Origin of the sequence: Glutamicibacter soli (assembly GCF_003309065.1) — a bacterium.
GTDB classification, from domain to species: domain Bacteria; phylum Actinomycetota; class Actinomycetes; order Actinomycetales; family Micrococcaceae; genus Glutamicibacter; species Glutamicibacter soli.
In genome coordinates this window covers 110789-167462 of the sequence record NZ_POAF01000006.1, presented here as the reverse complement: position 1 = coordinate 167462, position 56674 = coordinate 110789, and the positions used below count along the sequence as shown (strand labels likewise).

Below are 56674 nucleotides of genomic sequence, written 5' to 3'. Positions count from 1 at the left end.
GGAGCCGCTGTACTGCACCAGCGTGCGGCGCTGCGGGCTGTCCTGGAGCCGGAGGAAGCCCTTGGCGCGCTGCAGGACCTGCGGGCACCCGGCCAGCGCGCGCTCCAGCCGCTCCCGGTCGACCGGCCGCGTCCCGCGCAGGGCCAGGCTGGCAAAGGGGTGGTTCCCGCCGTGCTCCGGCGTCGGCTCCGGTTCCAGTTCCCGCGCCCCGGCTTGGTCCGGCAGCGCCCCGAGCCAGCGTTCAAGACCGGCGATGCGGTCCGCGCCATGCGGCGAGGCGAGCACCGCGGCCTGCGGGGCGGCCTGGCTCACCAGTTGCGCGGCCTGTTTTGCCCGGTCTTCGGGAAGCAGATCCGTTTTGGACAGCAGCACCAGTTCGGCCGCCCGCAGCTGGTCCAGCACGGTGTCGCCGATGAACCCGTCGCGCAGCTGCCTGCCGATCGCCCCGGCGTCGGCGCAGACCACCAGTCCCCCGGGCGCGAACCCGGGAAAACCCTGCCAGGGCGCGAGCTTTGCCGGGTTGCCCACCCCTGAAACTTCCACCACGACCCGGTCGAAGTCCCCGCGGCCGGCCAGCGGCTGCAGGGTTTCGGCCACGCTGTCGCGCAGCGAACAGCACAGGCACCCGTTGGCCAGCTCGACGGAATCGGAGCGGGCGGTGCGGATGAGTTTCGCGTCGATGTTCACCGCGCCGAAGTCGTTGACCAGCACCGCGATGCGCTGCGCCGACTGTTCCAGCAGGTCGTTGACCAGCGTGGTCTTGCCCGCCCCGAGGTAGCCGCCGAGCAGCGTCAGCGGGACGGCGCTGCTCATCGCCGTCCCTGCAGCGCCGCGCCGTGGCGGGCCTGCTGGGGCACCCCGCCCAGCAGCGTACCGTGCACCTGGATGCCGCCCAGCGCTTCGGGCTCGACCTCGAACGGGTCTTCGTCCAGGATGGCCAGGTCGGCCCGCTTCCCGGCCTCGATGGAGCCGACCTCGTGGTCCATCTTGAGCATGTAGGCTGCGCCCAGCGTCACCGCGTGCAGCGCCTGCTCGACGCTGATCCGCTCGTGGTCGCCCAGCACCCTGCCCGACGGAGTCAACCGGGTGACCGCATGCTTCATGGTCTGCAGCGGATTCAGCTCGGTGACCGGGGTATCGCAGTGCAGCGAGATCGGCACCCCGGCACGCAGCGCGGAGCGCGCGGCATTCATCCGCGAGGCCCTGTCGATCCCGAGGATCTTGTCCGCATGCTGGTCTCCCCAGAACCACAGGTGGTTGGAGAAGATGTTCGCGCAGGCGCCCAGCGCGGCGGCGCGGCGGTACTGCGCCTGGGTGGTCAGCTGCGAGTGGGTCATGGTGTGCCGGTGGTCCGGCCGCGGGTGCTTGGTCAGCACCTTTTCCAGCGTGTCGAGGAACAGCTCGCTGGCCTGGTCGCCGTTGCAGTGCACGTGGATGAGCAGCCCCGCCTGGTGGAAGGCGCTGAAGGCCGCCTCGAATTCCTCGGGGGTCGTGTTCCAGATGCCGTTCTCGCGCGTGCCCAGGTAGCCCGGTTCCTGCAGGCGCGCGGTGAACCCCTGGATGGACCCGTCGAGCATCAGCTTCACATGCCCGAAGCGCAGCTTCTCGTGCCCCAGCGTTCTGATCCCAGCCAGCTGCCGCGCGGTCTGCTCGGCCAGCGGCCCGGTGCCCAGCCCCATTCCGAACTGGAAGACGTTCAGCCGGACCGGGAAGTGCTCGTCCACGGTGTCCGAGTAGTCGCGCCGGCCTTCCTCGCTCAGCGGGCGCATGCTGCCCAGGTCGGTGATGGTGGTGACCCCGTGGTTGACCGCGTCCTGCGCGAAGTTGCGCAGGCTTTTCTCCGAGAGCTCCAGCAGCCCGCCGCCGAACAGCTCATGCACCAGTCCCAGCGCGGCGAACTCGCGCAGTTCGCCGGTGGGGGTGCCGTCGGGGTATTTCTCCACGCCCTGAACCTGCGTGGAGCCGTCGATGCCTGCGGCGCGCAGCGTCGCGCTGTTCACTACCGCGACGTGGCCATTGGCGTGGGTGATCTGCACCAGCCGGTCCTCGGCGACCGAATCAAGCTCCCGGGCCAGGATCCGGGTGTCCGGGAAGTAGATGTTATCCAGCCCCCAGGCCTTCAGCGGGGCGCCCGGCTCCAGCTGTTCCAGCGCCTCGCGCAGCCGGCGAAGGATCGCCTGCGCATCCCTGCAGCCGGGCCACACTGTCCCTTGGGGGTCAGTCCGGTCGAAGTAGCCCACGTAGACCTGTCCGTCCCACATCCCGCCGGATCCTGCATGGGCGTGCGCCTCAACGAAGCCCGGGACGATCACCTTGTGGCGGTAGCGCTCGTCCACCACGCAGTCCGGGTAGCCCAGCAGCTCGTCGAGGCTGCCCACGGCGCGGATGCGCCCCTCGCGCACCGCCACCGCTTGGGCGGCGGGACGGGACGGATCCATGGTGTGGACCGCGCGGGCGGGATAGATGATGGTCTGCGATGTCATGGGTTCTCCGGTCTTCTTGGGTACGGTAGTGAAGCGCGGCGGCGAAGCCTACCGCGCCAGGTCGGTTTCCAGCGCCTGCTTCGCGGCTTGCGGGGCCTTGTCGTTGCGCATGAACAGCAGCGAAATGACGCACAGCGCCAGCGCGGCGATGCAGATGATCCACACCAGGCGGTAGGAGTCTATCGAGGCGCCCTGGGCCGGTCCCACGGTGGAGGCCAGGATGACGCCGAACACCGCACCGCCCACTGCCCCGCCCAGGGTCTTGACCGAGTTGTAGATGCCGGTGGCTATGCCGGTCTGGTCAACCGGGGAGATCTCGGCGACCAGCGCCGGCATGGCCCCCATCAGCATGCCGAAGCCCAGTCCGGCCAGACACTGGTAGGCGATGACCATGGCGAACACGTCATGGAAGAAGACCAGCAGCAGCAGTCCGGCCGCGCCCAGGCACACCCCGAGCAGCAGCACCCCGCGCATGCCGGTCACCCTGGCCACGTAGGCGAAGATCGCCGCGGCGATGCAGCTGAGCAGCGTCAGCCCGGCGCTGAGCAGCGAAATGAGCCCGGGGGCCAGGGCGAAGCCGAAACCGACTTCCTCCGGCTTGGCCGCCAGGAACGTCGTGCCGATGGTCTGGGTGCCGAGCATGACGGTGCCGTAGAGGAACGCGGAGAGGTAGGGCGGCCACATCAGCCGCGAGCAGACCAGCTTCAGGTCGATCGCCGGGCAACTGGTTTTAGACTCCCAGAACACCCAAGCCACCGTGATGACCACGCAGGCGAAGAGCGTGAGCAGCACCTGCGGAGAGGAAATGCCGAATTTCTGGATGCCGCTCAGGCCCAGCAGCATGGTCACCATGGAGGCGCCCAGGCCGAGGAAACCCAGGTAGTCGACGGTGGACTTCGAACGCACGGTGGATTCGGGCACCAGGAACAGCACAACAATCATGCACAGCCCGGTCACGATGGCCGGCACCAGCAGCACCGTGGTGAAGTTCCAGCCCAGCCCGGCGATGACACCGGAGGCAAGCATGCCGGCAATCACCCCGATGGTCAGGAAGGAAATGAGCAACCCGACCGAACGCCGCGCGCGGTCCCCGGAAATCCGGTCGTGCACCATCGCGATTTCCAGCGGGAGCCAGACCGAAAGGGGTCCGGTGAGGATGCGCCCGATGAGCACCAGCGCGTAGTTCCCGGAAAACGCCACGAAGCAGACGCCCACCAGCACCGCCAAGACCGCCACCCGCAGCATCCTGCGATGCCCGAAGATGTCTCCCAGCTTGGCCAGCACCGGTATGCAGACCGCGGAGGACAGGGTCCAGAGGGTGACGAACCAGGTGATGTCCGCATCGGAGATGCCAAGCCGCTGGCTCAGCGCTCCGTACAGCGGCAGGTAGTAGCCCTGCACGAATCCGCTGGTGAATTCCACGAAGATCAAGAATCCCACGACCGCGCTCAGCTTGAGCGGGATCCCGGGTGCAATACTCAGGCCCGAACCCTTGGTACTCGACACGTTTGTCTCCCTTGCATCTTTTCGACCGTGCTGCCCTTGTTCATCCGAAGGCAGGTTGAAATGCCCCAGAAATCGTCGTGGCTGGCTGTGCGCTCGTGTAGCTGCCGCGCTGTCCGCAGCGTGCGGTCCGCCTTTTCGCAAACGAAACGCCATGGCTAGAAGTATATTCTTGTTTCATCTTTTCTGTGGCTCAAGTCACTATGCCAAACGCTTGCTCGACCCCAAAGGGCCAGTTGGACCACATTTTTCTAGGACCAAGCGTGCCTGCGGCGCTTCCAGAACCCCGTGTCGCGGAAATTGCGCCCGAATCCCCGGCGATCGCGAAATACAGCATTTTGAAAGAACGTCATTTCTTCGACCGGCCACACGCGGATATATCCCCTCCACTTTTCGCGCGACAGTGAGGTGGCGCACAGCATGCGGCATATGGGAAGCGCGCAATTCGCCAGCCCCCGAATCCGCATCGAGCCCTCGAAAAGTTTCCCGGATACAGCCTCGAAGCACGCCCCTCACCTGCTATGTCAACTTCATGTCGCAGTTCCCGCAACGAAGGAGGCACCCCACTCACCGACATTCAGACAAGGAATTCCGTGATTTCTTGACACCGATTTCGACCCAAAATCGCGACTTTCTGTCTCTTGGATCACAATCAGCATCAAGAAGTGCAAAACTTCCAGAAAAACGAAGAACGGCGAATCTTAATCTGAAATTCCCCTGTTGGAGGGGTTGCAGGCAGGGAATAGTTGTTGTCACGAAGAAGTTCACCGGATCGAAACCGCCAGGTTCACCGGTCCGAACGAACACCGAGCTTGTGCGAAGGAGCCAGCAACATGACTACCAACGAGAATTCGATCGAGAACCGCGTCGCAGCCCTCGAAAACGACTGGGCAACCAACCCCCGCTGGGAAGGCGTCACCCGCGATTACTCCGCTGCAGACGTCGTGAAGCTCCAGGGTCGGGTCCAGGAAGAGCACACCCTGGCCAAGCGCGGTTCCCAGAAGCTCTGGAAGCAGCTCACCGAGGAAACCCCGACCGGCGGCTACACCAACGCACTGGGCGCACTGACCGGCAACCAGGCAGTCCAGCAGGTCAAGGCCGGCCTGCGAGCCATCTACCTTTCCGGCTGGCAGGTTGCAGCCGACGCAAACCTCTCGGGCCAGACCTACCCGGACCAGTCGCTGTACCCGGCTAACTCGGTTCCGCAGGTTGTCCGCCGCATCAACAACGCGTTGCAGCGTGCAGACCAGATCGAGTTCTCCGAAGGCATCCAGACCGTCGAGGACTGGATGGTCCCGATCGTCGCAGACGCCGAGGCCGGCTTCGGCGGCCCGCTGAACGCCTACGAGCTGATGAAGTCCATGATCACCGCCGGCGCTTCGGGCGTCCACTGGGAAGACCAGCTGGCCTCGGAGAAGAAGTGCGGCCACCTGGGCGGCAAGGTCCTGATCCCGACCCAGCAGCACATCCGCACCTTGAACGCAGCACGTCTGGCAGCTGACGTCGCCGGCACCCCGTCCGTCGTCATCGCCCGCACCGACGCCGAGGCGGCAACCCTGATCACCTCCGACGTCGACGAGCGCGACCAGGAATTCATCACCGGCGAGCGCACCCCGGAAGGCTTCTACAAGGTCCGCAACGGCATCGAGCCATGCATCGCCCGTGCCAAGGCCTACGCTCCGTACTCGGACCTGATCTGGATGGAGACCGGCACCCCGGACCTGGAACTTGCCCGCAAGTTCGCCGAGGCAGTCAAGAAGGACTTCCCGGACCAGATGCTTTCGTACAACTGCTCCCCTTCCTTCAACTGGAAGAAGCACCTGGACGACGCAACCATCGCAAAGTTCCAGCGCGAACTCGGCGCCATGGGCTTCAGCTTCCAGTTCATCACCCTGGCCGGCTTCCACGCACTGAACCACTCGATGTTCGATCTGGCCAAGGGCTACGCGAAGGACGGCATGAGCGCCTACGTCGAACTGCAGGAGCGCGAATTCGCTGCCGAGGCTGACGGCTACACCGCCACGAAGCACCAGCGCGAAGTCGGCACCGGCTACTTCGATGCCATCTCCACCACGCTGAACCCGAACGCCTCCACCCTGGCGCTGGTTGGTTCCACCGAAGAAGGCCAATTCCATTAGACCCTGACGGGTCGATGGTGCCGGCTGACAATGACGTCAGCCGGCACCACCACCATTTTTAAGCTTTAAGGACGCTGTCATGAACACCCCGATCACCCTGAACAACATCACCATCACCGCCACCGAAGTGCGCTACCAGGAACAGATCCTCACCAGCGAGGCACTGGACTTCCTCTCCGCACTGCACCAGGGTTTCGAACACCGCCGCAACGAGCTGATGCAGAGCCGCCAGCTCAACCGGGCCCGCATCGCCAACGGCCGCGACCCGAAGTTCCTGGAAGAAACCCGGAACATCCGCGAGGACGCTTCATGGCAGGTCGCCCCGATCGCACCGGGTCTGGAAGACCGCCGCGTGGAGATCACCGGCCCGATCGAGCGCAAGGCTGCAATCAACGCACTGAACTCCGGCGCCAACGTTTGGCTGGCCGACATGGAGGACGCCTGCTCCCCGACCTGGCAGAACGTGATCAAGAACCAGGTGAACCTGATCCGCGTGCTGGACAACGAGCTGGACTTCACCGCTCCCGACGGCCGCGAGTACAAGCTGAACACCTCGGATCTGCAGCAGCTGCCGACCATCGTGGTCCGCCCCCGCGCACTGCACCAGCCGGAGAAGCACCTGCGGGTGGACGGCGCACCGATGTCGGCCTCGCTGGTTGACTTCGGACTGCACTTCTTCCACAACGCCAAGCGCCTGATGGCAGCCGGCCGCGGCCCGTACTACTACCTGCCGAAGCTGGAGAACCACCTGGAGGCACGCCTGTGGAACGACGTGTTCAACATGGCGCAGGACATGCTGGGCATCGACCGCGGAACCATCCGCGCCACCGTGCACATCGAGTGCATCACCGCGGCCTTCGAGATGGAGGAGATCCTCTACGAGCTGCGTGAGCACTCCTCGGGCCTGAACGCCGGCCGCTGGGACTACATCTTCTCGATCATCAAGAACTTCCGCTCCCGCGGACCGCGCTTCGTGTTCCCGGACCGCGATTCGGTGACCATGACCGCACCGTTCATGCGGGCCTACACCGAGCAGCTGGTGCGTGCGTGCCACCGCCGCGGCGCCACCGCCATTGGCGGCATGAGCACCTTCGTGCCAAGCCGCAAGGACGCCTCGATCAACGAGCTCAATCTGGCCAAGGTGCGCGAGGACAAGGCCCGCGAGGCAGCCGACGGCTTCGACGGCTCGTGGGTGGCCCACCCGGACCTGGTGGCAGTGGCCCGCGAGGTGTACACCGAGGTGCTGGGCGAGAACCCGAACCAGATCAGCCGCACCCGCGAAGACGTTCAGGTTTCCGCCACTGCGCTGCTGGACGTGGCCGGCCTGGAAGGCAAGATCACCGAGCAGGGCATCCGCGACAACATCGAGATCGGCATCCGCTACATCGAGTCGTGGCTGCGCGGCAACGGCGCGGTGGTGCTGCGCAACCTGATGGAGGATTCGGCCACCGCCGAGATCTCCCGCTCGCAGCTGTGGCAGTGGATCCACCAGTCGGCCATCACCGACGAGGGCGAAATCGTCACCCGCCGCTGGGTGCAGGAGCTCGCCGAGGAGACCATGGACCGCATGGAGCGCTTCGAGGGAGACCGCTTCGAATCCGCCATGGAGATCTTCGAGGCCTGCGCACTGCGCGACGACTTCCCGACCTTCATGACCCGCAACGCCTACCTGCGCTACCTGGACATGCCAGTTCCAGTACTGGAAATGGCAGGCTAGCCCCGCAGGCAGGCAGCACCTAGAGACCCGGCCGATTCGTTTCCAAGTCGTCCTCGTAGAATCGGCCACGAATTGCGGCATTCATCCGTTGGTAACCAGTCCCGCGGGTGGATGCCGTTTTTCGCGCCCTGCGGCCCTGCGGTGTTGGGTAGGCTGAACACATGGCGTTCCAGTTCAAAAACCCGGCCGAGCAGCTGTGGGAGCCCGACCTGTTGGGCGAGGGCTTCTCCCGGCGCACGCTGCCGATGCTCGATGGCTCCACCGCCACGCTGGTCCGCCACCGCCGGCCGTCCCGCGTCCCGCGGCTGGCCCCGCCGCTGCGCGGGCTGTCGATCCTCTACGTGCACGGCTGGTCGGACTACTTCTTCCAAAGCGAGCTGGCGCGGTTCCTCACCGATGCCGGGGCCGACTTCTACGCCCTGGACCTGCGCCACTACGGGCGCAACCTCCCGCTGGATGCCGAGCGCGACCCAGCCGGGCAGACCCCGCCGGGATTCACCAACAACCTGGAGCAGTACTTCGAAGAGTTCGACGCGGCGCTGCGCATCATCACCAGCGCCCACCCCGGCACCCGGGTGGTGCTGCTGGGGCATTCGACCGGCGGGCTGAGCGCGTCGCTGTACGCGGCGGCGAACCCGCACAAGATCGAGGCGCTCGCGCTGAACAGCCCGTGGCTGGAATTCCAGGCCAGCGAGCTGGGACGCACCGCGCTGTCCAGGCTGTTCCAGGCCTCCAGCGCGCGCAACCCGCACCGCTTCCTGCCCAGCATCGACCCCGGTTTCTACACCCGCACGGTCTCCAGCCAGTTCGAGGGCGAATGGGACTACGATCTGGCCTGGCGCCCGGTCAACGGCTTCAAGATCACCACCGGGTTCATCTCCGCGGTCTTCGACGCGCAGGCGAAGGTCAAGAAGGGCCTGGACCTGCAGATGCCGGTGCTGGTGATGCTCTCGGCCAAGGACTACCTGCTGCCGCGCTGGCAGGACGCGGCCTCCAAGTCTGATGTCGCGCTGAACGTGCAGCAGATCGCCGAGCGCAGCCTGGACCTGGGCCGCGAGCTGCACCTGGTGCGGCTGGCCGACGCCCTGCACGACGTCTTCCTCTCCGCGCCGCCGGTGCGCACCCGGGCCTACCTGGATCTGGGATCGTGGCTGGCCGTGATCAAGAACCGGCAGCACGACTCGCAGCTGACCGCCAGCGTGCGGCGCGTGGTTCCGGGCGCCTAACCCGGCCCTCGGGCGCTACAGCGCGGCGGGCGCCTGGTCGTTGACCAGTTCCAGGCGCAGCCGGCCGCGCTCGTCCTGCTCGAGCACCGCCACCGAGCCGTTGCGGATGGTATCCAGCGTGTAGCCGGCGAAATCCGACAGCGTATACCGGATGATCGTGCCGTGGCAGATGACCGCGACGTTTTTCCCGGGGAAGTCCTCCATGATCTGCCCGATGGCGCGCAGCCCGCGGTCCACCACCGATTCCAGCGGCTCGATGCCGCCGCCGAGCTTCCCGGGCCAGCGGCGCAGCGCCTCGGCCTCGATCATGCCCTCGCCCTGCGCGTAGTCGCGCTCGACCAGCAGCTCGTAGCTCGGGCCCAGCTCAAGGCCCAGCCCGTCGGCGATGATCTGCGCGGTCTGCCGCGCGCGGTCCAGCGGGGAGGAGACGACCACGTCCCAGTTCCCGCCGGCGAGCACCTGTACCGCCGCGGCAGCCTGGGCACGCCCGGTGTCGTTCAGCGGGATGTTGCTGCTTCCCTGCAGGCGGCCTTCGAGGTTCCATTGCGTCTGTCCATGGCGGACGAATCCCAGCTTCATGCGTACCATTCTTCCACCGCGACGGGTCCGCGCCCGGCGGGTGTGGGCAATCCCACGGGTTTGCCCAGACACATTTTTACCCCATCTGCTTGCCGACCCACGTACGATTTGGTATGTTCCGCCCGCCCAGCGCGGCGCAGGGACACGCGCACCCCATCCCCCATATGAGGATCCAAGTAGTTCATCGTGACCGAAATCAAGGCATCCCTCGCCCGCGGGCTCACTGCCCGCCACATCCGCTTCATGGCCCTGGGCTCGGCCATCGGAACCGGCCTGTTCTACGGCTCGTCCGCCGCGATCCAGGCCGCCGGCCCGGCCGTGCTGTTCGCCTACATGATCGGCGGCGCCGCCGTCTTCATCGTCATGCGCGCCATGGGCGAGATGGCAGTGAAGCATCCGGTCTCCGGGTCGTTCGCGCACTACGCCTCCCGCTACCTGGGCCGCTTCGCCGGGTTCATCACCGGGTGGACCTTCACCTTCGAGATGGCGATCGTGGCGATCGCCGACGTGACAGCCTTCGGCGTCTACATGGGCTTCTGGTTCCCCGACGTCGCCACCTGGATCTGGGTGCTGGCGGTGGTGCTGCTGATCGCGGCGATCAACCTGATGAAGGTCAAGGTGTTCGGCGAGACCGAGTTCTGGCTGGCGATCGTCAAGGTCAGCGCCATCATCGCGATGATCGGCGGCGGCATCGCGCTGATCATCTTCGGCTTCAACGCCCCCGACGCGCAGACCGCGACCGGCATCGACACCCTGATGGCCGCCGGAACGCTGTTCCCCAACGGCTTCATCGGGCTGCTGCTGTCCTTCGCCGTGGTGATGTTCGCCTTCGGCGGCATCGAGACCATCGGCATCACCGCCGGCGAGGCGGACGACCCCTCGCGGTCGGTGCCTGCGGCGATCAACACCGTGCCGTGGCGCATCCTGCTGTTCTACGTGGCCTCGCTGGCAGTGATCATGATGCTCTTCGACTGGCGCCAGATCGACGGCAGCGCCAGCCCGTTCGTGCAGATCTTCGACGCGCTGGGCATCCCGGCCGCGGCCCACGTGCTCAACGCCGTGGTGATCACCGCCGCCGTGTCCGCGATCAACGCCGACACCTTCGGCGCCGGGCGCATGCTCTTCGCGATGTCGGCCGAGGGCCACGCCCCGAAGTCCTTCGCGAAGGTCTCCTCCAACGGCGTGCCGTGGATGACCGTTCTCGTCATGACCTTCGTGCTGCTGGTCGGCGTGGTGCTCAACGCGCTGCTGCCCGAAAAGCTGTTCACCATCATCGCCTCGATCGCCACCTTCGCGACCGTGTGGGTCTGGATCATGATCCTCGCCTCCTACCTGGCCATGCGCCGGGCGGAGAAGAAGGAGGCCGCGGCGGCCTCGCAGGGCCCGCGCGAGTACGCGGTTCCCGGCGGTTCGGCCACCGCCTGGATCGCCATGGCGTTCATGGTCTTCATCGTGGTGCTGCTGGCGCTGAGCGCCGAAACCCGCGTGGCCCTGTACACCGGCGTCGCGTGGCTGGCCATCCTGGCCGTGGTCTACCGCTTCGCGGTCCGCGGCACCTCCGGCGATCCTTCGGCGGACGGCCGCGAGCGCGATTCGGAAGCTGTCTCCACCGGCCGCTAGACGGTCCGGCTCCCAGCTAATGGATCTCGCGGCGCGCCGGGGCGGGGGCTTGGACCTCCGGCCCGGTGCGCCGTTCCGCCGCCAGCGCCAGCGTGGCCCACAGCAGCATGCCTCCGGCCGCGATCCACAGGCTGGACAGGCCCAGATGCAGGTAGGAGAATACCCCGGCCAGCGAGCCGAGGGTGATCATCGCCCACAGCACCGCGTAGCGGACCCAGAGCAGCCGCCCTACCCCGCGGTCCGAGCCGGTCAGCAGCCCCAGGATCGCGCCGCCCAGGTGTTGGCCGAGCTTGACCAGCGTGCCGGTCATGTAGGTCAGGCCCAGCGACACCTCCCCCGAACGCGTGTAGGAGACGTTGACCGCGCCCATCGAGGCCGCCAGCAGGCAGGCCCCGCCGAATCCCAGCTCGCCCAGCGAACCGAGCAGCGCCGCGGTGACCAGCAGCGCACCGCTGAGGTACATCACGATCGGACGGCGGTAGCGCGCGGCCCGCGCGGTGAGCACGGTCGCCAGCACCACACCGCCCACGAAGCTGCCCACGAAGCCCATGGCCATGGACCAGCCGCTGGCATCGCCGGTGAGCAGGGCGGCCGAGGAACGCGTCGAGTTGCCGGACATGAAGGACAGGAAGTAGCCGCCGAGGTGGATGAAGCCCACGCCGTCGACGAACCCCGCCATCGCGGTGATCGTCCCCGCGAAGAAAATTCCGCGCCATCCCAGATTCCTGGCCACCGAACGCCGTCCCGTCCTTTCCGTCTCCGACTGCGGTTTCCCGCCTGAAGCCATTATCCCGTGCCGCGGGCAACGCCCCGTTGAAGGAATGCCTGCGCGCCGCGGCGCGTTATACGGGCATGAGTGAAACCACTGCTTCCCAGAATCCCGCCGACGCCAAGCGCCTGCGCGTGGATATCTTCTCCGACATCGCCTGCCCGTGGTGCTTCATCGGCAAGCGCCGCTTCGAATCCGGTCTGGAATCCTCCGGCCTGGCCCAGGACGTCGATGTCTACTGGCACGCCTACCAGTTGGATCCGACCCTGCCCGAGCACTACGACGGCAGCGAGCTGGACTACTTGGCCAAGGCCAAGGGCATGGATCCGGCCCAGGTCGAGGGCATGCTGGAGCACGTCACCGCCCAGGCCGCCGAGGAAGGCCTGTCCTACGATTTCCGGAAGCTGGTGGTCGCCAACTCGTTCACCGCGCTGCGTGTGCTGGAACATGCCAAGCAGCAGGGGCTGGGCGGCGAAATGAAGGAAGCGCTGCTCTCCGCGCACTTCGAGAAGGGCCTGGACACCGGCAACGTGGACACCCTGCTGCAGCTGGCCGCCGAGGTCGGGCTTGACGCCGCCGCGCTGCACACCGCGCTGGAGGCAGGCAGCTACGCCGACGAGGTCAACGCGGACATCGCCCAAGCGCGCCAGATCGGCGTCACCGGGGTGCCGTTCTTCATCCTCGACGGCAAGTACGGCATCTCCGGCGCGCAGCCGGCCGAGGTCTTCGCCAACGCGCTGACCCAGGTCCACGCCGAAACCGTCGGCGCCAACTAGCGGCTGCCGGGCCGGTTCCCCGCTACTGCTGCGCGATGCACTCCAGCGTGCCCGGGGCGGTGTTCAGTTTGCGGTCCTTGACCAGGTTCTCGAATCCGGTGCCCAGCGCCAGGTCCACCTCGGTGCCGTACATCATCTCGTCGTAGACGAACTCGGAGCCGGGCACCTGACGCTGGATGGTCAGCGCCTGCGCGTACCCCTTGGGGCCGGCCAGCACCACGGCGACCTTGTCCTCATACCTGTCCAGCCCCGAGGTGGTGGCCGAAATCTGGAAGCCTCGCTCCTTCAGCGCCTCCGCGGTCCTGCCGGCCAGTCCCGAATTGGTGGTCGTGTTCAGCACGCGCACCTTGAAGCTTGCGGGGTCCTGGTAGCTGAAGCTGGCCGTGGGGCAGGCCGGGTTGGCAATCTGCTCCGCGGGCTGGTCGTCGGCCTGCACCGCCGTCGGCGCGCCGCCGATCTTCAGCACCCCGGTGAAGGCCAGCGTGGCGGCGATGAACGCCACGAGCACCATGATTGCCATGATCGAGAATATGACGTTCTGCCGCTTGCGCGCGTCGCGCTTTGCCTGGGCGTTGGACACGAAACTCAGCTCTCGCTCGCCAACGATGTGCGCCCCGCGCAACGTCGCAGGGTCCTCGCGTTCGTGCATCATCGCACCCACTTTCAGGCAGCTCCCCTTTGTGGCGAAAGCATACCTAATCCGCGTCGAGATCCAAGACCCTGGCGTGGATCACCGAACGGTGGTGCAGCGCCGAGCGCAGCGCCCGGTGCAGCCCGTCCTCCAGATACAGCACGTTCCGGTAGCGCACGACGTGCGGGAACAAGTCGCCGAAGAACGTCGAATCCTCGGAGAGCAGCGTTTCCAGATCAAGCGTTGACTTGGTGGTTACCAGTTGGTCGAGCTTGACCTGCGAGGGCGGAATGGCGCTCCAGTCGCGGGTGCTGGTCAACTCGTGCTCGGGGTACGGACGCGAATCGCCCACTGCTCTGAAAATCACCCTTCAAGCATAGGCACCCGCGTAACAAATTACCCGAGGAAGCGACCAGATCACCGGGCCGGGCGCTGAATCGGGCATTATGCACGTCGAATGGACCACCGCCGAATCGCGAACCTCAAACATCCGTTTCACAGATAAATCCGGTCCCGAACCCCTGCGAGCGCAAATTATGCGCCAAGGTTCAGGGCTTGGCAAGGATTGTTACAACGGCGGAAACGTGGCGGAACGGTGCGTCATTTTAGATAGTAACAATCCATCAGTCGGGTGCACCCTAGGGTTATGAACAACGTAGTAACCGAGATCCCAGTCCTTGATATCTCCACTTCCCGGAATGCCGATGGCACGTTCAATCCCGAGTTCGTTGCCGCACTGCTCGACGCTGCCCACCGCGTCGGCTTCTTCCAGATCGTCGGGTACGCCTCGCGCGCCAACCAGGATCAGGAACTGCTGGACACGGTTGCCGAGTTCTTCGCGAAGCCCGTCGAGGAGAAGATCGGGCTCGACAACCGCAACAGCGCCCAGTTCCGCGGCTACACCCGCCTGGGCACCGAGATCACCCGAGGCCGCGCCGACTCGCGCGAACAGATCGACTACGGGCCGGACCGTGAGCCGCTGGCCGTCGTGCCGGCCGACAAGCCGTACCTGAACCTGCAGGGCCGCAACCAGTTCCCCGAGGACTTCCCGCAACTGCGCGAACGCGCCATGGAATGGGCCGAGCTGATGAACCGCACCGGGCATGAACTGCTCTCGGCGATCTCCGTCGGTCTGGGCCTGGGCGAGGACTACTTCGACGAACCGTTCTCCGGAGCTCCCGCATGGATGGGCAAGCTGGTGCACTACGTGGGCGGCGGCATCGTGCCGGAGGCCGGCAACCAGGGCGTCGGTCTGCATGCGGATTACGGTTTCGTCACCCTGCTGCTACAAGACCAGGTCGGCGGGCTGCAGGTCCAGCCCTACGGCCAGGATTCGTGGATCGAGGTTCCGCCGACTCCAGGGGCACTCGTGGTGAACCTGGGAGAAATGCTCGAGGTCGCCACCGACGGCTACCTGATGGCCACCATCCACCGCGTAATCGCCCCGCCGCCCAATGTCGACCGCTATTCGGTGCCGTTCTTCTACTCCCCGCGCCTGGACGCTGTCATCGACAAGGTTGAGCTTCCGGCCGAGCTGGCCGCCGACGCGCGCGGCGTCTCAGACGACCCGCACAACCCGATGCTGGCCTCATACGGGGCCAACGTGCTCAAGGGCTGGCTGCGCGCCCATCCGCAGACCGCTGCGATCCACTACCCGCAGCTGATCCAGAAACGGGCTACCGCCTGACCCCAACAGCTCAATGAGCGACCGGGTTCCGGACAGAACAAACGTGAAGACTTCGACGGGGTATTGCGCCACCGCATCGAAGTCTTCACGTTTTTCGCGAGCTTGCTGTCTTACCCGACGCCTCCCCCAAGGCGATTTGGCCATTCCCCCAAAAACCAGCCATCGTTCAGTTTCGTAGTTCTCGCTAGACCTTTCGGCCATGGGACTCATTGTGCAAGACCACACTTAAGCTGTGTTATCAATTAGCTCAAGATTGCATCAAGCCTCCGAAAATCCAATAGTTTTCTTTAAAAAGCTTCAGGTATCACTAGTATGAACCGGGATCATTTACCAATCTGTATCCAACGCCCCTCACGGTCTCAATCCACTGCGAAGAACGCGCAGAGTCACCTAACTTGCGCCGGAGGTTTGCTATGTGAACCTCAATGCTTCGAACGTCCGAATCGGAAACATAGCCATGCTCAAGATCGTCGCCTTCAAGGCTGACCCTCCGAGCAAGCTCTTTCTTGCTGCGCACCCTGCCCGGAACTTGCATTAGCACATGAAGGAGGGTGAATTCGGTAGCCGTCAGGACGATGGGCATGCCATCCAGATGAACTTCCCACGTTGAAGAGTCCAAGCGCAACGCGCCATGACTCAGCACCTCGACGGCGGAGCCCTGCCTGTCGCTCAACATCTGGTTGATGCGGGCTTGACGTCGCGAGAACGAATCGATCCTAGCCCGGAATTCACGTTCACGCAGCGGCTTCGGAGAATACCCGTCTGCTCCTGCATCGAAGGCCAAAACCACTTCAATCTCTTCGCTAACGTCCATCACCGCCAAGATGTACGCGTCAAGATGGGCGCTTAAGCGGCGAATCGTTTCGATGCCATCGATATCGGGCAGGCCAAAGCCCACGACAATGAGATCCGGCTTTGCCCTATGGGCCAGCGCAACTCCCCTTTGCCCGCTGGACTCCTCTTGTATGGCAAACCCGATCTGCCGAAGCAGAGTTGTCATTTTTCCACGCACGGCTTCGTCGTACTCAATGACGACAGCCTTTGCTATTTCCCCAACCACGTTTTTCCCCAATCCCCTGTTAAGGCGATCGCGGCGGCCTAACGTTACAGACCGCTGCGTGGACTAAATGCTACCGGAGAGCACGCAGAACTCGTTACCTTCCGGGTCATAAAGAACAACCCAGTCTTCGTCGTCGCGTTGCCCGACGTCCGCGTACTGCGCCCCCAGCGCCAGCACACGGTCGACTTCGTCCTGTTGCGAACTACCCTGCGGCCGAAGGTCAAGATGCATCCGGTTCTTGATGCTCTTCTCCTCTGGCACCTGCGCGAAACAGATCACTGCTTCATTTGACCCATCTCCGCGCCGCCCAATGGTCACCAAGCCTGCGGCTTCTTCTCGAACTTCATAGCCCAATACTTCGCACCAAAACTTGGCAACAAGCATTGGATTCTTGCAATCAATGGCAATCTCACTGATGACTACGGACATGGCCCACAACTTCCCGCTCCACAGGCAGCACTTGGATGACCGCCTTCGCCTCGGATGATACGCCTATCTCCCTTTAACGCGACCAAACTGGAAGTTGCCAGCGAATCAGCAAAAAGCGCCTCGCTGAACTTCGCCCAAGACCAGATCCTAGGGGAACCGCGTATCACTTTGAGGCGTCCAATTGCTGTCTAGGGCTCGAAACTACAAGTTGTCTTTGGAGGTAACGGCGAATCAGCTGGCAATCCGACATCTTGCAAGAACACTTCAAGATCGCGTGGACGGCGGGGATCCCGTTCCAGTGAAATTAAACGAAAAGCCCCCGATTTCTCGGGGGTTTTCCATTGGCGGAGGATAGGGGATTTGAACCCCTGAGGGCGTTAACCCAACACGCGTTCCAGGCGTGCGCCATAGGCCGCTAGGCGAATCCTCCTCAGTCTGCTCCGTGGAGCAGAATCAAGCATATCTAAATTTCCACACAATCACGAATCGAAGACCATGCGCTGGCAAATCGCTTTCCGAGCGACTCCGCGATCCCCTAGATTTAGCCGATTTTCCGCGCTTTCCCCACGCTGCAACAGGCCCCACCAAACTGTCCGTAGTGCGGAGGATACTCAAAACATGAGCAAAAGAGAGGTATTTCACAGCGACGATGATGCCCATCGTCTACCGATGTATCCTCCTGGTCTTCGAAAGAATTTCGGTTCAGGAGGAGTGTGGGACGCGGAACTTGACCAGCACAAGTTCTTCAATAAATTCGCGTCCACCGCCTTGGATCTATACAACCTTCCGCCTGTGGATACACCAGCTGACGGGTTCAGGCGTCTTGAAGCCATCGGCCGGCTTCGAAGCATGCTGGACGCAGCCGAAGCGTCACTCATGGCGGACACCTTGGAAATGTGTGCCCGCGAATCTGCCAACAGGGGCGTCCAAGATTCCTTGCTCGATCAGGAGGACGATCAGGCCCGAGAGCTGTCGGCTAAGTACTACGGCGTCAATTTGGCTGACGAGATCACGGTCAGGTCGTCTTTCATCGCCGAAGCGGCAGTCGCCATGCGAGATTCGGAAACTCACATTCAAGGCAAGCTGTTCACCGCGGAAGGTCTGCGCAACTTGTGCGTAGATACCTTGTCAGCTCTGGCCAATGGCGATATCACTACGAAAGCGGCCAAAGAAATAGTCAAGCAATCTCAGGATCTGGATCCTGAAGACATCAAACAAATGGAACACGTATTGCTTCCCCTGGCCAAGACAGCTACAGACTCAGCGATCTCGCAAAGAGCCCGCCGAATGAGAGAGCGGCTTCATCCGAAGCCCCTTGACGAACGACATAAAGAGGCACGTGAAGGTCGCTCCATTACGTGGTGGGCGGATGAAAATGGCATGGCCACGATTCAGGTCTATCTTCCCGCGGAGGATATTTTCAGTATGATCAACACAGTCAACTGGTTCGCCGTGACGAATGTTGATGAGGATGATGAGCGCACCGAGCGGCAGCGCCGAGCTGACATTTTCCGCGATGCAATGATTGATGGCTGGCCTGACACGAATGGCACTCCTTTGAAAGCGCGCGTAGCCGTAACTATCCCTGCCTTGGAAATGTTGGCCGACCCCAAAAAGTCCCTCGCCGAGCTAGAAGGCTACGGTCCGATACCTATTGGTACAGCACTGAATATTGCAAGGGATGCACCATCGTTCATCAAGGTGCTAACAGACCCGTGGACGGGTGCCGCGATTGATGTTGCCCGGGAAAAGTATCGCCCAAGCAAAGCGCTAAAGGATCTTCTGCGTTTCCGCGACGTTCAGTGCCGTTTTCCCGGTTGCAATCGGCTGGCCGAGCAGTCAGAGGCCGACCATATTGATGGCTGGGCGCAGGGAGGCCACACATCACGCACTAATACCGAACTCCTATGCAAAAGGCACCAGCTGTTCAAACACGCGTTGGGTTGGGAAGTAACCTATCGCCCTGATGGATCTGTCAACTGGCGCACACCTAATGGGATTGTTTGTCTTGAGGTTCCGGGGAGCGTGAAATCAGTACAGAACTTCGACTTCGAGAGAAACCAGACGCCGGTCCTTCCCGAGGTTGAGATGACTGATCGCGTTCGCAGGGTACTTGGCTGGTACGACCCTCCAGAAGCCGCTGCTGGATAGCCTCCGCAACAGATCACCAGTTGATGAGATGCTGATCCATTTTTTTGATCAGAAACCCAGCCCTAAAGTTCTTTCGACAGCCGCACGACATTCAAAGTATTCTTCCCGTACGTCGTGGACCCGTTCAGAAGGGCTCACATCGCCATGTCGTTCTGGTCCAAATGGCCGTATTCTCCGGTCAAGATATGCAACAGCCCTCGCTCATCATGCGTAGGGCTGCAGCCGCGAGTACAAGTTGGAGACCTCGACGAATTCTGATCAAATTTTTCGTTCAGTTCGCCGAGACCTTCAGCGCAGGCCGCCGCCTCCGGCGCTTGGCGACTTAGTTGTCTTCCTGATCAAATTTTTTGATCAGAATTCTGGGCAATGCCGTCACAACGAGTGCATCTGACGCAAGCTCACTAGCCCACGCAGTGGCACTAAAAGATCTTGACAAGATTTTTAACTCTGTAAACCGCAAGCGCAAGGGATTACAAATCTCAGCCGCCTACGCCCGATCTTCGCCTGAACAAATTTCTTGATCAAAATTTTGCGTCAACTCCGGCCTTAGTCGCCGACAAGCAATTGACTGGCCACCCGGAAACGAGCCGCGTGAGAAATCTGATCAAATTTTTGGTTCACTTTCACTTGCGGGCACCCGGTGAGAGCAAGCGCACGCCCTACGATTTTTATCCACACCCCTTCCTCGGGTAGTATTTTTGGTGACCCCTCGTGTGGTGTCATCCTGTTGAACTCCCCCAGGACCGGAAGGTAGCAAGGGTAGATGGGCTCTGACAGGTGCATGAGGGGTCTTTACTTTTTACGCAAGCCGAATGGAGTCCACGTGGGCGCTGGCCGTTTCGCCCCTAGCCCGTCAGGGCGCCTCCACATCGGCAACCTGCGCACCGCTGTCCTGGCTTGGCTTTTCGCCCACTCCACTGGCCGCGATTATCTTTTGCGCGTCGAAGACTTGGATCGCGTTCGTGCCGGATCCGAAGACGAGCAGCTTGCCGAGCTCAAAGCGCTGGGTCTAAGTTTCGACGGAACAATGGTGCGTCAGTCCGATCGGTTGCCTGTATACCGCGCCATTGTGGATGATCTCAAAGCGCAGGGGCTGGTCTACGAATGCTTCTGTTCCCGCAAGGACATTGCCGAGGCCGGCAGCGCTCCGCATGCCGCTCCGGGCTCCTATCCCGGAACTTGCCGGAACCTCACCGAGGAAGAGCGTGCCGAAAAGGCCCGGCACAGGCCAGCGGCGCTGCGTCTGCGCGCCGAAGCGAACGTTTTTACTGTTCAGGACGAGCTCGCCGGCAGCTACACGGGGACGGTGGATGATTTCGTCCTGGTGCGTAACGACGGTGCACCGGCGTACAACTTGGCGGTCGTCGTCGACGATGCGGCCAGCGGAATCGACCAAGTAGTCCGCGGCGATGACTTGCTCTCGTCGGCACCACGCCAGGCGTATCTCGCGCAGCTGCTCGGCTATACCGTTCCGACGTACGCGCACGTACCGCTGGCGCTGAACGAGAAGGGCCAGCGGCTGGCCAAGCGCGATGGCGCTGTAACGCTCGAAGAGATCACCGAACAAGGTGTGCATCCAGCCGAAATACGTGCATTTTTGCTAGAGTCATTGGGCTTGCCGGGTCAGGATTTGCAGGCAGCCTTGGAGGCATTCGACCCGGCCGCGCTTCCGCGCGAACCGTGGATCGTGAGGCCTGAAAACATTGTCCAACAGCTGATGCCCCCGGCATCGCGCAACCGATAGGGAACCGGTGTGACTACAGCGCTTTACCGCAGATATCGTCCCGATACCTTCGCCGACGTCATCGGACAGGAGCACGTTACCGCTCCGCTGATGACCGCTCTGGAGAAGAACCGGGTCAATCACGCATACCTGTTCTCCGGACCGCGCGGTTGCGGCAAGACCACTTCGGCCCGCATCCTCGCGCGCTGCCTGAACTGCGAGCAGGGTCCCACTCCGATCCCTTGCGGCACCTGCCCGAGCTGCGTCGAGCTGGCCAACGGCGGCCCCGGTTCCCTGGACGTCATCGAAATCGACGCCGCCAGCCACGGTGGCGTGGAAGATGCCCGCGACTTGCGCGAGCGTGCGACGTTCGCCCCTGCCCGCGACCGCTACAAGATTTTCATCATCGATGAGGCCCATATGGTCACCTCGGCAGGCTTCAACGCGCTGCTGAAGATCGTCGAAGAGCCGCCGGCGCACATCAAGTTCATCTTCGCGACGACCGAGCCGGACAAGGTCATCGGCACCATCCGTTCGCGCACCCACCACTACCCGTTCCGCTTGGTGCCGCCCGAGGCGCTGCTGGAATACCTCAAGGTCCTCTGCGACCGCGAAAACGTCGCGGTGGCCGATGGCGTGCTGCCGCTGGTCATTCGCGCCGGAGCAGGCTCGGTCCGCGATACCCTGTCGGTGCTTGACCAGCTCATGGCCGGCGCCCGCGAAGGGATCCTGGACTACGAAACCGCCATCGCGCTGCTGGGCTACACCCACTCCACGCTGCTGGACGAGGTCGTCCTCTCCCTGCACGAATCAGACGGGGCCGGATTGTTCAGCGCGATCGACCGCATCATCCAGACCGGACTTGATCCGCGTCGCTTCGTCGAGGACCTGCTGGAGCGCTTCCGTGACCTGGTGATCGCCAAGGCGATGCCGGAGGGCCTGGAGAAGATCCTGCGCGGAGTTCCCGCCGACCAGCTCGAAGCCCTGCACCTGCAGGCCGGGCTGGCCGGAGCCGGCGAGCTGTCCCGCTGGGCCGATGTCACCAATCAGGCGCTGACCGACATGACCGGCGCAACCTCCCCGCGCCTGCACCTTGAGCTGCTGGCCGCGCGCCTGCTGCTTCCCGGTTCGCAGAGCTCGGACAGTTCCTTCGCCGCCCGGCTGGACCGCTTGGAGCGCCATGCCATGACCGGCGGGGCGCTGCCCGCGCTGGATGGCGAGGGATCCGAGGACGTTGCCGTCTCCATGGGCTCGGCGCCGAATCCTGGCGCAGCGCGCCAGGGCGCCGCCGCCGTACGCCAGGCTCTGGCCGCGGCCAAGGCCCGCCGCGACGGAGAGCCGATTCCCGAAGCGCCTGCAGAAGCTCCGGCCGAAACTCAGCCTGCACCGGTTCAGCAGGCTCCCCTGCGGCAAGCTCCGGCGCAGCCCGCACCGGCCCCGCAGGATCAGCACACCCACCCAGCCCAGCGGCACCAGGAATCCCAGCTTCCGCACGCTTCCCAGGCGCCTGCCCAGCCGCAGCCAGACGCACAGCAGCAGACCGCCGCCCAGGCTCAGGCCGCGGACGATCTCAACGCTCCGCTGGATCCGGGAGCGGCAGCCTCGCTGAACACCGGCGCAGACGCCGATTGGGGCGCCACTTGGGGACCGAAGGAAGACCGCAACCCGGTCACCACCGAGATCCAGCCTGGCCCGAGCGTTCCGGCCGAGCGCCCCGACGGCGTCGCGCCGTTCAGCCTGGTGCCGGATCCAGCCAGCGGCGAAGACCTGTCCTTCGGGACCGGTGTCTCCATCGACGACGTCAAGCAGAACCCTGCCATGGCTGAATTCGCCCGCCGCGCGGCAGAAACCCGCGCCCAGCAGCAGTCGCAGCAGCAAGCCCAGGCCGCTGCCCGGCAAAACCAGGCCCCGCAACAGCAGCAGGCCGCCCAGGTCCCGCCAATCCAGCCGGACTCCGAAGCACAGCAGCGCGCCGCCTACGAACAGGCACAGCACTTGCAGAACCCGGCTCAGCAGAGCCAGGCACCGCAGCAACACCAGCAGCAGCATGTCGCCCAGGTCCCGCCAATCCAGCCGGACTCCGAAGCACAGCAGCGCGCCGCCTATGAACAAGCTCAGCGTGAGCAGGCCCAACGTGAAGCCGCCCAACGCCAGCAGGCCGAACATGAAGCAGCCCAGCGTGCAGCCCAGGAACAGGCCGCCCGTGAACAGGCGCAGCGTGAAGCCGCCCAGCGCCAGCAGGCCGAGCACGAAGCAGCCCAACGCGCAGCCCAGGAACAGGCCGCCCGAGAGCAGGCACAGCGCGAACAAGCCCAACGCGAAGCGGCGCAGCGCCAGCAGGCGCAGTCCGCCCAGCAGCAGAACCAGTACCAGCAGCAGCACCCTCAGCAGGGAAACCAGCCAACGGCTGCTCCAGCCGGAGCTTCTCCGGTCGCCAAGTTCCAGCAGGCCTGGCCGCAGATTCTGGAACAGCTGCAGTCCAACTCGCGCGTGCTGCACTCCATGGTGTCGAACTACGGATCGGTCGCCGGATTCGACGGCCGCACGCTGACGCTTGCCTTCAGCAATTCCGGTCCGATCGTCAATCTGAGAAACCGGCCGGACATGATGCAGACGCTCACCGGAGTGCTTTCGCAGGTGGCTGGCGGGCCGATCGAGGTTGTCATCACCGAAGGCGGCTCGAACCCTGCAGGCGGTGGTTCCCCAAAAGGTGAGCGCCGGCCGATCCCGGCGCCAACCCCAGCACCAACCAAGTTCATCAAGGCTGATTCCGCTGGGGTAGCTTCGCGCCCCTCGAAGCCTGCATCGGCCCGGACCGCGGCCGCTCCGGCGACACGCAAGTCCCCGGCACCCGCTGCGCCGGCTGCCGCCGCGCCCGCGCGAGACAACGGCTACGTATCCAGCTACGACGACGTGCCTCCGCCGTACGACGAGCCGTACATGGACGAGCCGCCGTTCCCTGACGACGGCGCCTTCGGCGACCCCTACGCGGCGACGAAACCCCAGGCTCCGTCGCCTGCTCCGGCTCAGCCAGCGGCTCCCGCCGCGCCACCGGTCCAGCAGGTCCAGCCGTTCCAGCCTGAAGCACCTGCTTTCCAGACTCCGGTGGCTCCGGCCCCGCAGCGCAGCAGCGCCCCGCGTTCCTTCGACGGCCCGCCGGTGGCTCCGCGCCCGCGCATGACCGCCGGGATGAACGCCCGCCAGGCCGAACGCCCCGGCTTCTCGATCGACCGCCCGGTGTCCTCGACGCCGCTGCGCCCGGGCAGCACCACCGACTCCTTCGAGCCGGCGGCCAGCGCCCGCGAGCCCGAGCCGCAGGCCCCTGAACCGATCCAGACGCAGTCCCAGGCCCCCGCGCAGCAAGCTCCGTCCCAGCAAGCTCCGTCCCAGCAGGCAGCTTCGGCACCCGTTGCCCCGGCGCCGCACGGCGCTCCGCAGCAGTTCCGGCCCGCGCAGCCGCCGCAGGCCCCTGCCCGGGAAACCGCTCCGTCTTGGGGCGCCCCGGATCCGGCCGCGCAGCCCGCGAGCACCCCGGCGGACCCGCGTCCGAGCGCAGGCTCCGGGCGCATGAGCCGCTACCAGCAGCTGATGAACCAGGCAAAGGACGCTGCTCCGGCCGCCGCGCCGGTGCAGTCCGCCAGCGGCTGGGGTGGCGCGCCGCTGCCGCCCGAACCTGCGATGGAGGATCCCTACGAGTTCGTCCCGAGCGACGACGACATCGAGGTGGAGGACTCCGCCCTGATCGGCGTTCCTGCGGTCGAGCGGCTGCTCGGCGGCATGGTCATCGAGCAGCGCGACGTGAACGGCAACATCGTGGAAATCAAGCGCAGCCTGTGACCGATCCGGCAGCCATACCAACTGTCGGAGTGAGACACTAGTGTGTACGTTGGCGGGGTGCGTTGGCCTCCCCGCAACCGGCCCGCGGGCCGCTCAAGACCTATCCCTGCAAGCGACGAAAGAAGGCGCACGTGTACGAAGGTGCTGTACAGGAACTGATCGATGAGCTCGGTCGGCTGCCTGGGATCGGCCCGAAATCGGCGCAGCGCATCGCTTTCCACATTCTCGATGCCGACGCCGAGGACATGACCCGCCTGGCCGCCTCGATCCAGCTGGTCAAGGAGAAGGTGAAGTTCTGCGAAATCTGCTTCAACATCTCCGAGCAGGACACCTGCGCGATCTGCCGCGATGAGCGCCGCGACGGCACGACGATCTGCATTGTCGAGGAGTCCAAGGACGTGCTGGCGATCGAGCGCACCAGGGCCTTCGCCGGCCGCTACCACGTGCTGGGCGGCTCCATCAATCCGCTGGCCGGGGTGGGACCCGAGCAGCTGCACATCCGCGAGCTGGTCACCCGCCTGGCCGACGACTCGATCACCGAGCTGATCCTGGCCACCGACCCGAACCTCGAGGGCGAAGCCACCGCGGTGTACCTGGTGCGCGCACTGGCCCCGCTGGGCATCAAGATCACCCGCCTGGCCTCCGGCCTCCCGGTGGGCGGCGACCTGGAGTACGCCGACGAGGTCACGCTGGCGCGCGCCTTCGAGGGCCGCCGGGTTGCCGGGCGCGCCGCCGCCCCGCAGGTTGCGCCGCAGCTGCCGGATCCCGAACCGCAGCCGCGCAAGGACACCCCTGCGCCGGACCAGCCCGCCGAGCAAAACCCGGAGCCGGCTTCCGAGGCCGGTGCGGAAACGCAGCCGCGCTTCGTCGTTCCGGAGATGGACGACCATCGCAGCGCGACCCGCTGACCACCCGCTCTCCGCAGGATCCACCTCGCCGTCCGCGCTCAACGCGCCGTCGGCGGGGTGTTTTTATTCCCGCCGCGGCACTTTTGTGGAGCACCCCACACATGGTTGATGATTGTCAACTAATCATTTATAGTTGACGAGAATCAACCTTTCTTCTCTTCTTCTTTGGAGCGCTTATGACCGCAACCGCACCGGTCGCCCAGCCCAAGATGAGCCACCGCGAAATCATGCAGTCCCTGACGGGCCTGCTGATGGGTATGTTTGTCTCCATCCTGGCCGGCACCGTCGTTTCCAGTTCACTTCCAGTGATCGTTTCCGATCTGGACGGCGGCCAGACCGCCTTCACCTGGGTCGTCACCGCCACGCTGCTGGCGACCACCATCTCCACCCCGATCTGGGGAAAGCTCGCCGACCTCGGCAACCGCAAGCTGCTGCTGCAGCTGGCGCTGGCCATGTTCGTACTGGCTTCGGCCGCCGCGGGCTTCGCGCAGAACACCGAATTCCTGATCGCCATGCGCGTCGTCCAGGGCCTGGCCGGCGGCGGCATGGGTGCCCTGAGCCAGATCGTCATGGCCGACATCCTCTCCCCGCGTGAACGCGGCAAGTACATGGGCCTGTTCGGCGCCGTCATGGCCGTGGGCACCGTGGGCGGACCGTTGATCGGCGGCTTCATCACCGACACCATCAACTGGCGCTGGAACTTCTTCGTGGCGCTGCCGTTCGCCGTGGTCGCGATCCTGCTGATCCAGCGCACCCTGCATCTTCCGGCCTTCGCCAAGCGCAAGGTCAAGATCGACTACCTGGGCATCATGCTGCTGTCCTCGGGCGTAGCCCTGCTGCTGATCTGGATGTCCATGGGCGGCTCGCAGTTCGGCTGGAACTCCACCACCAGCTACCTGATGGCCGGCGGCTCCGTGGTTCTGCTGGCACTGTTCGTGCTCACGGAATTCAAGGCGGCCGAACCGCTGCTGAACCTGGGTCTGTTCAAGAACCGCACCTTCACCTTTGCAGTCATCGCCTCGCTGGCCATCGGCGTCTCGATGTTCGGCACCTCGGTGTTCCTCAGCCAGTACATGATCATGGCCCGCGGCGCGACCGCCACCCAGGCCGGTCTGATGACCTTCCCGATGATGGCCGGCCTGCTGGTCATCTCCACCATCGCCGGCGCGCTGATCACCCGCTTCGGCAAGTGGAAGGCCTTCGTGGTCACCGGCTCGATCCTTCAGGTCGTCGGCCTGTTCCTGCTGGGCACCATCCACTACGACACCAACTTCGTCCTGGTGGGCGTGTACATGTTCATCCTGGGCGCCGGCGTCGGCCTGGTCATGCAGAACATGGTCCTGGTGGTGCAGAATGCCGTTCCGGTCAATGAACTCGGCGTGGCTTCCTCGGCCGTGAACTTCTTCCGCACCCTGGGCGGCACCGCCGGCACCGCAGGGCTCGGCGCCCTGCTGGCAATCAACATTCCGAACATGATCGCCGACCGCCAGTCCGATCTGGCCAAGGCGATGGCCACGCTGGGCGACAAGGCCGCTGAGGTCTCCGCGCAGCTGGCTTCCGGCAGCCTGCCGAGCATCTCCACGCTGCCCGAGCCGGTGCGAGTGATCTTCGAATCCGTGTACGGCGACGGTGTCGCGGCGCTGTTCGCAGTGGCCGCCCCGATCTCCCTGATCACCGTCGTGGCCGTGTGCCTGCTGCCGAACCAGAAGCTGCGCACGCAGACCGCGGTTGAACGCCATCAGGAAGGCGAAGGCCAGGCTCCTGCCTCGGCCCCTGCCGTTGACGGTGCTAAGGGCTTGGAGGCGCAGCGCGCCGAAGGCACCCTGCTCACCGAAGCCCCTGCCACCGCTGACGGCGACAACGAGAAGAAGCCCGGCTCCCCCGCCGGGGCGTAGGAAGGCCCATGGATACCGTGAACGGCCGCGTCGCCAGCACCAGCGCTGAGCGCGCCGAACTCTACGAGGCCGCCGAGCAGCAGTTGCTGGACTTCATCGCGGTCATCGCCCGCACCAAGCGGGAAGTCGCCGCACGCATGGAGCACCGGCTGACGACGGCGGCGCTGCCGGTGCTCGGGCTGGTCGTTCGCTCCAAGGGCATCTCGCAGTCCGAGATCTGCGACCGCCTGCTGATCGACAAGGCGGCTCTCTCTCGCATGGTCACCAAGCTCGAGGAACTCGGACTGGTCACCCGCGAAGTGGATCCGGACGACCGCCGGGTCTCGCAGCTGCTGCCCACCGAGCTGGCGGTGACCCGGCGGCGCGAATGGCTGCACAACTGGCGGCTGGACCTCAGGGCCCGCATGGAGCAATGGAGCGATGACGACCTCGGCGCGCTGACCACGCTGATCGGCCGCTTGAACCTGGACTTCGACTGCGCCTAGATTCCGGACGCCGCCGGAATAGCCGCGGACTTCGACACATATCGAAGTCCGCGGCTCCTTTCGTTTATGGATCCGGACAAGAAAATCGAAGCTGCGCCGAAAGGTCCCGGAGAACGAACGCCTGGCGCTGGCGCGTTCCATCGTGTGCGCCTATTGCAGGCAATAACACGTCCCCAACTGGAGGGTGCGGCGCATTCACGCTAGATTTCAAGCATGGCAACACGAAGCAGCAACACCGACGCAATCGCCCGCGCCACCGGACGGCCGTGGAGCCAATGGTCGAAGGCCCTGCATGAGGCTTCGGCGACCGAGCTGGTCCATCAGCAGATTGCCCAGCTGGCCGCCACGCTGATGCCGAAGGACCTGAAGAACCCTGAATGGTGGGCCCAGAGTGTCGCGGTGGCCTTCGAACAGGAAATCGGCCGCCGAGTTCCCGGCCAGGCCCAGGATGGAAGCTTCCAGGGATCGACGACCGCGACGCTCCCGACGACGCTGGACGGCGCACTGGAACGCTGGCTGCAGGCGGTTTCCGGCTTGGCCGAATTCAACGGGCAGACGCTGGCCGAGGACCCTGCGCTCAGCTCCAGCGAACGTTGGCGCTACTGGCGGGCGAGTTTCAGCGACGGCACCAAGACCCAAGTAGACATTGGGCTCAAGGGCGAAAAAGTCAGCATTGCCGTAAACGTTACTAAGGCTGGGGACCCCGAGATGGTGTCGGAGTGGAAGTCCTTTTGGCGACAAATTTTGGCTCGCACCAAGGGATAGGGAGCGATTTAAGGCACATTCCCCGGCGCTCTCTAGGCAATATGACCAACCGTTAACGTCACAAGTAGGTCATGATCGAGCGAAGCTGTCACAATATTTATCTGGTAGATGTCTCGCGCGGCATTTTCCTGCGCCCGCCACCCGCGGTGTCGGCGGTGCTTCGGACAAGCGCGCGAGCCACAGCTTTCAACAGGTGGAGTGAGTGCCCATGGGCCTAATTGTGCAAAAGTTCGGCGGTTCGTCCGTATCGGATGCCGAAGGCATCAAACGCGTCGCGCGCCGAATTATTGACACCAAGAACCAGGGCCACGAAGTGGTCGTGGTGGTCTCCGCCATGGGCGACACCACCGACGACCTGCTGGACCTTGCCGGCCAGCTGACCGACGAGGCGCCCGCCCGCGAAATGGATATGCTCCTATCCGCCGGCGAACGCATCTCCATGTCCTTGCTGGCCATGGCGATCGACCAGTTCGGCGAACGCGCGGCCTCCTTCACCGGTTCCCAGGCCGGCCTGATCACCGACTCGACCCACGGCAAGGCCCGCATCATGGAGGTCTCGCCGCAGCGCGTGCGCCGCGCCATCGACCGCGGATTCATCGCCATCGTCGCCGGTTTCCAGGGCATGAGCAAGGAATCGAAGAACATCACCACGATGGGCCGCGGCGGCTCCGACACCACCGCGGTGGCGCTGGCCGCAGCGCTCGGCGCCGACGTCTGCGAGATCTACACCGATGTGGACGGCGTCTACACCGCCGACCCCCGAGTGGTTCCTTCCGCAACCAAGATCGAGCAGATCACCAGCGAAGAAATGCTGGAGATGGCGGCCAGCGGCTCCAAGATCCTGCACCTGCGCTGCGTGGAATACGCCCGCCGCTTCGGAGTGCCGCTGCATGTGCGCTCCTCCTTCAGCACCAACGAGGGCACCTGGGTGCTCCCGGACCCCAACGACAAGATCAAGATTCAAGAGGGAGAACCCTTGGAACAGCCAATCATCTCCGGTGTTGCCCACGACCATTCCGAGGCGAAGGTCACCGTCATCGGTGTCCCCGACATCCCGGGCAAGGCGGCGCAGATCTTCGGCGTGATCGCCGCGGCCCAGGCCAACATCGACATGATCGTGCAGAACATCTCGACGCGCGGCTCGGGCAAGACCGACATCTCCTTCACCCTGCCGATGACCGAGACCAAGCATGTGCTGGACGCGCTGAACACCGCCAAGAGCGAGATCGGCTTCGAGGACATCGAGCACAACGACGAGGTCGGCAAGCTGTCGCTGATCGGCGCCGGCATGCGCTCGAACCCGGGCGTCTCCTTCACCTTCTTCGAGGCACTGCACCAGGCCGGAGTGAACGTGGACATGATCTCCACCTCCGAGATCCGCATTTCCGTGGTGACCGACGCCGACAAGCTCAACGACGCGGTGCGCGCCATCCACACCGCGTTCAACCTGGACACCGAGGTGGAAGCTACCGTATACGGTGGCACCGGCCGCTAGGCTCACCATCCGCTGGATCCTCAGGCGGCCAGGCACTTCGGTGCCCGGCCGCCTGCGGCGTTAACGCGCCGGCGGGCTTTGCGGGGCCGGACGCGGCGCTGTCATGCTGGGTGCATGAGCAAACCCCTTTTCCTCGCCGCCGCCCCGCCGGAGAATCTTCCCGTGCCGCCCCGCGTGCTCCAGGCTGCCAGGGGCGAGGCGGTCCACGGGGTCTGGCTCAACGCGCTGGGCGGGGTGACCTACCGCCTCGGCGAAGGACCGGCGCAGCGTTTCGCGAAGTGGTCCCCGTACACGGCCTCTGCCAACGGGGCGGGCCGCAGCGCGGCCGATGAGCTCGACCTGCGCCTCGAGGCCGAGCGCCTGCGCTGGGCCGCGGACTACCTGGCCGTGCCGCGGGTGCTGTCGCTGGAGGAGTTCGACGACGGCCAGCTCATGGTCACCGCCGCGCTGCCCGGCCAGAACCTGGTGTCCGATGTCGGCAAGGCCGAACCGAAGCTGGCGGCCCGCGCACTGGGCCGCGGGCTGCGCCGGCTGCACGAGGCGCTGCCGGTCGAGCGCTGCCCGTTCCGCTGGGACGTAGCCACCCGCGCGGGCTGGCTCACAGACGAGCTGCGCGAGCGTTTCCTCACCGAGGCGCCCGAGGAGGACCTGGTGGTCTGCCACGGGGACGCCTGCGCGCCGAACACCTTGGTCGGCCCCGGGTACGAGGTCACCGGGCACGTGGACTTCGGCGAGCTGGGCGTGGGCGACCGCTGGGCCGATCTGGCGGTGGCCGCATGGAGCACCGAATGGAACTTCGGGGCAGGGGTCCAGGCCGAGGTGTACGCCGGCTACGGCATCGAGCCCGATGAACGGAAGATCGACTTCTACCGCCGTCTCTGGGACGCCACCTAACGCGAGATATAGCGGTGCTCGGGGCGGCCGCGCGTCCCGTAGCCCAGCTGCAGCTCCAGCGCCTCGTTGGCCACCAGCGCTGCGAGGTAGCGCTGCGCGGTGGCCCGCGCGACGCCCACCGCCTCGGCCACTTCGGCGACGCTCATCGGCTGCGCCGACTGCTTCACGCAGGCCAGCACCGCCTGCTCGGTGGGCGCGGCGCTCGCGCCTGCGGCGGCCGCGTCGTCCACCCCCTGCAGCGTCTTGTAGAGCCGGTCGATGCCCTGCTGGTCCAGCTGCCCGGCGCCCTCCAGCTGCCGGCGGTAGCGGGCCCAGCCCTTGAGCTTGGAGGACAGCGTCTTGGCGCCGAAGGGCTTGATGATGAAGGACAGCGCCCCGCGCGAGATCGCCTGGGAGATGTTCTCCGGCTCGGTCGCCGCAGAGATCATGATCGCGTCCACGCCCAGGGCTGGCAGCAGTTCCAGCCCGCTGACATGCGGCAGGTACAGGTCCAGCAGGACCAGGTCCGGCTTCTGCGCGGCGACGACCTTGGGCACCACCCGCGGATCCTGCACCGGTTCCAGCGCCTGGAAGCCGGGCAGCGCGTTGACCATCTCCGCGTGCAGCGCGCCGACGCGGAAGTCGTCGTCGACGATCAGCACTCGGTAGTTTCCCGTGGTTTTGCCGCTCATGGGCGCTGTCCTTCCGTTGGGGTTTCGGTGGGGGTTCGGGGTTCGGCGAGCGCCGCGGGCAGCCGGGCAGCCAGCACCGCCCCGCCGTCTGCGCCCCCGGGGTCTGCCACCCAGACGTCCCCGCTGCGCGACTGGGCCAGCCGGCGGATCAGCGGCAGCCCCACCCCGGCGCCGTGCTCGCCGCCCAGGGCGGAGCCGGTAGAGACCTCGGGCGAGAAGATGTCCAGGCCGGTGGTGATGCCCGGCCCGGAGTCCGCCACGGCCAGGTGCAAGGTGGTTCCCTCGGAGAGCAGGTCCACCTCCACCCAGGGTTCCCCGGCGCCGCGCAGCGCGGCGGTGAAGGCGTTGTCCAGCAGGTTGCCGAGCACCGCGGTGGCGTCCTGCGCGTCATGGGCGGAGGCGATCTGCCCGAAGAGCATCGACTGCGGCGAGACGCGCAGCTCGATGCCCTGCTCGTGGGCGCGCACCGCCTTGGCGGAGATGAATGCCGACAGGTAGGCGTCCTGCACTGCCTCGAGCCCGGGGACCTGGGCGATCTTCGGCCCGGTTTCCATGACTTCCTGCAGGTACTGCTCGGCCTGCTCGATCTTGCCCAGGTTGATCAGCCCCAGCACCGCATGCATGCGGTTGGCGAATTCGTGGCGCTGGGCGCGCAGCGCATCGGCCATGTCCTGCACCGCGTCAAGCTTGGTGCCCAGCGCCTCGACGGTGGTCACGTCGTGGAACAGCACCACCTGCCCGAGATCCACGCCGTCGCGGTTCACGTCCGTGACGCGGGCGATCAGCGAATTCCCGTTCGCGTTCAACCGCAGCGGCGCCTTGTCGTGCTCGCGGATGGCGCGCACCAGGGCCGCATCAAGCCCGGCCGACGCGTAGTGGCGCCCCACGACGTCCTGCAGCTCCGTGCGGTGCGGCAGGCCCAGCAGCTGTCGGGCCGCCTTGTTGCGCACCGTGATCCGGTTGTCCACGCCGATGCCCATGACGCCTTCGGTCACGCCGTAGAGCACCGCCTGCTGGTCGCGGACCAGCTGCGCGATCTCCGAGGGTTCCAGGCCCAGGGTCTGCCGCTTGAGCTTGCGCACCGTGTAGCGTCCGGCGAGCACCGCCAGCGCGGCGGCCAGCAGGGCGAACAGCGCGATCCAGCTGAAGGACTGCGCCAGCGCCCCGGTCAGCGAATCGGTGGTCACGCCAACCGATACCTCGCCTATGACCATGCCGGAAGAGGAATATATCGGGACCTTGGCGCGCACCGACTCGCCCAGGGTGCCGTGCTCGCGCGAAACGTCCTCGATACCAGCCAGGGCCACCGGCTCGGTGGAGACCTTCAGCCCCAGTTCTGCGGGGTTCGGATGGCTCAGGCGCAGGCCGCGGTCCTCGGTGATCACGACGAAGTATGCATCTCCGCGGTTCACGATCGCCTGGGCCGTCTCCTGCAGCGGGCCGGTCCTCAGCGCCTGGACATCGAGCCGGTCCTGGGCCGCGTAGCGCTCGACCTCTTGGACCACCGAGGGCATGACTGCCACCGAACGCGCGATGGTCAGCGAGCGGTCCTCGGCCCGGTTGAACACCTGGTTGTAGCTGGCGTAGAGCGTTCCCGCCGTGACCAGCACGATCAGGAAGCCGACCACGATGAACTGCAGGCGCATGATGCGCGAGGCGAAGTGCCGGGTTCCGGGTCGGGAGGAATGCATGGCACCAAGCATATCCACCGGAGTGCGCCCGAGTGAGTTTTATGAGCAAAAAGATTCCAATGACCAAAAGGGGGCGGTAATCAGCACAAGCCCCGCAACGTGAGCGCCGACACGTAGCGTGGAAGGGATTCCTCATTCCACCGGATGCCACGCCGATGTGGCACCACGATCCAAGGAGGTCGGGGCAATGCTCGTTGCACTCGGATTCCTCATGGTCATCACCTTCATGGTCCTGATCATGACCAAACGCATGACCCCGCTGCTGGCGCTGATCATCGTCCCGACCGCGTTCGGCCTGTTCGCCGGCGCCGGCTTCGGCCTGGGCGACATGATCATGGACGCCATCAAGTCGATGTCCGGCACCGCGGCGCTGCTGATGTTCGCCATCATGTACTTCGGCCTGATGATCGACGTCGGGCTCTTCGACCGGCTGGTCGCCGGCATCCAGAAGCTGGTCGGCAACGACCCGGCCAAGGTCGTCGTGGGCACCGCCCTGCTGACCGCGGTGATCTCGCTGGACGGCGACGGCTCCACCACCTTCATCGTGGTGACCGCGGCCCTGTTGCCGATCTACCAGCGCCTGGGCCTGAGCCCTGTTGTGCTGACCTGCGTGGCTGGCCTGACCAACGGCACGCTGAACATCGTCCCGTGGGGCGGTCCGACCGCCCGCGCCGCCGCGGCGCTGGGGGTCGAGGCCTCCGACGTGTTCGTCCCGATGCTCCCGTCGCTGGGCATCGCCCTGGTGGTCATCGGCATCTTCGCCTGGCAGATGGGTATCGCCGAGCGCCGCCGCATGCAGCGCGAGCATCCCGAGCTGTGGGGCACCTCGTTCGGCGGCGGCAACCTCGCCGGCGGCCAGGGCGGTTCCGGCAAGGGCGGCAAGACCCGGGGCGGCGTGTCCGGTTCCCCGATCGCCGTGCTGGAAGCCGTAGCCACCAAGGGCGACGGCACCGAAACCGCGACCATGGACGGCACCGTGCTGGATCCGAACCGCGAAACCCTGCGCCCGAAGCTGTTCTTCTTCAACCTCGCGCTGACCGTTGCCATCATGGTGCTGCTGGTCGTGGACGTGCTGCCGCTGTCCTACCTGTTCATGATCGGCACCGCCATCGCACTGGTGGTCAACTTCCCGAAGGTCTCCGACCAGGTCAAGATGATCGCCTCGCACTCCAGCGAGATTATCGCGGTAGTCTCCATGGTGCTCGGGGCCGCGGTGCTCACCGGCGTGCTGTCCGGCACCGGCATGGTCGACGCGATGAGCCAGTGGCTGGTGACGATCATCCCTGATTCGCTGGGCCAGTACATGGCGGTGATCACCGGCCTGATCTCCATCCCGGCAACCTTCTTCATGAGCAACGACGCCTTCTACTTCGGCATCCTGCCGGTGCTCACCGAGGCCGGAGCGCACTTCGGAGTTCCAGCGGTGGACATGGCCCGCGCCTCCATCACCGGCCAGCCGGTGCACATGCAGTCCCCGCTCGTCCCGGCAATCCTCCTGCTGGTCTCCCTGGCCCGCGTGGACCTGGGCGACCACCACAAGAAGGTGTTGTGGCGTGCACTGGTGGTCAGCCTGGTCATGCTCGCCTCCGGCGTGCTGTTCGGCGCGATCGCCATGGGCTAGGCGCCTGGCGGATCTGCCCCCGGCATCCGCCGCCACCGCGGCCCGCACCTCCACCCGATCGGTGGCGGTGCGGGCCGCAGCTTTTTGCCTTCAGCTGCGCGGATACCACGGCGGCAGGTAGTCCCAAGGCGGGTCCTCGCCGACGCGGCCGTCCAGCGCCTCGCGCAGCAGGTCCGCATGGCCGGCATGCCTGCCGTATTCCTCGATCACGTCGCACACCAGCCGACGGATGCTGGGGTGTTCGCCGCCAAAATCCAGCGCGCTGGGCTTCTCCAGCGCCCCGGGTTCCAGCAGTTCGAGCTGGATCTCCCGGCTGGCGGCCACGGCGCGGTCGTAGATCCGGTAGACCGCAGCGGGATCCTCGCCAACGACCCGGAACTGGTCGGTCCCGTCCGCGGTCAGCGCCAGCAGCGTTTCGGGCTTGCGCCGGGCGATCAGCCAGGTGAACTTCTCGTCCTCCACTGCGGCCAGGTGCTGCAGCAGCCCGCCCAGGCTCAGCGCGCTGGACGCAAGCCTGAAGCGCAGCTGCTCGATGCCCAGCCCGTCGGCCTTGTAGCGGAAGGTCGCGCGCAGCCGGTCAAGCATGCCGAACAGGTGCTGTGCTTCCGTGCCGGCCAGCGGCGGCTCCCATAATGGTTCCTTCATCGTGCGGCCTCCTGGGTTTTTGGTGTTCCTGCCTTGCAGTATGCGCAGCCGCGGCGCCGTCCGCCAGCCTCCCCGGCGTTTGGGGGAGGTGTGAACTGGCGTACCAAAGGTGGAGTTGCCGCGCGCGAGACCGGATAATTGAGCCATGCCCCAAACCCTTGAGGTCCTTGCTCCCGCCGACTGGCTGTCCCGGGCGGCCGCGCACGAGCAGCGCGCCCGCGCCTTCGGCGAGCCCTTCGTGGCCCGCAGGATGAAGGGGCGCAAGCACCCCATCGAGGACTTCCTGTTCACCTACTACACGCAGAAGCCCGGCCAACTCTACCGCTGGCATCCCGGGATGGATGTGGTGCTTTCCGGGCCCGAGGCCGCGCAGCGCGAGAGCTGGAAGTTCTATCGGCCGGTGGACACCGCCGCCGGACCCGGCTGGGCTTTGGATGCCGAGGCCTTCGGCCAGGCCCGCACCGAGGCCATCCGGTTCGCCCGCATCATCCTCGCCGGTACCGCGCAGCGTCCGGGCAATTTCGCCTGCTTCGGCCTGCACGAGTGGGCCATGGCCTACAAGTCCGATGTCAACGGCATCCGCCACGAGTACCTGCCCTTGCGGCTGGGCGCCGCCGGCACGGACGAGGTAGTCGAATCGCACCGGATCCGCTGCACGCATTTCGACGCGTTCCGCTTCTACACCCCGCAGGCCGCGCCGCTCAACGAGCTGCAGCCGACCCGTGATACCCAGCGCGACCTGGAGCAGCCCGGCTGCCTGCACGCGAACATGGACCTGTACAAGTGGGCGTACAAGCTCACGCCCGCGGTGCCCAGCGACCTGGTGATGGACTGCTTCGAGCTGGCGTGGGACATCCGCACCATGGACATGCAGGCCTCCCCCTACGACTTGGTCGACTGGGGCCATGAGCCGATCCGCATCGAAACCCCGGAGGGCAAGGCCGAGTACGTGCGCCTGCAGAAGGACTTCGCGCAGCGGGCCGAGGTGCTGCGCGCCCGGCTGCTGGAGGTGGCCAATGCCCTGGTGCTGCCCGAATAAACGGACCGAGCGGCCCTGCGGCCACGACCTCTGGCAATGTGCGCAGCTGGCGTGCAGAATGAGCCCATGGATGATGCGCAGACGCTGAAACGCCAGCCTCCGCTGGCCTCCGGGTTGTTGATTGCGGCCGCGGTGCTCGCCGCCGGAATTGCGCTGGCCAGCTGTTCCGCGGCGGAACCCCAGGCTTCCCCGACGGACCTGGAGATCGTGGTCCGCAATGACGGCGCGACGGTATCCGGCGAATACCGGCTGCGGTGCCAGGGCGAGCAGGTCGGCGCGGGTAGCACCCTGCCCACCGCCGAGGCGGCCTGCGCGCTGCTCGCTTCCAACCCCGCCGTGCTCTCCCCCGCGGCCAACCAGAACCGGATCTGCACCGAGATCTACGGAGGCCCCGACACCGCCCAGATCACCGGGACGCTGGCCGGGCGCAGCGTGAGCGTCTCCTTCGACCGGCACAACGGCTGCGCCATCGACGACTGGGCTGCCGCGGCCCCGCTGCTGGGCGACGGCGCGTTAAACAGCAACTAAAATCCCTGATCCTGCGGGGCTGAGAACTAGAATAGGAAGACTATGGAGTTTTTCCTGCTGGTCATTGCACTGTTGTTCGCCACGATCCTGATCGTGGGTATTGGCGAGCGGATCAAGCTCCCCTATCCCATCCTGATGCTGATCTTCGCGACGCTGGCGGGCTTTTTGCCCTTCATGCCGGAGATGCACATCGATCCGGAGCTGATCCTGCCGATCTTCCTGCCGCCGTTGCTCTTCGCCACGGCGCAGCGCAGCAGCTGGTCGGTGTTCCGGTTCCGCTGGAAGGCGCTGATCCGCCTGGCCGTGATCCTCATCGTGGTCACCGCCGGGCTGGTCGCCGCTGCGGCCTGGGCCTTCGCCCCCATCGCCTCGATTCCGCTGGCGCTGGCGCTTGGCGCCGTGGTCGCCCCGCCCGACCCGGTGGCGGTGGACGCGATTGCCACCAAGGTGAAGATGCCGCGGCGGCTGACCTCGCTGCTGGAAACCGAGGGCCTGTTCAACGACGCGATGGCCATCGTGATCTTCCAGCTCGCGGTGCAGGCCACCGAGAACCAGTCCGAGGTCGGGCTGGAAATCATCCCGCAGTTCCTGCTCGGCGCGGCCGGCGCGGTGGTCCTGGGTCTGGCCATGGGCTGGCTGATTGGCGCGCTGAACCGCTTCGTGCCGAACCTCGCGGCCCGTTGCGCCGCGACCCTGGTGGCTCCCTACGCGGTCTACATGCTGGCCGAGGAGGTGCACGTCTCAGGTGTCATCGCAGTGGTGGTGACCGCGCTGGAAATGGTGCGCCGCGACCGCCCGCAGGATTCGCAGGAGCGGCTGACCCGCCACGCCTTCTGGGAGGTGCTGGAGATGCTGGCCACCGGCCTGGCCTTCGGCCTGATGGGCATCGAGATGAACTCGGTGATTCAGGAGGAGGGCAGCAACCTGCTGGGCTTCATCCCGGGAATTATCGCGATCTGCGTGGTCGTGATCGGCGTGCGCGCCGTGTGGATGTTCGCCACCTACTACCTGCCCAACCGCAAGAACCCCAAGATCTCCGCCGCCAAGGACACGCTGGTGCTCACCTGGTGCGGCATGCGCGGGCTGGCCACGCTGGCCCTGGCGCTGGCGCTGCCCAAGGTCACCGCCGACGGCGCGCCGATCGAGGGACGCAACTTCGTGGTGGTCGCCGCGTGCTCGCTGCTGCTGATGACCCTGGTGATCCCTGGGCTGACGCTGCCGGCGCTGATGCGTGTGCTGAAGCTGCGCGGCAATGAGCAGGACACCAAGCGGGCGCGCCGCGCGCTGGCCCGCCGGGCCGAGGCAGTGGCCATTGCGACGCTGAAGAAGAACGTGGAGCTGCAGGATTTGCCGGAGAACTACCAGCAGGCGGTGCGCCGGCGCATGAATTCGCTGCACACCATCCTGGCCACCGACCCGGACCCGCACGATGCGATCACCGACGAGAAGTACACGCAGATCCGCGCGGTGATCGCCAAGGCCGACGCCATCCAGGGCATCGCGCTGCAGGCTGCACGTGCCGAGCTGCTCAAGGCGCGGCGCGAGCCGAATGTCGATCCGCATCTGGTCGACGAGATCATGGGCCGATTGGACCGGCGCACCGCGACGCTGGACCGCTAGCGGGACTTCAGGCCGCGCTGCGCTGCAGCTTGACGATGACCTCGTAGTGCTCGGTCTGCGGGAACATGTCCATGACGCGGGCCAGCTGCGGGGTGAACTTGTCCAGGCGCTTGAGGTCGCGGGCCAGCGATTCGGCGTTGCAGCTGGAATAGACCAGGTGCTCGACGTCCGAATCGTTCAGCCAGGCGGCCAGCTCGGCGGAGATGCCGCGGCGCGGAGGATTCACGATGACCGCGTCAGGGGCCCATCCCGCGCCCAGCGCGTACTCGGTGGCGTCGCCGGCGATGAATTCCACGCCCTCCAGGCCCAGGCTGCGGGCACTGGTGGCGGCGGCTTCGACTGCCTCGGCGCTGGTCTCGATGCCGTGCACGGTGCGGCCTTCGCCGGCGCAGTGCAGGGCGAAGCCGCCCACGCCGCTGTACAGGTCCCAGATGCTTTCCGGATCCACGTCGTTGATCCACTGGCGGGCCTGGCGGTAGAGCGCCGCCGCGATGTGGGTGTTGGTCTGGAAGAAGCCCTGCGGGCGCAGGTGCATGGGGATGCCGTTGAGCTCGAATTGCAGTGTGGTGCGGCGCGTGAGGATGATCTCCTCCTGCCCTTCGAGCACCGCCTTGTGCTCGGGCAGGAAATTCACCGACACCACCGAGCCCGGGGGCATCTTCTCCACGAACTGCGGCAGCGAGTTGCGCAGGGCCACGAAGTGCTTTTTGGTGCGCAGCACCCAGCGGACCATGATCGCCCCGGTGTCCGAGAGGGTCAGGATCACGTGCTTCAATTCGCCCTTGCGCTTGGGAACGTCATAGGGGATCAGCTTCAGCTCGTGGATGAAGCGTTCGATGACCGGGAACATGGCCCGCAGGGCGGGATCGATGACACCGCAGTTTCTCAGGTCAACACCGTGGCCATCGGCGTCGAGGATGCCGATGGTGGGGTTGTCCGTGGTGCCGGAGATGACCATCTTGGCCTTGTTCCTGAAACCCTGCTCGGGGCTCGCCTGGGCAGGCAGGAAGGTCAGCTGCCCGAAATCCGAGAGCAGCTCCTGGCAGCGGTCCACCTTCGACTGCAGCTGTCGGTCGTAGGGCACCGTCATCAGGGTGCAGGAGCGGCAGCGGTCGGCGGAGAAATAAAGGCATTCCATGGTGCCTACGATTTTAGCGAAGAACCCGGGGGCGGAACGCCAAGAGTTCTCGACGCGGATTGCCCGCAAATTTTCAGCTTCGAGCGCTAAGCTCAATTGCAGATCACGTAAGTTACCGAGCAGTGTTCAACGCCGCGTTGCGGCTGCGAACGAGGTTTGCGGACCGCGAAAGGAACGATGGCACCTCGTACCGGATTCACCACGACCCGTCGCGGTGTTGCGTTGCTGGCTCTTCCGCTGGCCGCCGTCATCGGCGCCTGCACCGCGTGCGGGCCAGCGGCGCCGCAGGCCGAAAGCGTCCAGTCCAGCCCGTCGCCCTCCGCTGAAAAACCTGCTTCCCCGGCGTCCTCCGCGTCCCCGGCTCCGGCCACGACGCAGGTGCAAGCCGAAGCGAAGAAGTCCGCCGCCGGCGCCGAATCGGTGGAACCCACGGCAGCCCCGAAAACCACTGCCCCGGTTGCCCCTGCTGCGCCCACGGCGAGCGTTGCGCCGCTGTCCTCCGGCGCGGTGGCGGGGGCGACGCTCAGCGCGCTGCCGACTGCGGCCGCCAGCCTCTCAAAGCAGACCTCGGCGCTGTACCGCGCGATCGAGGACGGCAAGCCGGATGCGGTGCGCAAGGCAGTCAAGGCCGGAGCGGATCTGCACGCCAAGGATTCCTCCGGGCGCACGCCGCTGATGCGCGCGGTGATCGTGGGAAATGCAGCCATTTGCAAACACCTGCTGGATGCGGGCTCGGACCCGAACGCCAAGGACGATTACCAGGAGTCGCCATTCCTGCGGGCCAGCGCCTCGGGCATGGTCAGCACGCTGAGCGCATTCCTGGACAAGGGCGCCGACACCCGCTCGACCAACCGCGTGGGCGGCACCGCGTTGTCGGTGGCCGCCGAGAACGGTCAGGTCGGTTCCGTGCGGGCGCTGCTGAAGACCGACATTCCCGTCGACCACGTCAACGACCTGGGCTGGACGGCGCTGCACGAAACCATCGTGCTGGGCCAGGGAACCACGAATTCCATCACCATCGCCCGCTTGCTGGTGACCCACGGAGCGAATCCGACGCTGAAGGACCAGACCGGATCGGATGCCTTCACGCTGGCCAAGGAACGCCAGCAGACGCAGATGCTGAACATGCTCGTCGCGGCCAGCAGCTAGTAGAGCGCGTCGAGGTAGAACCAGGCCCCGTTCTCGCGCACGAACGTGCTCACCTCATGCTGGCTTCCGCGCTGCCCGTCCTGGGAATAGTGCGCGGTGAACTCCACGACCCCGCGGGACGCCTGGGCCCCACCGGAGCGGGTCTTCACGATGTCGAGCCCTTCCCAGTGCAGGTCCTCGTCCAGCAGCAGCTCTGCCGGCCGGGTGGTTTCATGCCAGGACTGCAGCAGGTAATCGGCCAGGCCCAGCACGAAGGCGCTGTAGCGCGAGCGCATCAGCTGCTCGGCGGTCGCCGGCAGCACCTGCCCCGAGGCCCGGTGCTCGTGGAACGGCTGGCAGCATTGCGCATAGCTGGCCTGGTCCGCGTCGAGCGCTCGGCAGGGGCAGGGGCTGTCGGCTGTGATTTCCATCCGTCCAGCTTACGCGCGGCACCCGGAAATCAGTTCATGAGCCTAAAATCACATGGCGAATAACTAGGAGAAACAGTTCTAGGCCTGCACTGGCCGGTTTTACCCGTCACATTCCCGCTAGACTGGGTAGGCAAGCTCGCGGAGCGCCAAATCCCCTTGGTGTGAGACGGCACGTCTCCGTGTGGCATTTAACCCCTTCGCGCACAGGAGATACGCCGGATGCCCCGCATCGTTGTAGATGTCATGCTCAAGCCAGAAATCCTTGACCCCCAGGGTAAGGCCATTGCGGGAGCACTGCCCCGCCTGGGATTCAACTCCTTCGAGGCCGTCCGTCAGGGCAAGCGCTTTGAACTCACCGTAGACGGCGAGGTGACCGACGCAATCCTGGCCCAGGCCCGCGAGGCCGCCGAGACCCTGCTGTCCAACCCGGTCATCGAAGATGTTGTCAACGTCGAGGTCGTTGCGGACTAATGAGCACCGAACTTCCCCTGATTGGCGACTACTCGACGCCAACCGCTGAACTGTCGGGCGCCCGCATCGGCGTGGTGACCTTCCCGGGCACCCTCGACGACCGCGACGCAGCACGTGCAGTGCGCGCCGCCGGCGCCCAGGCAGTGTCCCTGTGGCACGCCGACACCGACCTGCAGGACGTCGACGCCGTGGTGATCCCCGGCGGCTTCTCCTACGGCGACTACCTGCGCGCAGGCGCCATCTCCCGCTTCGCCCCGATGATGGGCAAGATCGTGGACGCCGCGAACTCGGACGCCAAGCTGCCCGTGCTGGGCATCTGCAACGGCTTCCAGATCCTCACCGAGGCGCACCTGCTGCCCGGCTCGATGATCAAGAACGACCACCTGAAGTTCATCTGCCGCGACCAGGTGCTGCGCGTGGAGAACAACCAGACCGCCTGGACCAACGGCTACGAAGCCGGCCAGGAGATCACCATCGTTCTGAAGAACCAGGACGGCCAGTACGTCGCCGACGAGAAGACCCTGGACATGCTTCAGGGCGAAGGCCGCGTCGCATTCTCCTACGTGGGCTGGAACCCGAACGGCTCGCGCCGCTCGATCGCCGGCATCACCAACGAGGCGGGCAACGTCGTGGGCCTCATGCCGCACCCGGAGCACGCCATCGAGGCAGGCTTCGGCCCGGATCACCGCGGCACCGACGGCCTGACGTTCTTCACCAGTGTTTTGACCCACCTCGTTGGAGGCAAGAAGTGAGCGAGCAGACTCAAGCATTCAACATCGACACCGTCGATAACGCGGCAGTGACCCCCGAGGTCGAGCTGCCGTGGGCCGAGCTGGGCCTGAAGGACAACGAATTCGCCGAGATCGTCAAGATCCTGGGCCGCCGCCCGACCGCGGCGGAGCTGGCGATGTACTCGGTCATGTGGTCCGAGCACTGCTCCTACAAGTCCACCAAGACCCACCTGAGCCAGTTCGGCAAGAAGGTCACCGAAGAGATGAAGAAGGACCTGATGGTCGGCATGGGCGAAAACGCCGGTGTCACCGACCTCGGCGACGGCTGGGCCGTGACCTTCAAGATCGAGTCGCACAACTCCCCGTCCTACGTGGAGCCGTACCAGGGTGCCGCCACCGGCATCGGCGGCATCGTGCGCGACATCATCTCGATGGGCGCCCGCCCGATCGCCGTGATGGATCCGCTGCGCTTCGGCGCGATCGACCACGAGGATTCGCAGCGCGTGGTGCACGGCGTGGTCTCCGGCATCGGCGGCTACGGCAACTCGCTGGGCCTGCCGAACATCGGCGGCGAAACCGTGTTCGACCCGATCTACCAGGGCAACCCGCTGGTCAACGCGCTGGCGGTTGGCGCGCTGCGCCACGAGGACCTGCGCCTGGCCAACGCCTCCGGCGTGGGCAACAAGGTCGTGCTCTTCGGCGCGCGCACCGGCGGCGACGGCATCGGCGGCGCCTCGGTGCTGGCCAGCGAGTCCTTCGACGACACCAAGCCGTCCAAGCGCCCTGCAGTGCAGGTCGGCGACCCGTTCGCCGAGAAGGTGCTCATCGAGTGCTGCCTGGAGCTGTTCAAGGCCTCGCTGGTCGAGGGCATCCAGGACCTGGGGGCCGCGGGCATCTCCTGCGCCACCTCGGAACTGGCGGCCAACGGCGACGGCGGCATGAATGTCGAGCTGACCAACGTGCTGCTGCGCGACTCCACCCTGACCCCGGGCGAGATCCTGATGTCCGAGTCGCAGGAACGCATGATGGCAGTGGTTTCCCCGCAGAACGTGGAAGCCTTCGAAGCCGTCATGGCCAAGTGGAACGTCGAGTACTCCTGGCTGGGCGAGGTGACCGACGACAACCGCCTGACCATCACCTGGAACGGCGAGGTCATCGTCGACGTGGACCCGAGCACCGTTGCGGTGGACGGCCCGGAATACAACCGCCCGTACGCCCGCCCGGAATGGCAGGATGCCCTGCAGGCCGACACCTTCCGTTCCTCGGAGGCCGGGAAGAACCTTCCGGCATCCGGCGAAGAACTCAAGGCCGCCGTGCTTCAGCTGATCGCCAGCCCGAACATGTGCGACAAATCCTGGATCACCCGCCAGTACGACCGCTACGTGGGCGGCAACACCGCTCTGGCCTCCCCGGATGATGCAGGCGTGGTCCGCATCGACGAGGAAACCGGCCTGGGTGTGGCCATCGCCACCGACGCCAACGGCCGCTACACCTACCTGGACCCGTACGCCGGCGCCCAGCTGGCGCTGGCCGAGTCCTACCGCAACGTCGCCACCTCCGGCGCCATCCCCGCGGCCGTCTCCGACTGCCTGAACTACGGCTCCCCCGAGGATCCGGACGTCATGTGGCAGCTGGCAGAGGGCATCCGCGGCCTGTCGGACGCCTGCATGGAGCTGGGTGTCCCGGTCACCGGCGGCAACGTCTCGCTGTACAACCAGACCGGCGACAAGGCCATCCACCCGACCCCGGTGGTTGCGACCCTAGGCAAGCTGGACGACGTCGCCCGCCGCACCCCGTCGGGCTGGCGCGAAGAGGCCGACGGCCAGGCCATCTACCTGATCGGCACCACCAAAGATGAACTGGACGGCTCCGAGTTCGCCAACCTGCGCGGACACCTCGGCGGCCTGCCGCCGAAGGTCGACCTGGCAGCCGAGAAGGCGCTGGGCGCGATCCTGATCAACGCCAGCCGCGACGGCATGATCGACTCGGCGCACGACCTCTCGGAGGGCGGCCTGGCCGCCGCGCTGTCCGAGATGGTGCTGCGCTACGGCGTCGGCGCCCGCGTGGCACTTGACGAGATCAAGTCCCGCGACGGCATCGACGCGTTCACCGCGCTGTTCTCCGAGTCGCAGGCCCGCGCCCTGGTGGCCGTGCCGCGCAGCGAAGAGGTCCGCTTCAACGACATGACCAGCGCCCGCGGCGTCACCGTGGCCCGCCTGGGTGTCGTCGACGCGCAGTCCGGCGCCCTGGAGGTCCAGGGCGAGTTCACCGTTTCGGTGGACGACCTGCGCGAAGCCCACGAAGGCACCATGGAAAAGTACTTCGGCTAGCCCCGACCGTACTGCCGCGCCACGGCGGCCGCTCCCACTTCGGGAGCGGCCGCCGTCGCGCATTTCCGGGCCGCCGCGCACCATCTCGTCTCCTATAGTTGACACGTCAACAAGTTTGATGCATGATTGGGCTATCAACCTATTTCGGAAACGGGGACTGCAGATGAACGCCATCGAGAACATCGAATTCGGCATCGACACCTTCGGCGACGTGCCCAGCGGGCCGTCGGGCGAGCTGGTATCGCATGCCCAAGCCATCCGCGCCACGGTGCAGGAAGCCGTGGTCGCAGACCAGGCCGGCGTGGACGTGATCGCCGTGGGCGAGCACCACCGCCCTGAGTACGCCATCTCCAGCCCCGAAACCGTCCTGGCAGGCATCGCGACAGCCACCGAGAACATCCGCCTCAGCTCCGGGGTCACGGTGCTCTCCTCCGACGACCCGGTGCGCGTCTTCCAGCGCTTCGCCACGGTCGACGCCCTGTCCAACGGGCGCGCCGAAGTCATGCTGGGCCGTGGATCGTTCACCGAGTCCTTCCCGCTCTTCGGCTACGACATGGCCGACTACGAAATCCTCTTCGACGAGAAGATCAACCTGTTCAACGAGCTGCTGGGCGAGAAGCCGGTGACCTGGAACGGCACCACGCGCGCCGCGCTGCAGGACGTGGAGGTCTTCCCGAAGACCGAGTCCGGGCGCCTGAAGACCTGGGTGGGCGTGGGCGGCTCGCCGCAGTCGGTGATCCGCACCGCCCACTACGGCTTCCGCATGATGCTCGCCGTGATCGGCGGCTCCCCGGAGCGCTTCGCCCCGTACGTGGACCTGTACCGCCGGGCCAACGACCAGTTCGGGCACGAGACCCTTCCGGTGGGCCTGCACTCCCCCGGCTTCGTGGCAGATACCGACGAGCTGGCCCGCGAGCTGATGTTCGACGCCTACAAGGAACAGCGTGACCGGATCGGCGCCTCGCGCGGCTGGAGCCCGATGAGCCGCAGCGAATTCGAGCATGAAGCCGCCGAAGGTTCGCTGTACATCGGCTCCCCGGAGACCGTGGCGCGCAAGATCGCCACCACCGTGCAGAGTCTGGACATCGGACGTTTCGACCTGATCTACTCGGGCGGCGCAGTGGACGCCGGCGCCCGCCTGCGGGCCGTGGAACTCTACGGCACCAAGGTCATCCCGCTGGTGCGCGAAATGCTCGCCGAGAAGCCCGCCAAGATCAACAACTAAGCAGCCAGGAGGCAGAGAACATGGAGCAGCAGACCATCGGCATCCTCGGCGCCGGCAAGATCGGCACCGTGCTCGCCCGCCGCGCGCTGGCGGCAGGCTATAAGGTGCTCATCGCCGGATCCGGCGACCCGAGCGCCATCGCGCTGACCATCGAGGTGCTGACCCCGGGCGCGGTCGCCGTGGACCCTGCCACCGCCGCCGGCCAGGCCGACATCGTCATCCTCGCCCTGCCGCTGGGCAAGTACCGGAGCATCCCGGCCGCGCAGCTTCAGGGCAAGCTGGTCATCGACGCCATGAACTACTGGTGGGAGACCGACGGGATCCGCGACGACCTGAACACCCCGGGGGTTTCCACCTCCGCGCTGATCCAGGACTTCCTGCCGGGCTCGCGGCTCGTGAAGGCATTCAACCACATGGGCTACCACGACCTTGAGGACGAAGCCCGTCCAGCTGGCGCCGAACAGCGCAAGGCCATTGCGCTGGCCGGCGACCGTCCCGCGGACGTGGAGGAGACCAGCCGGATCATCGATGCCTTCGGCTTCGATCCGCTGCCGATCGGCTCGTTGGCCGAGGGCGTGCGGCTGCAGCCCGGACAGCCGGCATTCGGCGCGAACCAGAACCGCGAGCGGCTGGCCGAGCTCATCGGCTTGGCCGTCCCGGCGGCCCCGACCGCCGGCCAGTAGGCAGCAAATGGCAATGCCCGCCCCTTCAACCGAAGGGGCGGGCATTTTTGCGGCGGGAGTTGCCGGTCCTAGATCTTCTTCACGATCGAGGACTTCAGTTCCATCTGGCCGAAGCCGTCGACTTTGGCGGCGATGTCGTGGTCTCCGGTGCCCTGCACCAGACGGATATTGCGCACCTTCGTTCCGGCCTTCAGCGCACTCTGCGCCCCCTTGACCTTCATGGTCTTGGTGATGCTGACGGTATCCCCGTCCTGCAGGACGTTTCCGACGGCGTCCTTGATGACTGCCTCGGCCGTTTCAACCGCCTCGGCCTCGGCGTTCCATTCATGGCCGCATTCGGGGCAGACCAGCAGCGCATCCATCTGGTAGGCGTACTCGCTGGAGCAGTTCGGGCATGGCGGCAAAGTATCAGACATGGAGCTAATTTTAGTGAGCTGACCTGTTTATTGTCGACCGAATCGAATATCGGACGGAAGCGGATTCCTCTTCGCAAAGCGGGCGTTTTCCGGCTGCCGGCAGAGACCCCTGCCAGTGGGACTCGCCCTTGCCTGGCCGGTCCGATTCGCTCATACTCAGGCTAGGAGCAGTAGCCCGAACAGCGCGGGAAGGCACACCATGTCGAAGCACAAATACAACAAGTACGGCCCCCAGGTGTCCATCTCCGCCAAGGAGGGCCTGACTCTTGAGGTGCTCAAGCTTGCCGAGAAGGCCGGAGCCCAAGCCGGGCAGGCAACAGCCAAGGAACACCTGTATCAGAGCATCGCCAGGGGGTCGCTGCTGAACGAGCAGCAGACCGACGAACTGCTGGCCGCCGCCGAACGGGCCGGGGCCGCGGCGGCGCTCGCCGCGGCGCGCAAGGTCCTGGACAAGACGCTGCGCACCTCATTCAGGCCGAGCCACTACGCTCCGCCGGCTCCCGGCGCGGCGTCTGACGCAGCACCCGCTGCCGCGCAGGAGACGCAGCCGTATTCCGAAACCTACGAGGAGCCGTTGGCCCGCTATTCACCGCCGGTCAGCCAAGTCGAAGCCCCTCGGCACAAGATCGACCAGCATGTCCTGACCATCACCCGGGTGCAAAAGCTCAGCGACCAGCTGGTGCGCCTCGTGGCCAGCGCACCGAAGCTCGACGGCTACCGCTCCAACGGCGCACTGGATGAATACGTCAAGGTGTATGCCGCGGATCCCGCCCTCGGGCTGGTTCCGCCCTACGACCTGAGAGAGCTTCGCCAGCGGCTGCCGCGCGAGCAGGTGCCGCGCTCGAAGTCCTACACCATCCGCTGGATCGATCCGGTGGTCGATGAGCTGGCCATCGACTTCGTGCTCCACGGCGAGCCCGGAACTGTCGGGCACTGGGCAGGCACTGTAGAGCCCGGTGCGGCGCTGGTCATTTCCCCGGCGCGCAGCAAGACCTCCATCCAGCTGGGCGCCGACTACTATGTGCTGGCCGCGGATGAAGCCGGGATACCGGCGATCTCCAAGATCCTCGAAACTCTGCCGGAGCACGCGCAGGGTGTGGCGCTGCTTGAAATTGCCGACGAACGAGCAATGTTTGACGTGAAACATCCCCAGGGCATTGTTTTACGCTGGCTTTCCCGCGACGGCGTGCCGGCAGGACGCAGCGACGTCCTGGCCGAGGCTTTCCAGACGCTGGCGGTCCCGCGCCAAGGTCTGGGTGTCGTGGCCCATGCTGAACGAAGCACCGTCAAGGCCATCAGCCGCATCTGCGACCGCTGGAACCTGTCGAAGCGCTCCAGCCACATTTCCTCCTACTGGACGCTGCGCGAAGGACGGCTGATGCGCTGACCGCTGTGCCGGCGGCCTGCCGGCCCCGGAGAAGAATCCACGAACGCAATCCACTTCGCTTGTCTTCCCGCCAGCGCATCACGACGCAGCTCCTAATGCGGGCCGGCGAGCGCGTCCCCCGGCCACCGGCGCCGGCAGGCCCAGATTGCCGCGCAGCGTGCGGTGCTCGTAGGCGGTGCGGAAGCGTCCGCGGCGCTGCAGCTCGGGGATCACCAGCTCGACGAAATCCGCCAAGCCGTCGGGCAGGCTCGGCGGCATCAGGTTGAAGCCGTCAGCCGCCCCGGTATCCAGCCAGAGCTCGATCTCGTCGGCGATCATCTCCGGCGTTCCGACCAAGGTGCAGTGCCCTCCCCCGGCCGCCAGCAGCCCGAGCAGCTCGCGCACCGTCGGCTGGTGGATCTCGATCAACCGCAGGATCGTCGCGTAGCGTCCGGCCGGGCCGGTGAAGTCTGCGGCGGAGGGAAGTTCGGGCACCGGTGCATCCAGCTCCCAGGCGCTGGTGTCCTGCTGCACGAATATCGCCAGCTGGGCCAGTGCCTGCTCGACGGGCAGCAGGTCGTTGAGCCGGCGCTGCTTGTCCTTGGCCTCCTCCAGCGTGCGGCCCACGTAGGCGACCAGCCCCGGCATGATGGCCAGGGCCTGCGGATCGCGCCCTGCCGCGGCGGCCCGGGACCGCACGTCCTGTGCGTAGTCCAGCGCCATCTGCCGGTCGGCGGCCACCGCGTAGATCGCCTCGGCATGGGCCGCCGCGAGCTCGCGCCCCTGGGCGGAGGCCCCTGCCTGGAACAGCACCGGGGAGCCTTGCGGCCCGTCGGGGATATTCAGCGGCCCGCGCACACCGAAGTGCTCGCCCGCGTGGTCGATGGCCGACAGCTGCCGCGGGTCGGTGAACACGCCTGCGCGGTCGGCCCGCACCGCCGCTGAGGGGTAGGATCCGAACAGCCCCCGCAGCACCGTGATGAACTCGTCGGCGCGGCCGTAGCGGTAGGCATGGTCGCCCAGGGTTTCGCGCCCGTGGTTCTGCGCCTCGGTATCCCACATACTGGTGACCACATTGGCGCCGGCCCGGCCGCCGGAGAGCCGGTCCAGGCTGGCCAGCATGCGCGCGGCGTGGAACGGGGTGTAGAAGCTGGAGGACACCGTGCAGACCAGACCGATCCGGCTGGTCTTCTGGCTCAGCGCGGACAGCAGCGTAAACGGTTCGAAGAACCAGGTAGGACCTGCCGCCGCGGCCTCCGGGGAGACGGCTTGGCCGTCGGCCAGGAACACCGCGTCCAGCAGGCCGCGTTCGGCCAGCTGCGCCAATTCGACGTAGTACGCGGTCTCGCCCAGCCGCTCGGCCGGGGAATCCGGCGCCCGCCAGGCCGCCTGGTGGTGCCCCGCGCCGTAGATGAACAGGTTGAACCGGGCCTGCTTCCTCGATGCGCTCATCCCTTGACCAGGCCGCCGTCGACGATCAGGTTCTGTCCGGTCACCCCGCGCGAGAGCGGCGAGGCGAAGAACAGCACCGCGTCGGCGAGCTCGGCCGGCGAGGTCACCCGGCGCAACGGGGTGCCGGAGGCGATCAGGTCGAAGACCTCTTCAGGAGTGGCGGCCGAGGCATCCGTGGTGCGCAGCAGGCCTCCGGAAACCATGTTGACGTTGATGCCTTCCGGGCCCAGGTCGTCCGCGAAGGTGCGGGTCAGCGAGAGCAGCGCCGCCTTGGTCGCGGTGTAGTCGTGGTACGGGACCACTGGGTGCTGGAACAGGTTGGTGCCGATGTTGACGATGCGTCCGAAGCCCGCCTGGCGCATGCTCGGCAGCACTGCCTGGATCGCGGCGACAGGTGCGAGCACGGAACCGGCGAACTGGGCCGTGAGCTCTTCGGCGGACAGCTCGTCTGCCTTGGAACGGGCATCTGCGTTGAAGGAGAAATCCACCAGCGCGTTGTTGACCAAGGTGGTGATCGGGCGGCCGAAGTGCTCGGCCGCGGCGGCGGCCAGGTCCTTCAGCCCGGCGGCGTCGCGCACGTCGGCCTGCAATGCCAGCGCCTGTCCGGGGAATGCGGCGGCAAGTTCCTCGGCCGCCTGCGACGAGCTGCGGTAGTTGACGACGACCTTCGCCCCGGCGTCCAGAAAAGCGGCGCTGATGGCCGCGCCCAGCCCGCGGGCGCCGCCGGTGACCAGCACCAGTTGTTCCTTGAGCGGCAGTGCGGTGGTGGAAGAAGCTGCGGTGTCGGTTGCTGCGTGTGCGTTCATGGTGCTCGAACTCCTTGAAGATGTGTCAAGGCGAACGGGACCCCGGCGTAGATGCGTGGCATCGAGGTATCCAGGACATTCCCTTCGCCAGTGCTAACTGGATCAGGTTCGACGGGTTTTATCTCAGCCGCATGGCGGCACCCCGTGTCACTACGTCCCATTAGTACCACAAGCCGTCCGGGACGGCCGAACACGTGTCTTCGCCGGGTGTTTCCGGAGCTACTGGATGACCTGGACTTCAAAACCCGCCGGAGCCGAGAGCTCCGGGATCAGCTCGATGACCAGATTCTCGATATTTTTCTCGTCAAGTTCGAATTCCACGACATTCGGATCTGTCGAGCACTGGACAATTTTTTGCCGCAGCATCTTTGGCCCGTCCTTGATTCGAACGTCGGTCCGGCCCGAGCCTGAACAGGTGTACTTGATCAGATACGGGCCCGGCAAGCCATCCGTTTCCAAAGATAACTCTTCAGGCGCAAGGGTTCCGCCCTGTTGGTATTGAAAGCGTTGGGCAGCCCATGCAACCAACCCGTGGTAGCCGCGCTGCTCGATTTCGCCCTGCCAGAATCCTATGCCGTCCATAGCGGTAGGGTCTGAGGATATTCCGACCATCGCCAGATACATCAGCGGCGGGTAGTGCAGTGCAACTTCTTGGCGGTGGGCGATCTCCTCAGGCGACGATTCCTCGACGGGTTGCTGGAATTGGAGGGTGTTTGACTGTTGCCTGGGCGATTCGCGATCTAGCGGGCCGAGCTGGGACACCGGAGTTGTGCAGGACGTGAGCGCAAGAATTACAGCTCCGAGCAGAGGCAGCATTTTCTTCATTCGCTCACTTGCCATCATTTTGGTACAGGTTGAGTTCGTAGGATCCGATGGTTTCGGGATCACCGGAAACCAAAATGCTGTAGCTCTCGGCGGATGGACCGATTTCAAACTCGCCGTGGGTGGTTGCTGCGGGGACCTCGCAGGTCAATGGGATCTCGACCGATGGCTCCATGCCAATTTCCGGAAAATCTACGTTGATGAAAACCTGCACGGCCGCGCGCCCAACACCCCAGCAACCAAATTCAACCTTGTAATCACCCGCTTCTTCCGCGGTGCCGCTCATGGATGTCGAATCGTTGATAACCTCTTGCTCGCCATTTTCGCCTATAAAGGTCGTGGATCGGAAAAATCCCGAAAGTCCCATGGCAAATTCGTCCACATCATCACGCGTATCAAGGTCGCCGAAGATCGGGGTAGCTCGCAGAACCTGTGTTTGCAGCTCTGAGAAAATCGGAACACCTTCTTGGTAATACTTCGCGTAGGGATCGTCACCGTGTTGTTCCGCTTCCCAGGCCGAGTCATACCCGCCGAGATCTTGCTGTTCCACGGGTTTAAGCTTGGATACGGGTGTCGTACAGGCACTGAGCAGCAGTACGCCGGCCAGCAGTGGATACAGAAACTTCTTCACAGCAACATCCCGATGGTCATTCAAATCAGCATCATGCTGACCATATTTCGTCTACCGAAAGAAAACAATACTTGTCACAGCGGATTATGGCGGCAAAATGGTAACTTTTTCAATTCAGCCTGCCAACTTCCGAGAAGAGAATCACAGCAAGACACCTGGAGCGAATCAGAGTTTCGTCGGTGCAGGCACATAGAGTCGAATGCTGGGACCGCGGATTGCAGTCCCGCCGCATATTCAAGGAGAAGTACCACCGCATGCGACTGCTGCGCCGCACCCTGTCCCTAGTTCTCGTCGCATCCACCCTCGGACTGGTTTCCTGCTCATCGCTGGCTTCCACGGATTTCACCGGGACAAACGGCGCCCAGGCCGCGACCCCGACAGCCGATCAGCAGGCGACGTATGCCACGTCCCTGAACCAATTGGAAGACATCGCCATCAAGGGTCGCGCACCGAAGACCGGCTACTCTCGCGAGCAATTCAGCAACGGATGGAAAGATACCGACAACAACGGCTGCGATGCGCGCAACGATATCCTCGCTCGCGATCTGGACAATGTTGAATACAAACCGGCCCGGGTCGACTGCGTGGTATTGAGCGGAACTTTCCATGACCCCTACACGGGCAAGACGATCAATTTCGAGCGCGGCCAAACCACAAGTTCCGCCGTACAGATCGACCATGTCGTCGCGCTGTCGGACGCCTGGCAGAAGGGCGCCCAGAAATGGAGCAAGGATGAGCGCCTCCAGTTCGCCAACGATCCGTTGAATCTCCTCGCCTCGGACGGACCCACAAACGCCGCCAAGGGCGACAAGGACGCGGCAACATGGCTGCCACCAAACAAGGACTTCCGCTGCGAATACGTGTCGCGGCAGACCCAGGTCAAGGCCAAGTACGGTGCATGGATGACACAAGCCGAGCATGATTCCATCAAGAAGATCCTGACGTCCTGCGTTTAGCAGAAGATCTTCGGAAACCGTTCTCAACCCACAGATTGAGCGTTTCCCAGTAAATTACCACTTTGGGCGTATGTTCAACCGGCTGGATTTATGGCATCATTGATGTTATTCCAGCCGATAGCGAATTGTTTTCGCGATTATTTGGCGAAAATCGACAATTCAAGGGTGCACGATGAAGTCACGGTTGCTCGGCGTAGTACTGCTGCTGGCCAGCGTCTGCATTTTCGTGCTCGCGCTGGACAACTCCCAACGCTCTCTGGCAACCACCTGCTGGGTCACTTCAACCCTGATGTTCATTGCGGCAGCCATGCTGCTCCTCAGCGGCATCGTCGGATCTTCCTCGGTGACCGCCGGAGATCCACGACGCAAGCGCCAGCGCTAAAGCCTCCGACTCTTTTTCACCGCATGCCCTGCCGCATCGGCAGGGCATGCGGCATTTCCAGTGATGCAACCCACCGAACAGGACTCTTGCTGCACAAAAAGATCTGTTTTATACGTGAAATTTACGTTCAAGCATCGACAGGTTCACCTTCATGGGATAAACATGAGAGAAGTCACACGCTTAACTCTGAGGAGAATCTATGCCTGCGCTCAGGCGGATCAAGAACATTTCGCTGACTTCCCTGGCTACCGCATCCTTGGTTGCGGCCGGTTGCGCGGTAGCCCAGGCCGCAACGGTGGCAGAGCCAGCTGCCGAAACTTTCACCCTGGACATCTTGGACATCAATGATTTCCACGGGCGCATCGCTCCCAACAGCGACTCTGCCGGCGCAGCAGTCCTGGCAGGAGCAGTCGACGAACTGCGCGCGCAAAACCCGAACACCTTGTTCGTCTCAGCTGGCGACAACATCGGCGCCTCGACCTTCGCTTCGGCCTCGCAGGACGACAACCCGACCATTGACGCGTTGGCCGCGGGCGGGCTCGATGTTTCCGCGGTAGGCAACCACGAATTCGACAAGGGATTCGACGATCTCAGTGGCCGCGACAGGCGCGTCATCAACCGCTACGCCACTGCGTCGGGGCAGGAAGGTGAAGATTTCGCCCTTGGAGCAAATGTGTATGAAAAGGGCACCAAGATCCCAGCCCTGCGCGAATACGCGATTCGGGAAGTCAATGGCATCAACGTCGGTTTCATCGGAACCGTGACCGAAGATGTCCCGTCATTAGTCACTCCCACAGGTATCAAGGACCTGGCGTTCGGCAACGAGCTCGAAGCGGTCAACCGCGTCGCCAAGCAGCTTTCCGACGGCGACACGACCAACGGCGAAGCATCTGTCATTGTCGCGTTGACCCACAACGGCTCGGAAAGTACCACCTGCGAAGCTATCGCCGCAGAGAAAACCACCTACGGCGAGCTGGTCCGTGGTGCCAGCGAGCAAGTGGACGCCATTGTGTCCGGCCACACCCACCAGGGGTACAAGTGCGATAACATCGCAGGGCCCACGGGCACTAAACGTCCGGTCATCCAAGCCCACCAGTACGGCACAACCCTGGGCAAGATCTCCCTCGTGGTCGACCGAACCAGCGGTGAAGTGACCAGCTTCTCGACTGGGCTCTTGCCACTGGCAACTGAGGACGAGGCCGGCGACTGGAAGCCAAACTACACCGCGAACGCAACAGTACAAAACATCGTGAAGAAGGCGGTGGCGGATTCCGAAGAAGTCGGCAACGTGAAGGTCGGAGAAATTTCCGCCGATATCCTGCGCGGTGGCAAGAAACCGGGATCCGACCGCGGTGTGGAATCCACGCTGGGCAACACTGTAGCAGACATCCACTTGTGGGCCACCTCGAATGAGGACTTCGCCGGAACTCCGGCGCAGATTGCCTTCATGAACCCGGGTGGCCTGCGCGCAGACCTGGTGTATGCGAAGGCCCCGAAGGTTCCTAGCGACAAGGACGGCCAAGTTTCCTACAAGGAAGCCGCCGATGTGCAACCGTTCGCCAACACGCTGATCACCTTCGAAATGACCGGTGCGCAGGTACGCGAGGCGCTGGAACAACAGTGGCAGCCGGAGGGCTCCGAGCGGTCCAAGCTGCATCTGGGCATCTCCGAGGGTCTGTCCTACACCTACGTCGAGGACGCACCTCGCGGGGAGCACATCAAGGACATCACCTTCAACGGCGAACCGCTGGACGAAGCCGCCACCTTCCAGGTTGCAGCAAATGCGTTTTTGGCCGCTGGCGGCGACAACTTCGCGGCCTTCGCCGAGGGCACGAACCACGCCGACTCCGGGCAGATCGACCTGGAGGCCACCGTGAACTACTTCAAGTCCCACGACGTCGTCGACCCGGCCCCGCTGGGCCGCGCGATGGTCGCAGGCACCGACTGGGCCCAGGTCGAGCTTTCCGCCACCGAGGCGGAAGCCGGCCAGGACATCGAGGTCACCATCACCGGGCTGGAGGAAGGCGCTCAGATCACCGCGTCGGCCTTCGGAGGCGAGCTGGAGATCACCGACATTCCGGCGGCCGATGCGCAGGGAAGCACCACGTTCACCCTGCCGATCGCCGAAGATACCGAGGCCGGCGACTACGAGCTGCTGATCTCGCAGGTGCAGCGCGAAAGCATCTCCACCACGTTCACCGTGGTGGCCGCCGAGCCGCCGGCCAGCCCGACGCCTTCGGAAAGCGCATCGCCCACTGCAAGCCCGTCCCCGACACAGACTCCTGACGAGTCGGGCGAGCCGACCAGCTCGGCCACGCCGACAGCTTCGGCCACCCCGACGGACAACGGCAACCAGAATGACCGTGATGACCTGGCGCAGACTGGTTTCAGCGCATCCTGGATCGGCATGGCAGCCGGGGGCATCGTCCTGCTGGGCATCCTCCTGTTGCTGGTACGCCGCTTCGGAAACAAGAACAGCCACTAGGCTGATCGCCGCACCAGCTGCGTAGAGCGAAGGCGCGGACCCCTGACGGGGTCCGCGCCTTCAACGCTTAATGAGTGAATTAGTCGATGACCAGTTCGCCCATGGCGTCCCAGTCCTCGCCGTCGACCTTGCGGGAGACGATCTTCGGGGTGGTTACCAGCAGCGGGCGCATGGACTCCAGGCCGGCTGCGAAGTGTGCGGAGTTGACGTGGGCGCCAGCGGCTTCGTCATCGCGGAATGCCTCGACGAGCACGAACTCGTTGGGATCCTCGACGCTGATCGACCAGTCAAACCACAGGTTGCCTTCTTCGGCGCGGGTGGCCTTGGTGAACTCGGCAACGTGGTCCATGAAGCTGTCGGTGAATTCTGGCTTTACCTGATATTTAACAACGATGAAGTACATGCTTCCAGTCTATTGATCCACCGGCGTTTTGGGCCCTTCAGCACATGTATTCTTGGTCCCTTTGGCGAAACCGTGGTCCACAGGTCCCGGCCAGAACCTTCTCCGGAGGCTGGCAAGAAGGCATGAGGCAGATAGGGGCTTAAGTGGTCGGGCCGGCCTCGTCCTTCATCCAGAACGGAGAATAGTGGTATCCGTCCGGGTCGTCGAACTGCCGCTGGTACATGAACGGATA

Annotated in this window: 49 protein-coding genes, 1 tRNA gene, 1 other RNA gene, 1 pseudogene and 1 riboswitch (2 of these 53 cut by a window edge); of the genes and pseudogenes, 30 read left to right on the top strand and 22 right to left on the bottom strand. The window is 65.1% G+C overall.

Going from position 1 to position 56674, the window contains the following annotated elements:
• The 3 genes in view from C1H84_RS13275 to C1H84_RS13265 are tightly spaced (at most 48 nt apart) and all read right to left on the bottom strand, a layout consistent with a single transcriptional unit that may run on beyond the window.
• On the bottom strand, positions 1–813 hold the 5' portion of the coding sequence (locus C1H84_RS13275) for a CobW family GTP-binding protein (protein WP_113607623.1). Its footprint begins 153 nt before the window's first position; 813 of the gene's 966 nt are visible here — the first part of the coding sequence; it begins with the start codon at positions 811–813; its stop codon lies beyond the left edge, outside the window.
• Positions 810–2483, bottom strand: a complete 1674-nt coding sequence (locus C1H84_RS13270) for an amidohydrolase (RefSeq protein ID WP_113607622.1) — start codon at positions 2481–2483, stop codon at positions 810–812. The genes C1H84_RS13275 and C1H84_RS13270 overlap by 4 nt, the downstream gene beginning before the upstream one ends.
• Before the next feature lie 48 nt (positions 2484–2531).
• Positions 2532–3989: an MFS transporter gene (locus C1H84_RS13265; protein WP_181728136.1), complete on the bottom strand. Its 1458-nt coding sequence runs from the start codon at positions 3987–3989 to the stop codon at positions 2532–2534.
• An 830-nt stretch (positions 3990–4819) separates the two neighbouring features.
• Between C1H84_RS13265 and aceA the strand changes: the two genes are divergently transcribed.
• The 3 genes from aceA (at position 4820) to C1H84_RS13250 (ending at position 9067) form a co-directional block, all read left to right on the top strand.
• Positions 4820–6124, top strand: coding sequence for an isocitrate lyase (aceA, locus tag C1H84_RS13260; RefSeq protein ID WP_113607620.1), 1305 nt, complete (start codon positions 4820–4822; stop codon positions 6122–6124).
• A 79-nt stretch (positions 6125–6203) separates the two neighbouring features.
• Positions 6204–7841, top strand: a complete 1638-nt coding sequence (gene aceB, locus C1H84_RS13255) for a malate synthase A (protein ID WP_113607619.1) — start codon at positions 6204–6206, stop codon at positions 7839–7841.
• 161 nt (positions 7842–8002) lie between these two features.
• Positions 8003–9067, top strand: a complete 1065-nt coding sequence (locus C1H84_RS13250) for an alpha/beta hydrolase (protein WP_113607618.1) — start codon at positions 8003–8005, stop codon at positions 9065–9067.
• 15 nt (positions 9068–9082) lie between these two features.
• On the opposite strand, the gene C1H84_RS13245 is transcribed toward C1H84_RS13250, so the two are convergent.
• Positions 9083–9646, bottom strand: coding sequence for a histidine phosphatase family protein (locus C1H84_RS13245; RefSeq protein ID WP_047118065.1), 564 nt, complete (start codon positions 9644–9646; stop codon positions 9083–9085).
• 243 nt (positions 9647–9889) lie between these two features.
• Between C1H84_RS13245 and C1H84_RS13240 the strand changes: the two genes are divergently transcribed.
• A complete protein-coding gene (locus C1H84_RS13240; protein ID WP_113607721.1) occupies positions 9890–11266 on the top strand; it encodes an amino acid permease in 1377 nt (458 codons plus the stop codon).
• A 16-nt stretch (positions 11267–11282) separates the two neighbouring features.
• Here the strand turns inward: C1H84_RS13240 and C1H84_RS13235 are convergent, their stop codons facing one another.
• A complete protein-coding gene (locus tag C1H84_RS13235; protein ID WP_082344612.1) occupies positions 11283–11999 on the bottom strand; it encodes a YoaK family protein in 717 nt (238 codons plus the stop codon).
• A 119-nt stretch (positions 12000–12118) separates the two neighbouring features.
• On the opposite strand from C1H84_RS13235, the gene C1H84_RS13230 reads away from it, so the two are divergent.
• Positions 12119–12811, top strand: coding sequence for a DsbA family oxidoreductase (locus tag C1H84_RS13230; protein ID WP_047118067.1), 693 nt, complete (start codon positions 12119–12121; stop codon positions 12809–12811).
• Positions 12812–12833: 22 nt separating this feature from the next.
• Here the strand turns inward: C1H84_RS13230 and C1H84_RS13225 are convergent, their stop codons facing one another.
• Complete coding sequence (locus tag C1H84_RS13225) at positions 12834–13463, bottom strand: LytR C-terminal domain-containing protein (protein ID WP_113607617.1); 630 nt, start codon at positions 13461–13463, stop codon at positions 12834–12836.
• Between the two features lie 43 nt (positions 13464–13506).
• The gene (locus C1H84_RS13220) at positions 13507–13809 is read right to left on the bottom strand and encodes a type II toxin-antitoxin system VapB family antitoxin (RefSeq protein WP_047118068.1); all 303 of its coding nucleotides are present in this window, start codon (positions 13807–13809) and stop codon (positions 13507–13509) included.
• A 279-nt stretch (positions 13810–14088) separates the two neighbouring features.
• On the opposite strand from C1H84_RS13220, the gene C1H84_RS13215 reads away from it, so the two are divergent.
• Positions 14089–15129, top strand: coding sequence for an isopenicillin N synthase family dioxygenase (locus tag C1H84_RS13215; RefSeq protein WP_113607616.1), 1041 nt, complete (start codon positions 14089–14091; stop codon positions 15127–15129).
• Positions 15130–15436: 307 nt separating this feature from the next.
• Here C1H84_RS13215 and C1H84_RS13210 read toward each other — a convergent pair whose 3' ends face one another.
• From C1H84_RS13210 to C1H84_RS13200, 3 genes are all read right to left on the bottom strand, one after another.
• Positions 15437–16201 carry a response regulator transcription factor gene (locus C1H84_RS13210; RefSeq protein ID WP_146956069.1) on the bottom strand — a complete coding sequence of 255 codons (765 nt, stop codon included), beginning with the start codon at positions 16199–16201 and terminating at the stop codon, positions 15437–15439.
• A 51-nt stretch (positions 16202–16252) separates the two neighbouring features.
• The gene (locus tag C1H84_RS13205) at positions 16253–16618 is read right to left on the bottom strand and encodes a VOC family protein (protein WP_047118070.1); all 366 of its coding nucleotides are present in this window, start codon (positions 16616–16618) and stop codon (positions 16253–16255) included.
• A 342-nt stretch (positions 16619–16960) separates the two neighbouring features.
• A tRNA-Ser gene (locus tag C1H84_RS13200) sits at positions 16961–17048 on the bottom strand.
• A gap of 188 nt (positions 17049–17236) precedes the next feature.
• Here C1H84_RS13200 and C1H84_RS13195 point away from each other — a divergent pair.
• The 10 genes and pseudogenes from C1H84_RS13195 (at position 17237) to C1H84_RS13150 (ending at position 30771) form a co-directional block, all read left to right on the top strand.
• Positions 17237–18769: an HNH endonuclease signature motif containing protein gene (locus C1H84_RS13195; protein ID WP_082344611.1), complete on the top strand. Its 1533-nt coding sequence runs from the start codon at positions 17237–17239 to the stop codon at positions 18767–18769.
• A 700-nt stretch (positions 18770–19469) separates the two neighbouring features.
• Positions 19470–19566: signal recognition particle sRNA small type (gene ffs, locus C1H84_RS13190), an RNA gene on the top strand.
• A 26-nt stretch (positions 19567–19592) separates the two neighbouring features.
• Entirely contained in the window at positions 19593–20513 is a 921-nt protein-coding gene (gene gluQRS / locus C1H84_RS13185; protein WP_113607614.1) for a tRNA glutamyl-Q(34) synthetase GluQRS, read from the top strand.
• A gap of 9 nt (positions 20514–20522) precedes the next feature.
• Positions 20523–24329 carry a DNA polymerase III subunit gamma and tau gene (locus C1H84_RS13180; RefSeq protein ID WP_113607613.1) on the top strand — a complete coding sequence of 1269 codons (3807 nt, stop codon included), beginning with the start codon at positions 20523–20525 and terminating at the stop codon, positions 24327–24329.
• A gap of 131 nt (positions 24330–24460) precedes the next feature.
• Positions 24461–25051 (top strand): annotated as a pseudogene (recR, locus tag C1H84_RS13175) (recombination mediator RecR); the annotation flags it as partial.
• Positions 25052–25413: 362 nt separating this feature from the next.
• Positions 25414–27132, top strand: coding sequence for a DHA2 family efflux MFS transporter permease subunit (locus C1H84_RS13170; protein WP_113607612.1), 1719 nt, complete (start codon positions 25414–25416; stop codon positions 27130–27132).
• A gap of 8 nt (positions 27133–27140) precedes the next feature.
• The gene (locus C1H84_RS13165) at positions 27141–27617 is read left to right on the top strand and encodes a MarR family winged helix-turn-helix transcriptional regulator (RefSeq protein WP_113607611.1); all 477 of its coding nucleotides are present in this window, start codon (positions 27141–27143) and stop codon (positions 27615–27617) included.
• A gap of 213 nt (positions 27618–27830) precedes the next feature.
• On the top strand, positions 27831–28382 hold the full coding sequence (locus C1H84_RS13160) for a hypothetical protein (protein WP_113607610.1): 552 nt from the start codon (positions 27831–27833) through the stop codon (positions 28380–28382).
• 208 nt (positions 28383–28590) lie between these two features.
• On the top strand, positions 28591–29877 hold the full coding sequence (locus tag C1H84_RS13155) for an aspartate kinase (RefSeq protein ID WP_113607609.1): 1287 nt from the start codon (positions 28591–28593) through the stop codon (positions 29875–29877).
• Between the two features lie 114 nt (positions 29878–29991).
• Positions 29992–30771: an aminoglycoside 3'-phosphotransferase gene (locus tag C1H84_RS13150; RefSeq protein ID WP_082344608.1), complete on the top strand. Its 780-nt coding sequence runs from the start codon at positions 29992–29994 to the stop codon at positions 30769–30771.
• Here the strand turns inward: C1H84_RS13150 and C1H84_RS13145 are convergent.
• Entirely contained in the window at positions 30768–31442 is a 675-nt protein-coding gene (locus tag C1H84_RS13145; RefSeq protein WP_047118077.1) for a response regulator, read from the bottom strand. The two genes, C1H84_RS13150 and C1H84_RS13145, sit on opposite strands and share 4 nt — an antisense overlap.
• Positions 31439–33133, bottom strand: a complete 1695-nt coding sequence (locus C1H84_RS13140) for a sensor histidine kinase (RefSeq protein ID WP_113607608.1) — start codon at positions 33131–33133, stop codon at positions 31439–31441. Before C1H84_RS13140 ends, C1H84_RS13145 begins: the two co-directional genes overlap by 4 nt.
• A 187-nt stretch (positions 33134–33320) precedes the next feature.
• Between C1H84_RS13140 and C1H84_RS13135 the strand changes: the two genes are divergently transcribed.
• Positions 33321–34754, top strand: coding sequence for a CitMHS family transporter (locus C1H84_RS13135; RefSeq protein WP_047118079.1), 1434 nt, complete (start codon positions 33321–33323; stop codon positions 34752–34754).
• A 90-nt stretch (positions 34755–34844) separates the two neighbouring features.
• On the opposite strand, the gene C1H84_RS13130 is transcribed toward C1H84_RS13135, so the two are convergent.
• On the bottom strand, positions 34845–35399 hold the full coding sequence (locus tag C1H84_RS13130) for a mycothiol transferase (protein WP_113607607.1): 555 nt from the start codon (positions 35397–35399) through the stop codon (positions 34845–34847).
• A 145-nt stretch (positions 35400–35544) separates the two neighbouring features.
• Between C1H84_RS13130 and C1H84_RS13125 the strand changes: the two genes are divergently transcribed.
• The 3 genes from C1H84_RS13125 (at position 35545) to C1H84_RS13115 (ending at position 38586) form a co-directional block, all read left to right on the top strand.
• Positions 35545–36438, top strand: coding sequence for a 3-methyladenine DNA glycosylase (locus C1H84_RS13125; RefSeq protein ID WP_113607606.1), 894 nt, complete (start codon positions 35545–35547; stop codon positions 36436–36438).
• A 66-nt stretch (positions 36439–36504) separates the two neighbouring features.
• The gene (locus C1H84_RS13120; protein WP_113607605.1) at positions 36505–36966 is read left to right on the top strand and encodes a hypothetical protein; all 462 of its coding nucleotides are present in this window, start codon (positions 36505–36507) and stop codon (positions 36964–36966) included.
• A gap of 42 nt (positions 36967–37008) precedes the next feature.
• Positions 37009–38586 carry a cation:proton antiporter gene (locus C1H84_RS13115; RefSeq protein ID WP_113607604.1) on the top strand — a complete coding sequence of 526 codons (1578 nt, stop codon included), beginning with the start codon at positions 37009–37011 and terminating at the stop codon, positions 38584–38586.
• A gap of 7 nt (positions 38587–38593) precedes the next feature.
• Here the strand turns inward: C1H84_RS13115 and C1H84_RS13110 are convergent, their stop codons facing one another.
• Positions 38594–39724 (bottom strand): methyltransferase domain-containing protein, encoded by a 1131-nt coding sequence (locus tag C1H84_RS13110; protein ID WP_113607603.1) that lies wholly within the window; start codon positions 39722–39724, stop codon positions 38594–38596.
• A 177-nt stretch (positions 39725–39901) separates the two neighbouring features.
• Between C1H84_RS13110 and C1H84_RS13105 the strand changes: the two genes are divergently transcribed.
• Positions 39902–40873, top strand: a complete 972-nt coding sequence (locus tag C1H84_RS13105; RefSeq protein WP_113607602.1) for an ankyrin repeat domain-containing protein — start codon at positions 39902–39904, stop codon at positions 40871–40873.
• Here the strand turns inward: C1H84_RS13105 and C1H84_RS13100 are convergent.
• A complete protein-coding gene (locus tag C1H84_RS13100; RefSeq protein WP_047118084.1) occupies positions 40870–41283 on the bottom strand; it encodes a YchJ family protein in 414 nt (137 codons plus the stop codon). The two genes, C1H84_RS13105 and C1H84_RS13100, sit on opposite strands and share 4 nt — an antisense overlap.
• Positions 41284–41502: 219 nt before the next feature.
• Between C1H84_RS13100 and purS the strand changes: the two genes are divergently transcribed.
• From purS to C1H84_RS13075, 5 genes are all read left to right on the top strand, one after another.
• Positions 41503–41754, top strand: a complete 252-nt coding sequence (gene purS / locus C1H84_RS13095; RefSeq protein ID WP_047118085.1) for a phosphoribosylformylglycinamidine synthase subunit PurS — start codon at positions 41503–41505, stop codon at positions 41752–41754.
• Complete coding sequence (gene purQ, locus C1H84_RS13090; protein ID WP_047118086.1) at positions 41754–42506, top strand: phosphoribosylformylglycinamidine synthase subunit PurQ; 753 nt, start codon at positions 41754–41756, stop codon at positions 42504–42506. Before purS ends, purQ begins: the two co-directional genes overlap by 1 nt.
• Positions 42503–44815, top strand: a complete 2313-nt coding sequence (gene purL, locus C1H84_RS13085; RefSeq protein WP_113607601.1) for a phosphoribosylformylglycinamidine synthase subunit PurL — start codon at positions 42503–42505, stop codon at positions 44813–44815. The genes purQ and purL overlap by 4 nt, the downstream gene beginning before the upstream one ends.
• 163 nt (positions 44816–44978) lie before the next feature.
• Positions 44979–46040, top strand: coding sequence for an LLM class flavin-dependent oxidoreductase (locus tag C1H84_RS13080; RefSeq protein ID WP_181728135.1), 1062 nt, complete (start codon positions 44979–44981; stop codon positions 46038–46040).
• A 20-nt stretch (positions 46041–46060) separates the two neighbouring features.
• Entirely contained in the window at positions 46061–46723 is a 663-nt protein-coding gene (locus C1H84_RS13075) for an NADPH-dependent F420 reductase (protein ID WP_244910905.1), read from the top strand.
• A 68-nt stretch (positions 46724–46791) separates the two neighbouring features.
• Here C1H84_RS13075 and C1H84_RS13070 read toward each other — a convergent pair whose 3' ends face one another.
• The gene (locus tag C1H84_RS13070) at positions 46792–47139 is read right to left on the bottom strand and encodes a zinc ribbon domain-containing protein YjdM (protein WP_053797248.1); all 348 of its coding nucleotides are present in this window, start codon (positions 47137–47139) and stop codon (positions 46792–46794) included.
• Positions 47140–47338: 199 nt separating this feature from the next.
• On the opposite strand from C1H84_RS13070, the gene C1H84_RS13065 reads away from it, so the two are divergent.
• Positions 47339–48526: a siderophore-interacting protein gene (locus tag C1H84_RS13065; protein WP_113607600.1), complete on the top strand. Its 1188-nt coding sequence runs from the start codon at positions 47339–47341 to the stop codon at positions 48524–48526.
• 78 nt (positions 48527–48604) lie between these two features.
• Here the strand turns inward: C1H84_RS13065 and C1H84_RS13060 are convergent, their stop codons facing one another.
• The 4 genes from C1H84_RS13060 to C1H84_RS13045 form a co-directional block, all read right to left on the bottom strand.
• Positions 48605–49957 (bottom strand): NtaA/DmoA family FMN-dependent monooxygenase, encoded by a 1353-nt coding sequence (locus C1H84_RS13060; RefSeq protein ID WP_113607599.1) that lies wholly within the window; start codon positions 49955–49957, stop codon positions 48605–48607.
• A complete protein-coding gene (locus C1H84_RS13055; RefSeq protein ID WP_047118092.1) occupies positions 49954–50763 on the bottom strand; it encodes a 3-oxoacyl-ACP reductase in 810 nt (269 codons plus the stop codon). Before C1H84_RS13055 ends, C1H84_RS13060 begins: the two co-directional genes overlap by 4 nt.
• 61 nt (positions 50764–50824) lie before the next feature.
• Positions 50825–50918, bottom strand: a riboswitch (TPP riboswitch).
• Between the two features lie 64 nt (positions 50919–50982).
• Positions 50983–51588, bottom strand: coding sequence for a hypothetical protein (locus C1H84_RS13050; protein WP_113607598.1), 606 nt, complete (start codon positions 51586–51588; stop codon positions 50983–50985).
• Positions 51589–51592: 4 nt separating this feature from the next.
• Positions 51593–52216: a hypothetical protein gene (locus C1H84_RS13045; RefSeq protein WP_113607597.1), complete on the bottom strand. Its 624-nt coding sequence runs from the start codon at positions 52214–52216 to the stop codon at positions 51593–51595.
• Between the two features lie 254 nt (positions 52217–52470).
• Here C1H84_RS13045 and C1H84_RS13040 point away from each other — a divergent pair, with 254 nt between their 5' ends.
• From C1H84_RS13040 to C1H84_RS13030, 3 genes are all read left to right on the top strand, one after another.
• On the top strand, positions 52471–53172 hold the full coding sequence (locus tag C1H84_RS13040) for an HNH endonuclease family protein (protein ID WP_113607719.1): 702 nt from the start codon (positions 52471–52473) through the stop codon (positions 53170–53172).
• A gap of 172 nt (positions 53173–53344) precedes the next feature.
• Positions 53345–53554, top strand: a complete 210-nt coding sequence (locus tag C1H84_RS13035; protein ID WP_146956067.1) for a hypothetical protein — start codon at positions 53345–53347, stop codon at positions 53552–53554.
• Positions 53555–53753: 199 nt separating this feature from the next.
• On the top strand, positions 53754–56039 hold the full coding sequence (locus tag C1H84_RS13030) for a bifunctional metallophosphatase/5'-nucleotidase (protein ID WP_113607718.1): 2286 nt from the start codon (positions 53754–53756) through the stop codon (positions 56037–56039).
• Positions 56040–56118: 79 nt separating this feature from the next.
• Here C1H84_RS13030 and C1H84_RS13025 read toward each other — a convergent pair whose 3' ends face one another.
• Positions 56119–56442 (bottom strand): putative quinol monooxygenase, encoded by a 324-nt coding sequence (locus C1H84_RS13025; RefSeq protein ID WP_113607595.1) that lies wholly within the window; start codon positions 56440–56442, stop codon positions 56119–56121.
• Positions 56443–56581: 139 nt separating this feature from the next.
• Positions 56582–56674: the 3' end of a VOC family protein gene (locus tag C1H84_RS13020; protein WP_053797240.1), read on the bottom strand. 312 nt of this gene lie beyond the right edge of the window; only the last 93 of its 405 coding nucleotides appear in the window; the start codon falls outside the window, past its right edge — the gene reads right to left on this strand; its stop codon occupies positions 56582–56584.

Excerpts from the sequence above, each read along its gene's own strand:
- C1H84_RS13205 (WP_047118070.1), bottom strand. The coding sequence starts at position 16,618 with ATGTCCGTAGTCATCAGTGAGATTGCCATTGATTGCAAGAATCCAATG.
- C1H84_RS13230 (WP_047118067.1), top strand. The coding sequence starts at position 12,119 with ATGAGTGAAACCACTGCTTCCCAGAATCCCGCCGACGCCAAGCGCCTG.
- C1H84_RS13155 (WP_113607609.1), top strand. The coding sequence starts at position 28,591 with ATGGGCCTAATTGTGCAAAAGTTCGGCGGTTCGTCCGTATCGGATGCC.
- C1H84_RS13150 (WP_082344608.1), top strand. The coding sequence starts at position 29,992 with ATGAGCAAACCCCTTTTCCTCGCCGCCGCCCCGCCGGAGAATCTTCCC.
- C1H84_RS13050 (WP_113607598.1), bottom strand. The coding sequence starts at position 51,588 with ATGAAGAAAATGCTGCCTCTGCTCGGAGCTGTAATTCTTGCGCTCACG.
- C1H84_RS13215 (WP_113607616.1), top strand. The coding sequence starts at position 14,089 with ATGAACAACGTAGTAACCGAGATCCCAGTCCTTGATATCTCCACTTCC.
- C1H84_RS13100 (WP_047118084.1), bottom strand. The coding sequence starts at position 41,283 with ATGGAAATCACAGCCGACAGCCCCTGCCCCTGCCGAGCGCTCGACGCG.
- C1H84_RS13105 (WP_113607602.1), top strand. The coding sequence starts at position 39,902 with ATGGCACCTCGTACCGGATTCACCACGACCCGTCGCGGTGTTGCGTTG.
- C1H84_RS13240 (WP_113607721.1), top strand. The coding sequence starts at position 9,890 with ATGGCCCTGGGCTCGGCCATCGGAACCGGCCTGTTCTACGGCTCGTCC.
- C1H84_RS13025 (WP_113607595.1), bottom strand. The coding sequence starts at position 56,442 with ATGTACTTCATCGTTGTTAAATATCAGGTAAAGCCAGAATTCACCGAC.
- C1H84_RS13120 (WP_113607605.1), top strand. The coding sequence starts at position 36,505 with ATGGATGATGCGCAGACGCTGAAACGCCAGCCTCCGCTGGCCTCCGGG.
- C1H84_RS13165 (WP_113607611.1), top strand. The coding sequence starts at position 27,141 with ATGGATACCGTGAACGGCCGCGTCGCCAGCACCAGCGCTGAGCGCGCC.
- C1H84_RS13060 (WP_113607599.1), bottom strand. The coding sequence starts at position 49,957 with ATGAGCGCATCGAGGAAGCAGGCCCGGTTCAACCTGTTCATCTACGGC.
- C1H84_RS13145 (WP_047118077.1), bottom strand. The coding sequence starts at position 31,442 with ATGAGCGGCAAAACCACGGGAAACTACCGAGTGCTGATCGTCGACGAC.
- C1H84_RS13115 (WP_113607604.1), top strand. The coding sequence starts at position 37,009 with ATGGAGTTTTTCCTGCTGGTCATTGCACTGTTGTTCGCCACGATCCTG.
- purS (WP_047118085.1), top strand. The coding sequence starts at position 41,503 with ATGCCCCGCATCGTTGTAGATGTCATGCTCAAGCCAGAAATCCTTGAC.
- C1H84_RS13245 (WP_047118065.1), bottom strand. The coding sequence starts at position 9,646 with ATGAAGCTGGGATTCGTCCGCCATGGACAGACGCAATGGAACCTCGAA.
- C1H84_RS13130 (WP_113607607.1), bottom strand. The coding sequence starts at position 35,399 with ATGAAGGAACCATTATGGGAGCCGCCGCTGGCCGGCACGGAAGCACAG.
- C1H84_RS13110 (WP_113607603.1), bottom strand. The coding sequence starts at position 39,724 with ATGGAATGCCTTTATTTCTCCGCCGACCGCTGCCGCTCCTGCACCCTG.
- C1H84_RS13195 (WP_082344611.1), top strand. The coding sequence starts at position 17,237 with ATGAGCAAAAGAGAGGTATTTCACAGCGACGATGATGCCCATCGTCTA.
- C1H84_RS13250 (WP_113607618.1), top strand. The coding sequence starts at position 8,003 with ATGGCGTTCCAGTTCAAAAACCCGGCCGAGCAGCTGTGGGAGCCCGAC.
- C1H84_RS13270 (WP_113607622.1), bottom strand. The coding sequence starts at position 2,483 with ATGACATCGCAGACCATCATCTATCCCGCCCGCGCGGTCCACACCATG.
- C1H84_RS13030 (WP_113607718.1), top strand. The coding sequence starts at position 53,754 with ATGCCTGCGCTCAGGCGGATCAAGAACATTTCGCTGACTTCCCTGGCT.
- aceB (WP_113607619.1), top strand. The coding sequence starts at position 6,204 with ATGAACACCCCGATCACCCTGAACAACATCACCATCACCGCCACCGAA.
- C1H84_RS13065 (WP_113607600.1), top strand. The coding sequence starts at position 47,339 with ATGTCGAAGCACAAATACAACAAGTACGGCCCCCAGGTGTCCATCTCC.
- C1H84_RS13040 (WP_113607719.1), top strand. The coding sequence starts at position 52,471 with ATGCGACTGCTGCGCCGCACCCTGTCCCTAGTTCTCGTCGCATCCACC.
- C1H84_RS13055 (WP_047118092.1), bottom strand. The coding sequence starts at position 50,763 with ATGAACGCACACGCAGCAACCGACACCGCAGCTTCTTCCACCACCGCA.
- C1H84_RS13170 (WP_113607612.1), top strand. The coding sequence starts at position 25,414 with ATGACCGCAACCGCACCGGTCGCCCAGCCCAAGATGAGCCACCGCGAA.
- C1H84_RS13160 (WP_113607610.1), top strand. The coding sequence starts at position 27,831 with ATGGCAACACGAAGCAGCAACACCGACGCAATCGCCCGCGCCACCGGA.
- purQ (WP_047118086.1), top strand. The coding sequence starts at position 41,754 with ATGAGCACCGAACTTCCCCTGATTGGCGACTACTCGACGCCAACCGCT.
- C1H84_RS13135 (WP_047118079.1), top strand. The coding sequence starts at position 33,321 with ATGCTCGTTGCACTCGGATTCCTCATGGTCATCACCTTCATGGTCCTG.
- C1H84_RS13125 (WP_113607606.1), top strand. The coding sequence starts at position 35,545 with ATGCCCCAAACCCTTGAGGTCCTTGCTCCCGCCGACTGGCTGTCCCGG.
- C1H84_RS13140 (WP_113607608.1), bottom strand. The coding sequence starts at position 33,133 with ATGCATTCCTCCCGACCCGGAACCCGGCACTTCGCCTCGCGCATCATG.
- C1H84_RS13080 (WP_181728135.1), top strand. The coding sequence starts at position 44,979 with ATGAACGCCATCGAGAACATCGAATTCGGCATCGACACCTTCGGCGAC.
- C1H84_RS13075 (WP_244910905.1), top strand. The coding sequence starts at position 46,061 with ATGGAGCAGCAGACCATCGGCATCCTCGGCGCCGGCAAGATCGGCACC.
- C1H84_RS13035 (WP_146956067.1), top strand. The coding sequence starts at position 53,345 with ATGAAGTCACGGTTGCTCGGCGTAGTACTGCTGCTGGCCAGCGTCTGC.
- aceA (WP_113607620.1), top strand. The coding sequence starts at position 4,820 with ATGACTACCAACGAGAATTCGATCGAGAACCGCGTCGCAGCCCTCGAA.
- C1H84_RS13225 (WP_113607617.1), bottom strand. The coding sequence starts at position 13,463 with ATGATGCACGAACGCGAGGACCCTGCGACGTTGCGCGGGGCGCACATC.
- C1H84_RS13070 (WP_053797248.1), bottom strand. The coding sequence starts at position 47,139 with ATGTCTGATACTTTGCCGCCATGCCCGAACTGCTCCAGCGAGTACGCC.